The organism is Nonomuraea aurantiaca (assembly GCF_020215705.1).
Lineage (GTDB): Bacteria > Actinomycetota > Actinomycetes > Streptosporangiales > Streptosporangiaceae > Nonomuraea > Nonomuraea aurantiaca.
In genome coordinates this window covers 168,236-224,022 of sequence record NZ_JAIWNB010000001.1, presented here as the reverse complement: position 1 = coordinate 224,022, position 55,787 = coordinate 168,236, and the positions used below count along the sequence as shown (strand labels likewise).

Below are 55,787 nucleotides of genomic sequence, written 5' to 3'. Positions count from 1 at the left end.
GGCTCGGACACGTCGTGACCTTGCAGCTCATCATCGCCAACGGCTGGCCATGGCCCCTGACCTGTCTCGGCGTGCTCATCGGCGGCGCGCTCGTCGGCGTGATCAACGGTCTGCTCGTCGAGTTCGCCCGGATCGACTCGTTCATCGCCACCCTGGGCACCGGCAGCGTGCTGTACGCCATCACGGGCTGGACGACCAAGGGGGCCAGGATCGTTCCCGGCCCGCAAGGTCTTCCGCCCGCCTTCACCGGCATATCCGACGCGAAGTTCCTGGGCCTGCCCGCCCCCTCGTTCTACGTGCTCGTCCTTGCCGCGGCGCTCTGGCTCGTGCTCGAACGCCTGCCCGTCGGCCGTTACCTCTACGTCATCGGCTCGAACCCGCGGGCCGCCGACCTGATCGGCATCCCGACCCGCCGGTACGTCGTCTGCGCCTTCGTCGGTTCCGGGCTGGTCACCGGCTTCGCGGGCGTCCTGCTCGCCGCTCAGCAGCAGATCGGCAATCCGAGCGTCGGGCTCGACTATCTGCTGCCGGCGTTCGTCGCCGCCCTGCTCGGCTCCACCGCGATCAGGCCCGGCCGGGCCAACCCGCTCGGTACCGTCGTCGCCGTCGCCGTCCTGGCGATCGGCCTGTCCGGCATCGGTCAGCTGGGGGCGGACTTCTGGGTGACGCCGCTGTTCAACGGGGTCACGCTGCTCATCGCGGTCGGACTCGTCGGCTACGCGGCCCGGCGCCGGCTGCACGCGGGGGTGGCCGCACCACACCGCACGACACCATCTCCGCCTCCGTCAGGGGCGCCATCGGTCGAGTCCGCTGCCGCCGCACCGCCCGGCGGCCCATCCCCACCGGGAGTCGTGCCACCTTCGGGGTAGGGATCCGGACGTGAACCGCTTCTCACGCACCGCGACGGCGCTGGCGGTGGCCTGCGCGCTGGCCGGCGGCTGCTCCCGGGGCTCGTCCGGCTCGGCTCCCGGCTCCGTACCGGACCCGACGGCGAGCGCGTGTCCCGGTGTCCTGTCCACGGCCGGCCCGGCCGTCACGCGGGCCGAAGAGGCGACGCCCTGGAACGGTCCCACGAGCGGCCCGCGAGCGGTCCGCGGCAAGAACATCGTCTTCATCGCGGCGACCATGACCAACCCCGGCGTCGCGGGCACGGCCAAGGCGGTACGGGAAGCCGGCGAGTCCATCGGCTGGAACGTCCGGGTGATCGACGGCCAGGGCACTCCGGCCGGGGTACGGGAGGCCCTCGGCCAGGCCGTCGCCCTGCGCCCGTCGGGGATCGTCATCGGCGGGTTCGACCCGAACTCCGCCGCCGAGCAGGTCGAGCAGGCCAGGGACATGCGCATCCCGCTCGTCGGGTGGCACGCGGCCAGCCGTCCCGGACCCGGCGCGAACCCGAGCCTCTTCACCAACATCACCACCCGGGTGGAGGACGTCGCGAGGATCAGCGCGTTCTGGATCATCGTCCGGTCGAAGGGGCACGCGGGAGTCGTCATCTTCACCGACTCGTCGATCCCCTTCGCGGAGAACAAGGCACAGCTGATCAAGAGAACGCTGCTGAGCTGCTCCGGCGTCAAGCTACTGTCGTACCAGAACATCCCGCTTCCTGACACGGGCAGCCGCACCCCGCAGGCGGTCTCCTCGCTCCTGTCGCGCTTCGGCGATCGATGGACCTACTCGGTCGCCATCAACGACCTCTACTTCGCCGACGCGGCGGCGCCCCTGCGCGCCGCGGGAAAGGCCGGCGATGGGGCCCCCTACGCGATCGGCGCGGGTGACGGCGACCCGTCGGCGTTCCAGCGCGTCCGAGACCGACAGTTCCAGCAGGCCACCGTTCCCGAGCCGTTGAACGCGCAGGGCAGCCAGATCGTCGACGAGCTCAACCGCGCGTTCGCCGGGCGGCCCCCCAGCGGGTACGTCGCACCGGTGCATCTGACCACGCGAGGCAACGTCGGCGACACCATCTCATGGGACCCCCCGGGCTATCGCGCCGCCTACGAACGGATCTGGAACGGCTGACCGACCCGAGTTCAGGCGGCCGCTCTGGGTAGGGGACCCGCATGGCAACACTCATGGATCGGGTGCGCGCGTATCTGCGCAGCCCCCAAGGCAAGCAGACGATGGAGAAGGCCAAGCGCATGGCCAACGACCCGGAGAACCAGCGCAAGGCCCGGCGGTTCCTGGACAAGCTGCGCTCGCGGCGGCACTGACCTCAGCGGGTGAAGCCGATGTCCTGGTAGCGGAGGTCGTAGAAGCCGCGGGCCCCCACGTTGGCCAGCGTCTCGCTGACCGCCACGTTCTGCGGCCTCTGGTACAACGGCAACACGTTGACCTCCTGCCAGATCAGCTTGTCCGCCGCGTTGGTGTCCGCGTGCGCCTGCCTCAGGTCGAGGCTCTGGCCGGCCTGGTTCATCGCCGCGTCGATCTCAGGCGAGCCCACGCGACCGAAGTTGGCGTTCCATGTCTGCCCGTTCGGCGAATTGGCGTAGATCCCAAAACTGCTCGAAACCGGAAAAGGCGTGCCAATGTACGCGAACGGCGTCATATCAAAGTTGCCGGGAATGACGTACTTGGTGAAGAAGTCATCGCTGGGCACGGCCTGGATGGTGAGCTTGACCCCGATCTGCGCGAGCATGCTCTGCGCGAGCTCGCCCTCCGACTTGCCGGTCTGCACGCCCGAGGGGACCACGAAGCGCAGGTCGAGCGGCTTGCCGTCCTTCTGCCGGACGCCACCGGCCCCCAGCGGCCAGCCCGCCGCGTCGAGCAGGCGCCTGGCCTGGGCCGGGTCGTAGACGCCCAGGGCGCCGGCGTTGTCCTGGTAGCCCTCCTGGGTGTTCATGAAGAAGTGGTTGTTCAGCAGCGTGATCGGCCAGTCGAGGCCCTGCAGGTCGGACTGGGCGATCGCCTGGCGGTTGATGCCGAGCTGGATGGCCTGCCGGACCCGCTGGTCCTTCAGCAGCTCGCTGGAGCCGTTGAAGGTGATGTGGCGGAAGTCGGGGCCCGCTGCCTGGCGTACGGTCGCGCCCGGGGTGGTCTTGGCGCGCGCGTAGTCGGGCGCCGACGGGCCGACGTCGGTGATGTCGAGCTCGCCGTTGCTGAACGCGCCGATCAGGGAGTCCTGCTCGGAGGCGCGGTAGATGATCTGGTCGAGCTTGGCCCGGTCGCCCCACCAGGTGTCGTCGCGGACGAGCGTGATCGTCTTCGCCGTCTGGTCGAAGCCCTTGAACTTGAACGGCCCGGCCGTCACCGGGATCTTGTTCAGCCAGGCGGTGTTGTAGGCCTCGGGGGTGCTGTTGGTGGAGGCCGGCAGCAACGGGCTGAACAGCGACTTCCAGTCGCCGAAGGGCCGGGCGAACGTCACCACGACCGAGTAGTCGTCGCGCCCCCGCCGTACGTCGGAGATGTCCTGGTAGCCGGTGGACGAGACGATGTGGAAGGCGGGATTGGTGCCGTTGAGCGCCTTCCACTGGGCCTGGTAGTCGGCCCAGTCGATCGGCTTGCCGTCGGACCACTTGGCCTTGGGGTTGAGCGTGTAGGTGACGACCTGGTGCGGGTCGCGGGAGGTGACCTCGACGTCGATCAGGTAGTCGGGGTTCGCGGTGATGTCGGCCTTCTCGTCGGACCTGAACGGCGCGGGCAGGAGCGCGTTGCTGACCACCGCGGCCACCGCGAGGTTGCCGTCGACGTGGTTCCTGTTCCACTGGGTGGGGAACTCGTTGATGCCCCAGCGCAGCGTGCCGCCGTCCTTGACCTTGTCACGCGGCTGCGGGTTGATGTCGTACGCCTTGATGTTCCGCTCGTCTCCCCGTGGGCCGCCCGCGAGACCATCGCTGCCGTAGCCCCCGGGGCCCCGGCCGCAACCCACCAGGCACAGCGAGCCGGCCAGGGCGGCCACGATCAGACGTGCTGCTTTCATCGAGCGAATCCTCCCGCTTAGGTGACTTCGAGCTTCTCGGCGTAGTGACAGGCGGCGCCCTGGTCCTTGTCGAGCAGCCGCACCGAAGGCTCGACGGCCACGCAGACGGCGCGCTCGTCGTCGGTCAGCTCGGCCCTGAACTTCGGGCACCGGGTGCGGAAGCGGCAGCCCGACGGAGGGTCGGCCGGACTGGGAAGATCGCCTTCGAGCAGGATCCGCCGGCGCGAGCGCTCGCGGACCGGGTCGGGCAGCGGGATCGCGGACAGCAACGCCTGTGTGTACGGGTGCGCGGGCGCCTCATAGACGGCGTCCACCTGCCCGATCTCGGCGATCCTGCCCAGGTACATGACGGCCACCCGGTCGGCGATGTAGCGCACCACGGCCAGGTCGTGCGCGACGAACAGGTAGGACAGCCCGAGCTCGGCCTTCAGCGCGTCGAGCAGGTTGATCACACCGGCCTGGATCGACACGTCGAGCGCGGAGACCGGCTCGTCGAGCGCCAGGAACCTGGGTTCGAGCGCCAACGCGCGGGCGATGCCGATGCGCTGGCGCTGGCCGCCGGAGAAGTCCTGCGGGTAGCGGGCCGCGTGGGAGGGGTCGAGCCCGACCAGGTCGAGCAGCTCGGCCACCCGGCCGCCCGGATCGCCCCTGCCGTGGGTGCGCAGCGGCTCGGCCAGGATGTCGTAGACGGTCATGCGCGGGTCGAGTGAGGCGAGCGGGTCCTGGAAGACGACCTGCATGTCGCGCCTGATCGCCATCCGCTCGGCGCCGCCGAGCCGGGCGGTGTCGTGCCCGAGCACGACGATACGGCCCTCCTGCGGCTCGGCCAGCTCCAGGATCTCCATCAGCGTCGTGGTCTTGCCGCAGCCCGACTCGCCGACGAGCCCGAGCGTCTCGCCCTCGCGTACCTCGAAGCTGACCCCCGCCACCGCGTGCACGGTGCCGACCCTGCGCTTGAACACCGATCCGCGCAGCAGCGGGTAGCGCTTGACCAGCCCGTCGACCTTCAGCACCGGCTGCCGGTCCTGGCGCGGCCGGCCGTCGCGCGGCTCGACGGGGACCGCGTGCTTGGCCGCCACGCGGGGGCGTACGTCCTGCCAGCGGATGCACGCGGCCTGGTGCGCCGGGCCGACGTCGAACAGCGGCGGCTCGGCGGCCTCGCAGGCGTCGAGCCGCATCGGGCAGCGCGGCGCGAACGGGCAGCCCGGCGGCAGCGCCGCGGGCGAGGGCGGCGCGCCCTCGATGGGCACGAGCGGGTGCCGCCCGTCGGTGTCGACGCGCGGGATGGAGCTGAGCAGTCCGACGGTGTAGGGCATGCGCGGCCCGTAGTAGATGTCGTCGACGCCGCCCACCTCGACCGGCCGGCCCGCGTACATCACCAGCACCCGGTCGGCGAACCCGGCCACCACCCCGAGGTCGTGCGTGATCATGACGATCGCGGCGCCCGTCTCCCGCTGGGCCTTCTTCAGCACTTCGAGCACCTGCGCCTGGATGGTGACGTCGAGCGCGGTGGTCGGCTCGTCGCAGATGATCACGTCGGGATCGTTGGCGATGGCCATCGCGATCACCGCGCGCTGCCGCATCCCGCCGGAGAACTCGTGGGGGAAGGCCAGGGCCCGCTGGGCCGGGTTGGGGATGCCGACCAGGTCGAGCAGCTCGACGGCCATGGCCGCGGCCTGCGTCCTGGTCACCTTCTGGTGGACGCGCACGGCCTCGGCGATCTGGTCGCCGACGCGGTAGACGGGGGTCAGCGCGGACAGCGGGTCCTGGAAGACCATCGACATGGTCTTGCCGCGGAAGGCGGTCAGCTCCCGCTGCCGGGCGCCGATCAGCTCCTTGCCGTGCAGCCGCACCGAGCCGGTGACCGTGGCGCCCGGCGGCAGCAGGCCCATGACAGCGGCCGAGGTGACGGACTTGCCGGAGCCCGACTCGCCGACGATGCCGAGCACCTCGCCCTGGCGTACGGCATAGCTGACGCCGCGTACGGCCACCACGTCGCCGAAGGAGACGTTGAGGTCGGTGACCTCCAGGACGGGAGTCACCGCGGCCTCCGGGAGGCGGGGTCGAACGCGTCGCGCAGCGCGTCGCCGATGAGGTTGACCGCGAGCACGGTGACCACCAGCAGCCCGGCGACGAACCAGAACGTCCACGGCGCGTAGAGGGCGGTCCGGGAGCCGTCGGCGATGAGCGTGCCGAAGGAGACGTCGGGCGGCTGGATGCCGAAGCCGAAGTAGGACAGCGAGGTCTCGGTGAGGATGGCCGCGCTGACGTTGAGGGTGGCGTCGACGATCAGCAGCGACGACAGGTTGGGGATGATGTGCCGGAAGATGATGCGCACCGGCGAGACGCCCATGAACCGGGCGGCCTGGATGAACTCCCGCTGCTTCAGCGAGATCGTCATCCCTCTGACGATCTTCGAGGTGACCATCCAGAGGAACAGCGCCAGCATGATCACGAACAGCACCCACTGCCCCGCCCCGAACAGCGGCGACATGACGGCCAGGATCAGGAACGCGGGCAGCACCAGGAGCAGGTCGGCGCCCCAGGTGAGCGTCCGGTCGGTCCAGCCGGAGAAGTAGCCGGCGAACGCCCCGACGACGGCGGCCAGCGCGGTGGACACCAGCGCCGCCAGCAGCCCGACGATCAGCGACTTGCGCATGCCGCGCAGCGTCACCGCGTAGACGTCGGCGCCGGTCTGCAGCGTGCCGAACCAGTGCTCGGCCGACGGCGGGCTGAGGAAGGCGGTGAAGTCCTTGTCGGTGTAGGACCACGGGCTGAGGGCCGGCCCGGCGAAGGCCAGCAGGAACAGCAGCACGAGTACGGCGAAGCCGATCCGCCCCTGCGTCGACTGGAAGAACCGCCAGGCGACCACCCGCAGCCGCGAAGGAGCCCGCCTGCCGACGAGCAGCGCCGTCATCCGGCCCTCACCCGGGGGTCGAGGGCGGCGTGCAGCAGATCGGCCGCCAGCGACGCGCACAGCACCGCGATCGCGGCGATGACGGCGATGGCCGCCACGGTGTTGACGTCGTTGGTGAAGATGGAGTTGATCAGTTGCTCGCCCAGCCCGTGCCAGCCGAAGATCTTCTCGGTGAACGTCGCGCCGGTCAGCAGCGCGCCGAAGGTGAAGGCGAAGTAGGTCGCGACGGGGATCAGGGCGGTGCGCAGGGCGTGGTGGATGAGCGCCTGGCTCCGGCTCAGCCCCTTGGCCATGGCGGTGCGGACGAAGTCGGCGCCGAGCACGTCGAGCATGGTGTTGCGCTGGTAGCGGCTGAAGACCGCGGCCAGCCCCAGCGACAGCGAGATCGTCGGCAGGATCAGGTGCCGCAGCCGGTCGCTCACGGTCCCCCAGAAGCCGGTGTCGAGCCCGTCGCTGTATTCGCCGCTGACCAGGAAGAGCCGGTGCCCGAAGAGCCGCTCGTTGGCCAGGGTGCCGAGCAGGATCAGCATGTTGGCCAGCACGACCACCGGCATCGCGAGCACCAGGAAGGACACTCCTGTCGACAACCGGTCGAACCACCCGTACTGCTTGACCGCGGCGGCGGCCCCGACGAGCACCCCCAGCAGGCTGCCGAAGATCAGCCCGATCATCACCAGCCGGAAGGTGACACCCATGCGCCGTTTGAGGTCCTCGTTGACCGGCGAGCCGGTGACTGTTCGGCCGAAGTCGCCCTGCACCACGCCGCCCGCCCACGTCGCGTAGCGCTGGAGCAGCGGCGTGTGGTCGTTGAGGTTGAGCGCGGTGAGCTGGGCGTCCACGACGGCCGGCGGCGGCTTGGGGGTCCGGTCGGCGTAGTTGGAGCGCGGATCGAGGGCGCTGGCCGCGAGCATGTAGGCGAGGCTGGCTGCGACGGCCACGAGCACGAGATAGTTGAGCAGCCTGCGGGCCAGGAACCCCGCCATCGCCCTCCCCTTCGGCGCGCACGATGTGTAGTCATATTGCTACACCATGCGAGCATCGGGGCGCACGGAACTGCCAAACTGCAGTCTGCTTAACGTCCGGAAAGTTCGTCCACGGCCATGCGGACATCGTCGCTGGTGATAGTCGTCAGCTCGGCCGAGCTGGCCGACCCGCCACCCCCGGCCAGAGCGGCGAGCCGCACATCGCGGCGCATGGCCGCGCGCTCGAACAGCGACCTGGCGAAGCGCCCGTTGCCGAGCCCGTCGATCAACCGTTCGTCGCAGACCCAGGCGAAGACCTCGTCGAGGTCGCGCAGCGCCGCCTCGTCGAAGCGATCGCCCGATTTGTCGGCCAGCAGCACCGCGATCTCGGACAGCTCCCGCGCGGAGTAGCTGGGGAAGGCGACCCGCTGGTTGAACCGGCTGGCCAGGCCGGGGTTGGTGGCCAGGAAGGTGTCCATCTCGCGCTGGTAGCCGGCCAGCACGATGACGAGCCGGTCGCGGTCGTCCTCGGCCCGCTTGAGCAGCGTCTGCACGGCCTCGGCGCCGAACGCGTCGCCGCCGGAGTAGCCGGGGTTGACCAGGCTGTAGGCCTCGTCGACGAACAGCACGCCGCCCAGCGCCCGGTCGACCAGCTCGTTGGTCTTGATCGCGGTCGCGCCGAGGTGCTGGCCGACCAGGTCGGCCCGCTGCGCCTCGACCACGTCGGGCCTGGCCAGCAGGCCGAGCGCGGCGAAGATGCGGCCGATGACCCTGGCCACGGTGGTCTTGCCGGTGCCCGGCGGGCCGGCGAACACGAAGTGACGCATCTGCGGCGGCGTGGGCAGCCCGCGCTCCTGCCGCATCCGGGCGACCTGGAGCTGGGCGGCGATGGCGTGCACCTGCCGCTTGACCGGCTCGAGCCCGGCCATCCGGTCGAGGTCGGCCAGCGCCTCCTCGATGGTGGGCGTGTCCTCGTAGCCGCGGAAGCGGGCGGTCAGCTCGCCGAACGCCTTGGTCACGTCGGCGGTCGTGGTGGTCACGAGGTCCTCGGTGGTCGGCGTCCCGCCCGCGCCCACGACGCGCACGTCACGGGCCGTCGCCGCGGCCTCGACGAGGCTGCGGACGAACCTGGCGTTGCCCAGATCGTCGACCAGCCCGCGCCGATGGACGTCCTCGAACAGGCCGAGCAGCGCGGCGCGCGCGTCGGGTGCCATCGTGTCGCCCCGGTGCCGCTGGAGCAGCTCGGTGATCTCCGACAGCTCACCGGGCGAGTAGCTGGGGAAGCGCACCCGGGTGGCGAACCTGCTGGCCAGGCCGGGATTGCTGGACAGGAACGAGGTCATCTCCTGCTCGTAGCCGGCCAGGATGATGATCAGCCGGTCGCGGTCGTCCTCGGCCCGCTTGAGCAGCGTCTGCACGGCCTCGGCGCCGAACCTGTCGGGCTGGCCGTCGGAGGAGTTGATCAGCCCGTAGGCCTCGTCGATGAACAGCACGCCGCCCAGCGCCCGGTCGACCAGCTCGTTGGTCTTGATGGCAGTCGCGCCGAGGAACTCCCCCACCAGGTCGGCCCGCTGCGCCTCGACCACGAAGGGGGTGTCGAGCAGGCCGAACGCGTAGAAGATCTTCGCCACCGTACGGGCCACGCTGGTCTTGCCCGTGCCCGGCGGACCGAGGAAGACCAGGTGCCTGGTCGGGCGGCCGGCCTTGTAGCCGGCCTCGGCCCGCAGCCGGGACGCCTCGATGGAGGCGGCGATCGAGCGGACCTGCTCCTTGACCGGGGCGAGCCCGATCATGCCCTCCAACTCGGCCAGCGCCTCCTCGACCGAGATGTCGGGCAGCCCGCCGGCCTTCTCGGGCGGCGCCTCCGGCCTGCCGTCGCGGGCCCTGACCCGGACCTGCTCCTCGGCGCTCAGCGCGCTCCTGGCCCGGCGGGCGGCGATGAAGCGCTGGACGAGGACCGCGGCGGCGGCGCCGTAGGCGACCCAGACCGCGGCGGCGTCGGAGACGAACGAGAGGGCCGCGGCGAGCGCCCCGGCGGGGACGAGCGCCATGAGCACGCTCAGCCACGGCGTCACCCAGCGGATCAGGTGCGCGCCGGCGGCGACGGGCACGGCCAGCACCATCAGCAGCGTGGGGGCCAGTGAGGGCGGCGGGAAACACAGGTAGAACACCGGCAGCAGCGCGCACCAGCCGGCGAGCACCAGCACGGTCGCGGCGGCGCGCGGGAAGCGCAGCGTCAGCGCGAGGAACGCGAGCACCAGCAGGGTGATGAGAAAGGTCTTGAACAGATCCCAGCCGAGCGCGGCGGCCACGCCTACGGTGGCGATGAGCACGACCACGTGCATCACCCGGCGCATGGCCGGGGGAAGGTGGAAATAGCGCAGCCGCACCTGTTCAAACAGATCCCGCGCCGCGGTCCGCCCTGCGGCCTGGGCCCTGCCGGACTCACGCATCACGCCTCCCCGGTCCGCCCCTGGTTATACCGCACCAGACCGACGATTGGGCGGACCTGACACGCTAGGTGAGGGTGACGAATCGCGCGATGTGGCGGCCGAGTTCGCTGCCCGCGTCCTCCTGGAGGAAGTGACCGGCGCCCGTGATCACCGGATGAACGTGTCCCGCGGCGCCCGCCATCGACTCTTTGAGGATCGGCGCCATACCCCCTGTTATCGGATCTCCATCGGAGAATGCCACCAAAAAGGGGCGATCGAGCGTGGTGAGGACCTGCCAGGCGGCGCGGTTGGCGGGCGCGGCGGGGTCGTCGGGAGTGATCGGGACGAGCCCCGGCATGGCCTTCGCGGCGGCCTTGTACGACTCGTCGGGGAAGGGGGCGTCGTAGGCGGCGCGTACGGCCGCGGAGAGTTCAGTCTTGCAGCCCGATTGGACGAATCTGGCGATGTCCAGCGCGGGAGCGTTCATCACCGCGTCCCTGAAGCGATGCCACAATTCGGGCATGGGACTGTCACCCGTCGGCAAGCCCGTGTTGGCCGCGACGATCCTGGCGATGCGCTCCGGATGCTCACCGGCGATCCGCAACCCGATCAGGCCGCCCCAGTCCTGCCCGACCATGGTCACGCCGCTCAGCCCGAGCGCGTCGAACAGCAGCTCGCGGGTCCACTCGACGTGCCTGGCGTAGGTGTGGTCGGCCCGTTCGGCGGGCTTGTCGGAGCGGCCGAAGCCCACCAGGTCGACGGCGATGGCCCGCAGCCCGGCCGCCGCCAGCTCGCGCATGACGTACCGGTAGAGGAAGGACCAGGTCGGCTCGCCGTGCAGCAGCACCACCGGCGCCCCGTCGGCGCGGCCCGTCTCGACGTAGGCCATGCGCAGGCCGTCGGCCACCTCGGCGTAGCGCGGCTCGTAGGGGAAATCGGGCAGGTCGGCGAAACGCTCTTCGGGGGTACGGAGGGTCCGCATAGAACGATATTCTAGCTAGCGCCGCTGGTGCCGCCCAGGGAACTCCCCCATGAGCACCTGCTTGGGAGTGATCCGCAGCAGGTCCGAATCGGCCACGGCGATCCCGCGCACCTCCACCCAATATCTGCGCTGCAGCGGATCGGCGGCGAACACCGCCACCCGCGGATCCGCCTCGACGGCCGCCCGAGTCTGCGTCTCGGCGACCAGTCTGAGCTCCCCCGACGGGGTGACGGTCGCCGCCGTGCCCACGACGCGCGGGCCGAGGGAGTCGCCGAAGGCCAGGACGACGCTCCTGGCGTAGGCGAACGCCTGGCGTACCTCTGGAGTGAGCGCGACGGACGGGGCGTCGCCGGTGGGCAGGTCGCACATGATCAGTGACGCGCGCCACGGCCCCGGCCCACCACGCCACCAGGCGCGCGCGGCGCGCAGCGCGAACACCGCCACCGCCGCGCACAGCGCGCCGAGCCCGGCCCGCCAGGCCCAGACCAGCCCCAGCAGGCCGCCCGCCGCGCAGGCCACGGATGCCAGCACGACCAGCCCGGTCGCGACCGGCAGCCATCTGTCCTCGCGAGGGCGAACCCGCCGGTAGGAGGCCAGCAGCGGGTACGGCACCACCACCGCGAGCACGGCGGCCCGCGGATCCACGGCCAGCGCCCCGCACATCAGGGGCACCAGCACCGACCACGTCCTGCCGAGCACGATCCAGAGCGTGACCCCCGTGTTCCGCCTGGCCGTGCGCTCGGCGGGCACCCGGGCGAACTGGGCCAGGGCCCGCATCGGGCTGCCCCGCCAGAGCTCGGCCAGCGCGCGCATGCCCGCCGTCACCGGCCAGCCGAGCACCACGACGCCCGCCAGGCCGGCCCACACCGGGTCGAACGCCGACGGCAGGTCCGGCAGCGCGCCCATCGTCAGCCAGCCCGCGAACGCGGCCACCGACGCGACGGCCGAGGCCAGGGCGGCGCCCAGCCAGGGGTCACGGCCGAGCATGGCGGGGACGTAGGACCACACCCCCACCCTGCGCACCTGCCTGAGCGTGATCGGGACGAGCAGGATCAGCACCAGGAGGCCGCCGAGCCGCCCCTCCGGGCCCCGGTCGAAGGCCAGGGCGGCCACGACGATGGCGATCGTGGCGAGCGCGACCAGCAGGCGGGACTGGCGCGACCAGACCTCCAGGGCCCGCCTGGCCCGGCCGCTCTCGCGCGGGTCGATCGGCCAGGCGGGGTCGCGGTGGGCCGGGAGGCGGTCCCAGCGCAGCAGCGTCAATCCGAGGTTGACGCGGGCCTGCGGATGCGCGGGATCCCGGTCGAGCGCGGTCAGATAGGCGCGCCGGGCCGGCGCGTGCTCGGCGCGGAGCAGCGCCTGGTCGCCGCGGAGCACGTGGGGGTCGGCCTCTTCGGGGGCGTACGCGCGGGCCAGCGCCGCCTGCTCGACGGCCTCCTCCCAGTGGCCGGGGACGCGGCGCAGCGCGGTGCCCAGGCGCAGCCGGGCCGGCCAGGAGCCCAGAGCGAGGCGCACCGCGTGCTCCGCGGGCGCGACCGCGTCGGCGTCGCGGCCCTGGCGTTCCAGCGCGAGGCTGATCAGGCGGTAGGCCCACTCGTTGGCCGGGTCCATGTCGGCGGCCGTGCGGGCGGCCTCCAGCGCGGCTTCGGGGCGTCCCGCCCGCAGTCTGGTGACCGCCTCTTCGCACCACTCGCGGGGGGATCTGTCGGTCCTGTCGGCACTTTCGGCGGTCCCCACGGACCCCATGATCGGCTGACCGGACAGAGATGGATAGGCCGGGACATATGGCTGTGTCTCTCTAGAGAGGTGCCTCAGACCGTGGATCGGCCGATACCGCTGTCCCGAGCGGATGGCATGGCCTAAGCTGCCACGCAAGTTCATGTGGGCCTTGCGTGAGATCGGATCGGCCTGCAAGGAGGCCCCATGACCGTCACCCAGGCCGCCCCGGCCCTCCGGCGCGCGGTTCAGGAACATCGGGACAACCGCTGGTCCATCCTGGTGCTGCTCTGCCTGAGCCTGCTCCTGATCACCGTAGACGCGACCGTCCTGCACATCGCCGTGCCCGCGCTCACCGCGGCGCTGGAGCCGACCTCGGTGCAACTGCTGTGGATCATCGACGTCTACTCGCTGGTCGTGGCGCCGCTGCTGCTCCTGTTCGGCACGCTCGGCGACCGCTACGGGCGCAAACGGCTGGTGCTGGCGGGTTTCGTGCTGTTCGGCGTGGCCTCGGCCGCCGCCGCCTTCTCTCCCACGCCACTGATCCTCATCCTGGCCAGGGCGCTGCTCGGGGTGGGCGGTGCGATGATCATGCCGGCCACGCTGTCGCTGATCCGCCAGGTCTTCCCCGACCGGCGTGAGCGGGCCATCGCGCTGGGCGTCTGGAGCGCGGTCGCCGCGGCCGGCGCCGCCGTGGGGCCGTTGATCGGCGGGGTGCTCGTCGGCATCTGGTGGGGCGCGGTCTTCCTGATCAACGTGCCCATCCTGCTCGTGCTGCTGCCCGCCGCCGCCCGGCTGCTGCCGGAGTCGCGGCACCGGGGCGGGCAGCCGTGGGACGGTCTCAGCGCCGCGCTGTCCGTGTTCGGCATCCTGGCGGTGGCGTTCGGGCTGAAGGAGGCGGGAGCGGGCAGCCTGATCCCGTTCGGGGCCTCCGTCCTGGTCTTCCTCACCGGGGCGGGGCTGCTCGTCTGGTTCGTCCGGCGGCAGCTCCGGCTGGCCGCGCCGCTGCTGGAGGTCGGGCTGTTCCGGCGGCGGGAGTTCGGCACCGGTGTCGCCGGGGTGCTGCTGGGCGTGTTCGCGCTGGTGGGGCTGCAGCTCATGCTGGCGCAATACCTGCAGCTCGTGCTCGGCGACAGTCCGCTGCTCGCGGCCGTACGGATGCTGCCGCTGGTGATCTCGGCGATCTGCGGCGGGCTGGCCGCGGCGCACCTGCTGCCCCGGATCGGCCTGCGCGCCACCATGAGCGGCGGGCTCGGCCTCGTCGCGCTCGCGCTCACCCCCACGCTCACCTGGGGTGTCGAGGCGCATCCCGTGATGCTCTCGGTCTGCTTCGTGGGCGTCGGGTTCGGCGTGCAGGTGGCGCTGCTGGCCGCGTCCGACACGATCATGTCCTCGGCGCCCGAGGCCCAGGCGGGCGGGGCGGCGGCCATCGAGGAGACCGCCTACGAGCTCGGCGCCGGGCTCGGGGTCGCCGTGCTCGGCACGATCACCACGATCGCCTACGCGCCCGCGTTGCCCGCCGTTCCCGGAGTGTCCGGCGGTGGCATGGACGAGGCCCGGCAGTCTCTCGCCAGCGCCGCGCACGTGGCCGACCAGGTCGGCGGTGGCGCCGGCGGTGCGCTGCTCGACGCCGCCCGGTGGGCCTTCGTCAATGCCCTGCACACGACCGTCGTCGTGAGCGTCGTCCTGCTCAGCCTGACCGCCGTCGCCGTGGCCACGCTGCTGCGCCGTGATTGAGGTGTGTGATGTCCCGCTCAGGGCAGACAACAACCGTGAAACAGGCCTTTCGTGATCTTGCTTCGGTGGTCGCCCGCATCGGTGTGGGCGGCATCTTCTTCGCCAACGGCTGGACCAAACTCGAAGACGGCCTGAACACCACGGGGGCCAAGTTCCTGGCGCAGGGGGCGCCCGCGCCGCGCGCCTGGGCCACGGTCACCATGCTCACCGAGCTGATCGGCGGGGCACTGCTGATCGCCGGCTTAATCGTGTCGGTGATGGGGCTGATCCTCTTCGCCGAGGCCCTGGCCGTCTTCCTGATCGCGCCGCCGCTCAACCCGATCAGCACCAACGAGCTGGTCCTGCTGGGCGTGGCCGCGCTGCTGCTGGCCGTGGTGGGGCCCGGGCGGATCTCCGTGGACCACCTGGTGGTGATCCGGCGCAGGGAATCGGCGGCGGCCAACGAGTTCGCCGCCGAGACGGAGGCCGACGAGGTCATCGCGGCGCTCCGCGACCCCGACTCCCCCGGCTTCCGCCCGCCCGCCCGGCCCAAGGCCGGATCCTCAGGGGCCTCAGGCTCTTCAAGCTCTGGCAGTTCCTCGGACTCTGGTGGCTCGTCGAGCTCCGGTGGCTCGACGGGCGGCAAGTCGTCAGGAGCGCGGTCGTCGAGTTCGCGTTCCGAGAGCGGGCCGGAGACCTCCGCGCTGGAGGACACGGCACCGCATGCCCGGCCGCGCCGGCCGGGGACCGACCCTGGGGACGAGCCCACCCCCTCGACCGCATCGGGCGACACGCTCGTGGCCGGGCGCAAGAAGCCCCCGGCCCGCGGCCGCCGCACGACCCCCGACGAGTGATCCCCGCCGGGAGCCGGTCACCGGGTCACAGCTCGGCCGTCAGCCGGGCGATCACCCGCATCTTGTTCATCGCGTCCAGGGCGGCGACCTTGTAGGACTCGGCGAGCGTCGGATAGTTGAACACGGCGTTGACCAGGTAGTCGACCGTGCCGCCGCACCCCATGACGGTCTGCCCGATGTGGACGAGCTCGGTGGCGCCCGTGCCGAACACGTGGACGCCCAGCAGCCGCCGGTCCTCGGAGGAGACCAGCAGCTTGAGCATCCCGTAGGAGTCGCCGATGATCTGCCCGCGGGCCAGCTCCCGGTAGCGCGAGATGCCCACCTCGAAGGGGATCTTGTCCCGGGTCAGGTCGTCCTCGGACTTCCCGACGAAGCTGATCTCCGGGATGGTGTAGATGCCGATCGGCGGCAGATCGTTCATCTCCGCGACCGGCTCGCCGCACGCGTGCTGCGCGGCCAGCCGGCCCTGCTCCATCGAGGTGGCGGCCAGCGCCGGGAAGCCGATGACGTCGCCGACGGCGTAGATGTGCGGGACGGGCGTGGCGTAGTTCTCGTCCACCTTGATCCGGCCGCGGTCGTCGGCGGCCAGCCCGGCCGCCTCCAGGCACAGCTCCTCCGTCTTTCCCTGACGGCCGGCCGAGTACATGACGCAGTCGGCGGGGATCTTCTTCCCGCTCTCCAGTACGGTCAGCGCCCCGCGGGGCCGCCGCTCGACCGCGGCGACGTTCTCCCCGAACCTGAAGGTGACGGCCAGGTCCCGCAGGTGGTACTTCAGCGCCTCCACGATCTCCAGATCGCAGAACTCCAGCATCCGGTCGCGCCGCTCGACCACGGTCACCTTGGTGCCCAGCGCCGCGAACATCGAGGCGTACTCGATGCCGATGACCCCCGCCCCGACGACCACGAGAGTCTCGGGCACCCGGTCGAGGTGCAGGATCGCGTCGGAGTCGATGACCGTCCTGTCGTCGAACTCCACGCTGGAGGGACGGGCCGGCGAGGTGCCCGTGGCGATCACGATCTTGTCGGCCGTGACCTTCTTCTCCTCCTCGTCGCCGCTGATCCCGATCGTGTGCGGGTCGAGGAACCGGCCGGTTCCCTGCAGCATCGTCACGTGGTTGCGGCCGAGCTGGCTGCGGATCACCTGGATCTCGCGGCCGATCACATGCTGGGTACGCATGCCGAGGTCGGCGACCGTGATCTCTTCCTTCACGCGGTAGCTCGCCCCGTACAGCTCCCGCTGGTTGAGGCCCGTGAGATAGAGGACCGCCTCGCGCAGGGTCTTGGAGGGGATCGTCCCGGTGTTGATGCATACGCCGCCGAGCATGTGCGTCTTCTCCACGACCGCCACCCGCTTGCCGAGCTTCGCCGCGGCGATCGCCGCCTTCTGCCCGCCGGGGCCGGTTCCGAGTACGAGCACATCAAAGTCAAAAGGGGCCACACATCAAGTGTCCCCCTATCAGGACATCCCCGCCATCACACGATCCACGATTCCCTGGTTGCCCTCCTGGCGGGCGCAGTGGGCACAGCAGTACCAGTGCTCGCCCGACTGGACTCCGTGCCCGATCACCCGGGTACCGCAGTGCTCGCAGATGGGCGCCATGAACTGGATGGCGCACTGGAAGGAGTCGAACGTGTGCACCGCCCCCTGGGCGTGCACCTCGAAGGACATGTCGTAATCGTTGCCACAGACTTCACAGACGGCCATGGCCCGGGGAATACCCGCTTCCCCCTCCTCATTGCCTCAACGGACGGCAATTTTCCGTCCGCGCACCGAGATGGCCGACCACCAGGGGCACGGCCAGCAGTCCCAGCGCGGCGAGCGCGCCCGGCAGGCCGACCCGGGCCGTCAGGGCGGCCACGAGCAGCGGGCTGATGACGAACCCGGTGTAGGAGATCGCGGAGACCGTGGACACCAGCACCCCGCTCGCGTCGTCGGCCGCCGCGCGGCTGAGCACGGCGGGCACGATGGCGACCCTCCATCGGCGCCTGCCGCCCGCTCCCCCGGCGGCGGGCAGCCCCCGGCCCATGCGCAGGGCCAGGAGCGACAGCGACGAGGCGAGGACGATGACCGCCGCCGTCACCAGCACCGCGCCGGTGCCCATGCCCAGCGACCGGGCCAGCCCGGTGGCGGGAGCCGCGACTATCACGGCGACCGGGAAGGCGGCGTGCACCGCCTGGAACAGCCGGCGCCCGCCCTCCCGCTCGGCCCGGCCGGTGGCCAGGTTCAGCGCGATGTCGAGTGCTCCGCTGGCCATGCCGACCAGGAGCAGCGTCAGCCCGAGCGCCACCGGCGAGCCGACGGGCGCGATGGCCGCCACGCTCAGCGCGAAGGCCACGGTGACCGCGATCAGCGCCGTACGCTCCCTGCCGCCGGCCAGCCGCCCGGCCAGCGCCATGGCCGGAATCGCCCCCACCGGCACCGCGCTCAGCGCCAGCCCGAGGTCGGCCGTGGACGCGCCGAGTTGCTCCTTGATCGCCGGTAGCAGCGCCGACCAGGAGCCCCAGAACCCGCCCCAGGCCGCGCTGACCGCGATGAGCGGTATGCCGCGTTCCCTCACCAACCCCCCTCGCCGTGCATTACGGTTATGTGCCAGCAAAGATCGTTAATGTCCTAAATATTCCCCATCGAAGGGTTTATCGTGCTCACGCGAACGGTCATCGCGGCCAGTCTGGCCGCCGCCGGGATCGCCGCGACCCCCGCTGTCGCCACTGCCACCCCCATCGCTCCGGTCAGCGCCGCCGCCTCCGCGAGCGCCGCGCCGTACTCGCCGGAGAGGGTGTGCGGCTCCGGTTTCCGCCGGGTCAGGGACGGTCACCGCGCGATGAGGACGCGCGAGGGCGCGGTGTTCGGACACGTGTACCTCATGTACAACAAGCGTTCCGGGAAGAACTGCGTGGCCGCCATCAAGACGGCCTACCTCGGCACCAAGACCGTCACGGGCGCCAGCATCGAGGTGCGGGGCGGCGGCCGGTCCGAGGACGTGCAGAAGTACCGCTTCTACGCCGAGACCGGTCATGTCGACGGCAGCTGGAAGTGCGTGAAGTTCTGGGGCTGGACCCGCGACCCCAGCGGCCGCGTCGAGGCCCGCGGCGGCCGCAGCTCCTGGGGCAACTGCGCCGGCTGACCCCACCGGCGGGCCGGGCTATCGCCGGCAGACGTCGCGGTACGGGACATCCTTGAAGGCGGCGTCCCACTCCGTGGCGGAGAGCGTGCGCCCGGCCCGCCGGCACACCACGGCGGCCACACGTCCGGGGTCGACCGGCGTCTCATAGATGACCCCCTCGGTCGAGGCGTACAGCGCCTCGTGCTCGGGACGGCCGCCGAGCATGGTGCCGTCGCCGTTGCCGCTGGCCAGGGCGAGCAGCAGGTCACGGGCGGCCGGGCGGGCGGCGGGGTCCTTCTCCATCGCGGCCGACACCAGCGACGCCAGCCGGGGCGGCAGGTCGTCCAGGCCCGGCCGGGCGGACAGCACCCGGCGCATCACGCCGCCCAGGTTGTCGGCGGCGAACGGATCCCGCCCGGTGGCCGCGAACACCATGACCGCGCCCCACGCGAACACGTCGGCGGCCGTCCCGGCCCGCTGCCCGGTGAACACCTCGGGCGCCATGTAGCTGGGCGTCCCCGCCACCTCGCCGGTCTTGGTCAGCGACATGTCGTCCGTACGGGCGATGCCGAAGTCGATCACCCGCGGGCCGTCGGGGCCGAGCAGCACGTTGTCGGGCTTGAGATCGCGGTGGATGACGCCCGCGTCGTGGATCGCGGTAAGCCCTTCCACGGCGGATTAGATGGCAGCCGATCCTCCGAAGGGCGGAGAAGGCCGCGCTCGCGCTGACCGAGGAGGCGACCAGGCTGGCCGACCGGGCGGCCGTCCCCGACGAGGTGTGGCAGGAGGCGGCCGAGCACTACGACGAGCAGCAGCTCGCCTCGCTGGTCGTGGCGATCGCGATGATCAACGCCTGGAACCGGATCGGCGTCACGGCCCGGCTCACGCCCGGCGGCTGAGCGCTTCCGCCGGGGGAGGCGGCTCCCCCCGGTAGAAATACATGGAACGACCGGACGTCCCCGGTTAGGTTGTGGCACATGGCGGCTGCAACTCGCCGCCAAGCCACCGTCAAGCGGTGGCGTGCACAGTGCACGTAGAGACTGTCGAAGGCGAGCGTGAGAGGGGGCAGATCATGAGACGCGTGCGGATCGTCAAGTCGGCGAAGCGGCGACAGGACCGGAGCACGGGCCTGGACCTGCGGTCCCCATCGGGCCGCCGACTACCTTACTGAATCGCTACTTACACCTATCTTACCGAGGCACCTGTAGATAACATAGGTAACAAGAACGTCACGGGGGGCTCACGATGAAGAGACTAGTGGTGGTGCCACCACACGTCGCCCGGCACAAGATCCGCGACATCCGGTCGGGAGAGCGCCGCAGGCCTGTCGCGCGCGACCACGATCCCAAGGTCGTCGATCTCCAAGCCTACAGCGGCCGTAACGTCATCCGGCTCCCCGACGGCCCCACCCCCGCCGCCTGACCTCGAGGGTCAGCCGTACAGCTTCTTGGTGTAGGTCTCGCCGTAGTAGCTCTCCAGCTGTTCGAGGGTCTCCTCGACCTTCTGCACGTCCTTGACCAGGGTCGCGTGCGAGGGCAGCACGTCGCCCGCCCAGCTGTCGGGCTTCCACAGCGCCGACCGCAGGAACGCCTTGGCGCAGTGGAAGAAGATCTGCTCGATCTCGACGACGAGCGCCAGGCGCGGGCGGTGGCCCTTGACGATCATGTCGTCGAAGAACGGCGCCTCGCTGATCAGCCGGGCGCGACCGTTGATCCGCAGCGTCTCGTTGCGCCCGGGGATCAGGTAGATCAACCCCACGTGCGGATTTTTCAGGACATTGCGGAAGCCGTCCGCCCGGCGGTTGCCCGGCCGGTCGGGGATGGCGATCGTGGTGTCGTCGATGACGTACGTGAAGCCGGCCGGGTCGCCCTTGGGCGAGACGTCGCAGGCACCGTCGGCGTCAGAGGTGGCGATCAGGCAGAACGGCGAGTTCGCCAGCCACTGCCTGTCACGCTCGTGCAGCTTCGGCCGGTCCTTGGTGGCCGCGCGCGGCATCACCTCGCCCAGCAGTTCGCGCAGCTCCGCTTCCGTCTCGATCTCCACCCAGCTCATGCCGTCTCCCTTCGGGGGTTTGGCCAATTCTGTCAGGGAATCGGGTGGAGCATCCGATGCGGGGTACGCAGGGCGACACTGACCGGATCGTTCCTGATGCCCTTCAGGCCCGGGCCGGGGCGTACCTCTACTTCCTCGATCGACACCTGCACGCCGCAGGCGGCGCAGCGGGCAGTGCCGTCGATGCGGGAGCCGCAGGTCAGATGGTGGAAGACGCGGCGCGGGCCGGTCCCGGACAGGTGGCGCTCGCCCCACTGGGCCAGGGCCACGACCGGCAGCCAGAGCTCGTGGCCCACGGGGGTCAGGACGTACTCGTCGCGCGGCGGCGAGTCCTGGTAGCGGCGCTTGTCGAGGACGCCCGCCTCGACCAGCGTGGCCAGCCGCTGCGAGAGCACCGCGCGGGGAATGTCCAGGTGGGCGAGGAAATCGCCGAAGCGCCGCACGCCGTACATCGCGTCGCGCACCACCAGCAGCGTCCAGCGCTCGCCGATCACCTCCAGCGCTCTGGCCAGCGAGCAGTCCTGAGCGTCGTAGTTCTTGCCCAGCGCCATGACACCCCCCTCAGTTCGTTCATTGAACCATGGTAGCTTGCCAGGCATGAGTTCAATCACTGAACCGACGCCGGTGATCGCGCCCGGCAGGCGAACACTCGCCGTGGCCTCGTCGGCGCCCCTGCTCGTGCTGACGAATTTCACGGTGCCGACGGTCACGCTGCCCCTGACCGCGCGGGAGCTCGGCGCGGGCCCGACCGGACCGGTGTGGATCCTGGGCGCGATCTCGCTCGGCCTGTCGGCGCTGCTGCTGGTCTCCGGTGGGCTGGCCGACGACTACGGCCGCAAGCGGGTGCTGGTGGCGGGCACGATCGTGCTCGCGGTCGCCAGTGTGGTGGCCGCGTTGAGCACGGCCGTGGTGGTGTTCGTGGCGGCCCGGCTGGTGCAGGGGGGCGCGAGCGCGGCGATGCTGGCGGCGAGCCTCGGCATCGTGGGCCACGCCTTTCCCTCGGGGACGGAGCGGGTGCGGGCCACCGGCCGCTACGGCGCGATGATCGGGCTGGGCACCACGGTGGGACCGCTTCTGTCCGGGGTGCTGGCCGAGGTGGCCGGGTGGCGGGCGGTGTACTGGCTGATGGCGGCGTGCGCGCTGGCCCTGGCCGTGGTGTCGGCGCGCACGCTGGAGGAGTCACGCTCGCCGGCGCCCCGGCGGTTCGACGTGCCCGGTGTGGTGCTGCTCAGCCTGGGCGTCGCCGCGCTGCTCACGGGCGTGACCGAGGGCCGTCTCGGCTGGTCGCGGCCGGTGGTGCTGGTGGCGTTCGCGGCGGCGGCCCTGCTGGTGACGACCTTCGTGCTGGCCGAGCGGCGGCGGGCGGAGCCGCTGATCGACCTGGAGCTGTTCCGGCGGCCGGTGTTCCTGGTGGCGACGGGCGGGGCGCTGGTGGTCGGCGCGGCGGTGGTCGGGCTGCTCACCTACCTGCCGACCGTGCTGCAGACGACGCACGGCTTGACGCCGCTCGAGACCGCGCTGCTGTTCGTCTTGTGGTCCGCGCTGTCGTTCGTGTCCGCGCTGCTGTCGCGGCACCTGCGGCTGCCCACGGCCGCGCGGCTGGCGCTCGGTCTGGCGCTGACGGCGCTGGGCTTCGCCGGGCTGCTGGGCCTGGGCGGGGAGTTCGTGCCCGCGCTCGTGGTCGGGGGGCTGGTGGTGAGCGGCGCCGGGGCCGGGGTGATCAACTCCTCGATCACCCATCTGGCGATCGAGAGCGTGCCGTCGCATCGGGTCGGTATGGGGTCGGGCGCCAACAACACCGCCCGGTACGTGGGCAGCTCACTGGGGGCGGCCGGGGTGGCGGGGGTCATCGGCGGGCTCGGGGCGCAGCAGGGGGTGATGGTCGCGGTGGCGGCGTGCATCGCCCTGACGGCGGCCACGGCCGTGGCCGCGCTCGTCACCCGCCACTGAGCCACGCCTGCGGCCAGACGACGGTGGCTACCAGCGCCGGGCCTGGCTCAAGGCGTCGAGCAGGACGTCGCGCTCGGCGGCGAACACGGCCGGGTCCGCGCCTTCGCGTTCGGCGCGCAGGTGCAGCATGGTCAGCTCGGTCGCCGCCTGCTGGTAGTCGCCCATCGCCCGGCCCAGCCCCACGCCCTTGGCCCACTTGCGCGCGGACCGGCGGGCGGACAGCGTGCTCAGCATCTTGATGTCCGGCGGGGTGAGGAGCCCGGTGGGCTGGTACGCGGGCAGGTAGGTGCCGATCTTGGCCACCAGCTGCCTGCGCTCGCGTACGGTCACCAGGACGAGCCCGATGAGCGCTCCCATGATCACCAGGTAGGCCACGCCCATCCAGCCGAGCGACTGGAGCATGGCGGTGCCGTTCCAGAGCCCATGCAGGAAGACCGCGCCGAAGTAGCCGAGCGGGATGGCCGCGAACCGCGCGGGGCCGCGGCGGGTGAGCGCGTACGCCACGCCGAGCCCGGTCATCGCGGTGTAGACGGGGTGGCCGAGCGGGTCGATCAGCCCTCTGATCACGAACAGCTGCACGGCCCCGCCCACACCGTCCTCGGTGAAGGCGCCCAGGTAGTAGCCGACGTTCTCGACGGCCGCGAAGCCCAGGCCGGCCATCGAGCCGTAGACGATGCCGTCGGTGAGCCCGTCGATCTCCCGCCTTCTGACCAGGAGGAGCAGCAGCGCCGCCCCCTTGAGGGCCTCCTCGATCACCGGGGCCAGGAAGGCCGTCCCCAGCTGGTCGACGGTCTGCTCGCCGTAACCGGCCCTGGCGAACACGGCCTGGCCGGCGAGGGTCAGCACGATGCCCAGCACGATGGCCACGCCCGCGCCCCACGCGAACGCGAAGCCCAGGTGCAGCCCTGGCTCGGGCTCCAGCCGGTCGAGCGAGAGCACCGCCGCGAGAAGCAGCGGCAGGGGCGCCAGCGCCAGCAGCATCGACAGGCCGAACCCGAGCGGGCCGCCGCTCAGTAGCATGCCGACCAGGACGATCACCGCCAGGGCGCTCGAGATCACCAGCCAGATCAGGAGCGCCTTGCTGGGCCGCTGCGGGAGCGAGGAAGGTCGGGTCGGTACTGTCATCGCCACACCTCTTCATCGCCGAACTCTTTCGGACGGGCTCCCACTATGGATCGGGCCCGTCGACAGACGCTTGACGATTACTTGCCGAGCTTGATCACCGTGTGGCTTCCCGGTAGTAGGGATCGGCGACCCCGTCCTCGTACGAGTACACCTCGCGGCCGTCGACGAAGACCCGCAGCGCCCGGCTCATGATGTCCAGCGGGTCGCCGGACCAGATCACCACGTCACCGTCGAGCCCCGGACGCAGGGCGCCCACCCGGTCGTCGAGGCCCATGATGCGGGCCGGGTTGACGGTGATGGACCGCAACGCCACCTCCCGGTCCAGCCCCTCCTTGACCGCCAGCGTCGCCTGGTGGACCAGGAAGTGGATCGGCACCACCGGATGGTCGGTAGTGATCGCCAGCTCGACCCCGGCGCGCGCGAGGATGCCCGGATTGCGCAGCGAGCGGTGCCGGAGCTCGACCTTGGAGCGGCTGGTGAAGAGCGGCCCGATGATGACCGGAATGCCGCGCTCGGCCAGCACGTCGGCGATCAGGTGCCCCTCCGTGCCGTGGTTGATCACCACCCGGTAGCCGAACTCGTCCGCCAGCCGCAGCGCGGTCGCGATGTCGTCGGCCCGGTGCGTGTGCTGGCACCAGGGCAGCTCGCCGTCGAGCACGCGGACGAGGATCTCCTGCGTGGCGTCGCGCTCGAACGGCTTGCCCTCGTCGGCGGCCGCAGCCCGCCTGGCCCGGTAGTCCTGCGCCTTCATGAACGCGTCGCGGATCACCGCCGCCACGCCCTGGCGGGTGGAGGGCAGCCGCTTCTGGTCGCCGTAGACGCGCTTGGGGTTCTCGCCGAGGGCGCTCTTCACGCTCACCGGCTCCCGGATCAGCATCTCGTCGACGGTCCGGCCCCAGCACTTGACCGCCACCGTCTGGCCGCCGATGGGATTGGCCGACCCCGGCTTGATCACGGCGGTGGTGACGCCGCCGGAGAGCGCGTCGGCGAAGCCCAGGTCGGCCGGGTTGATGGCGTCGAGGGCGCGCAGGCGGGCGCCGTTGGGGTCGGTCGTCTCGTTGGTGTCCTGGCCGGCCCAGCCCTCGGCCTCTTCGTACACGCCCAGGTGGCCGTGGGCCTCGACGAAGCCCGGCAGCACCCAGCCACCGGCCGCGTCGACGACAGGGGTTCCCGACGGTATCTCGACCTCGCGGCCGACCGCGGCGATCTTCCCGTCCTGGATCAGCACGGTGCCGCCCTCGATCGGAGCGCCATCGACCGGCACGACATATCCGCTGGTGATCGCAAGATTCATAACAGCAACCTACATTGGCCGATATTTCGGCATATAGCAGACAGGGCGCTTCGCTCGTCGACCAGGGCTTCGGTAGGGTTTTCGGCAACAGGGCAAAGGAGATTGAATTGGCCGAGGATCAGGCCGCCGACGAGCCCGGCCCCAGCAGCCTGCCGGACGAGGACCTGTCCCACCTGCTCAGCCAGCAGCGCTTCGGCGCGCTGGCCACGCTGGGCGCCAACGGCCGCCCGCACCTGTCGACGGTCGTGTACGACTGGGACTCCGACCACCGCGTGGTGCGTGTCGCGACGGTCGACGGCCGGCTCAAAGTACGCCATCTGCACAAGGACCCGCGCGCCGCCCTGTACGTGGCCAGCGATGACTTCTGGTCGTACGCCGTGGCCGAGGGCCTGGCCGAACTGTCGCCGGTGAGCGTCGAGCCCGGCGACGAGGTGGGCCGGGAGCTGCTGGCCATGCGGTTGGGGCGGCCGGCGGGCCCCGAAGACCCGGTCGGCGCGGCCGCGTTCCTGGGTCAGGCGGTCGCGGACCGGCGGCTGGTGATCAGGCTCCGGGTGTCCCGGCTGTACGGGACGTCGTTGCCGGCGCCGCCCGCCGGATAGCCCGGCGCCGGTTGTAGGCCACCACCGCGACCACGGCGAGGATGAGCGCCAGATCTATGGCGGCCGACCAGCGCATCGCGCCGATGTAGTCGCCGCCGGCCGAGGCCGCGAAGAAGACCGCCCCGATCACCGCGACCCCGCCCGAACCCCCGAACTGCTGGGCCGTACTGAGGAAGCCCGAGCCGATGCCCGCCTGGTGCGGCGCGACCTCCACCAGCGCCGCCCCGATGAGCTGCGGGATCACCAGGCCGTTGCCGAGCCCCACGAGCACCAGCGCGGCCATGATCCACGGCAGCCCGGCCCCTGCCGTGCCCAGCAGCAGCGCCAGGCCCGACGCGGTCACGATGCCGCCGATCATGACGACGATCAGGCCGTACCTCCCGACCAGGCGGGTCCCCAGCAGCGAGCTGATCGTGAACAGCACGCCCATCGGCGCGAACGCCAGTCCCGCCTGGAACGCGGTGAGCCGCAGGCCACCCTGGAGCAGCAGCGTGAGCATGAACATGAACGAGGCGAAGTAGGCCATGAACGCGGTGATCGCGCCGACGCCCGCCAGGTAGGAGTGCACCTTGAGCAGCGCCAGGTCCAGCACCGGCTGACCGCCGCGCCTGCCGAGCACGTACTGCCAGCGCAGCGTCAGGCCCAGGAGGGGCAGGCTCGCGCCCATGCAGATCCATGTCCACGCGGGCCAGCCGGCGCCGTTGCCGAGGCCGAGCGGCACCAGGACCAGTGCCAGCCCGGCGGCCAGCCCGGCCGCGCCGAGCAGGTCCGGCCGCGCGCGCCCGGCCGGCTCGACCCTGGGCAGCAGCCAGGCGGCCAGCGGGACCACGACCAGGCCGACGGGCAGGTTGATCAGGAAGATGACCCGCCAACCGAGCCCGAACAGGTCGGCCGACAGCAGCAGCCCGCCCAGCACCTGGCCGGCGATGGAGCCGAGACCGCCGGCCGCGCCGTACCAGCCCACGGCGCGGCGCCGCTCGTGCGGCGGGAAGACCGCGGAGATCATGGCGAGCACCTGCGGCACCATCGCCGCACCGGCCAATCCCTGCAGCAGGCGGGCGGCGACGAGCTGGGCCGGGTTCAGCGCGATGCCGCACAGCAGCGACGCGATCGTGAACGCGACCACGCCGCCGATGAACATCCGCCGGTAGCCGTACCGGTCACCGAGCCGCCCACCGGTGATCATCCCCGCCGCGTAGGTGAAGGCGTAGCCGCCCACGATGAGTTCCAGGGCGGCGGGGCTCGCGTGCAGCTCGCGTTCGAACGACGGCGCGGCGACGTTGACCACGAAGAAGTCGAACTGGGCTATGAACCAGGCGGACAGAAGCACGGCCAGCGTCCCGCCGAATCTCATTCCAACCAGGCTAGTGCGGTGGCCACGGGGGTTTCCCGGGAGTTCGTCACACGACCGTCTCAATCCCTGTGGCGGTCCGTGGTGGCTGGGGTCCTTTGGAAGGGATACCCCCTTTCGGGGGAAAGAGGACGACGGCCCGTCGTGGCAGAGGCCCGGGGAGGGCCACCATCGCGGGAGTGGAGCAAACGCCCCGTTCCAGCAGCGGCCCCTACGGAGGGACACCACCTTCGGGGAACGGAAACAGATGCCCAGCGGGTGTTCGTGGGCGCCGTGTCAGGCTTTCGCTGCTGGCGGGGATCGAGTGGGGCGGGCAGAGTGGGGGCATGGATCATCTTTCCCACTTCGGCCGGGAGATCCGCGCGTTCGAGGCGGCGTGCCGGGCCGCCGACTCCGGTCTGGTGCCGTCCTGTCCGGGCTGGGGCGTGCCCGATCTCGTCATGCATCTGGGCGGTGTGCACCGCTACCTGGTGTGGGTCATCGGCGACCGTCTCACCGAGCAGCCGGACGCTACGGACCTGTCCTTCCTCGGCTTGCCGGCCGATCCGGCGGGCTGGCCGGATCCGGCACGGGCACCGGCGACCGGGCCGCTGCCGGCCGGGCTGCTCGACTGGTTCGCGGAGGGCGCCGCCAAGCTGGAGGCCGCGTTCGCCACCACGGATCCGGGCGTGCCGGTGTGGACGTGGTCGGGCGAGCAGAGCGTCGGGTTCTGGCTGCGGATGCAGACCATCGAGGCGGCCATCCACCGCTGGGACGCCGAAATGGTGACGGGGACCGCCGGGACGATGGACGCGGAGTTGGCGGCCGACGCGGTCGGGCAGACGTTCGAGGTGATGGCCCCGGCCCGGCGGGCCTGGACGGCGGCTCCGCCCGGAACGGGAGAGACGTACGGCTTCCGGCAGAGCGACGGGCCGGGGCGGTGGACGGTCCGCTTCGACGGGCCCGACGTGAGCCTCGCGGAAGGGACCAACGTGAGCCTCGGGGACGGGGCCGACGTGAGTCTCGGGGACGGGGCCGACGTGAGTCTCGTGGAATCGGGCGGTTGTGACGTGGAGGTGGCCGGGACCGCGTCGGACCTCATGCTGTTCCTGTGGCATCGCATCCCCTACGAGCGGCTCGACGTGCACGGTGACCGGGCCGTGCTCGCCCGCTACTTCACCCTCGTCCCGCCCGTCTGAGCACCATCGTCCTCAGCGATTCCCCGGCCGCCGTTCAGTCCAGGGTGTCGCCCAGCGACTCCAGGAGCTCCTTGAGCTCGCCGGCCAGGGCGGCGCGCCGGGGCTCGGAGAGCGCGGCGAGCAGCCGGCGCTCGGTCTCGACGTGATCCGGCAGCGCCCGGTCGATCAGCTCCCGCCCCTCCTCGGTGAGCGCGACGTGCACGACTCGGCCGTCCTTCTCGCTGGGCGTACGTGACACCAGGCCCCGGGACTGGAGGCGGTCGAGGCGCTGGGTGATCGCACCCGAGGTGACCATGGCCGACTTCATGAGCTCGGCCGGGGTCAACGACCGTCCATTGCGCCGCAGCGTGGCCAGCACGTCGAACGACGCCGAGTCCAGCTCATGAGCGCTGAACGTACGCGTGAGCTCCGCGCTGATCAGCCGCGACAGCCTGGACAGCCGCCCGATGATCGCCATCGGCGACACATCCAGGTCGGGGCGCTGCTCGGCCCACTGCTCCAGCACCCGGTCAACATGATCAGTCACAACTTCACCCTACCGGATGTCTTAGCGATGAGATACATTGTCTTAGTGCTAAGAAATCGACTTGCCCTGATCATGGTGACCGCGCTGGCCCCGGCCATCTGGGGGACCACCTACCTCGTCACCACCGAACTGCTGCCGCCCGGCCGCCCGCTCCTGGCCGCGGTCGTCCGGGCCCTGCCCGCCGGGCTACTGCTCCTCCTGCTCACCCGGCGCCTGCCGCAAGGCGTGTGGTGGTGGCGCGCGTTCGCGCTCGGTGCGCTCAACATCGGGCTGTTCTTCGCGCTGCTGTTCATCGGCGCCTACCGGCTGCCCGGCGGGGTGGCCGCGACCATCGGCGCGGTGCAGCCCCTCCTGGTGGCCGGCCTGTCCTCCGGCCTGCTCGGCGAGCGCCTGTCCGCGCGTACGGCGATCGCCGCCGTGGCGGGTGTGGCCGGCGTCAGCCTTCTCGTCCTGCGGGCCGACGCCCGGCTGGACGCCATCGGCATCGCCGCGGCCGCCGGGGGCGCGATCGTCATGGCCACCGGAGTCGTCCTCAGCAAGCGGTGGACCTCTCCGGCGCCGCTGCTCGCGACCACCGGCTGGCAGTTGGTGGCCGGCGGCCTGCTGCTGCTCCCGGTGGCCCTCCTCGTCGAGGGACCGCCGCCCGCCGCGCTGAGCCCGGCGAACCTGACCGGGTACGTCTACCTCGCCGTCATCGGCTCGGCCGTCGCCTACTCGCTGTGGTTCCGCGGGATCCGCGCCCTGTCCCCCACCCACGTCACCTTCCTCGGCCTGCTCAGCCCGCTGGTCGCCACCGCGCTGGGCTGGCTCGCCCTCGGCCAGTCCCTCACCGTGCCCCAGATCGTGGGCGGGCTCGTCGTCCTGGCGGCTCTCGTCGCGGCCCAGACCAGCCGCCCCCGGCGCGGCCCTCGTAACAGCCCAGAGCAGACGCCGCCAGGTCAGGCGGACGCGCCCATTCGTGACCGGCTGATCCCCACGCCCTGACCGTCCGGCCGATCCCCACCCCCTCATCTCTGCTTCTCAAGGAGAAACCATGCGCATCACCGTGTTCGGAGCGGCGGGCGGCGTCGGCGCTCGGGTGGTCGCCGAGGCGCTGTCCCGCGGCCACGAGGTCACCGCCGTCGTACGCGACCCGGCCCGCTTCCCTTCGCTGCACCCCGGCGCCCATCCCCAGGTCGGCGACGCCGCTCATGTCGAGGACGTGACCAGGCTCAGCACCGGTCAGGACCTCGTGATCACCGCGACCCGCCCGCCCACCGGCCGCGAGCACGATCTCGTCACGACCGCCAAGGCGCTGCTGGCGGGGCTCACGGGGACCGGCGTCCGGCTGCTGCTCGTCGGCGGGGCGGCCGGGCTGACCGTTCCCGGGTCCGGCGGGCGTACCGTGCTCGACGACCCGCGCTTCATGTCCGACGCCTATCGCGACATCGCACTGGCCTGCAACGATCAGCTCGAAGTGTGCCGCGCGGAGACCGGCGTGGACTGGGCGTACCTGAGTCCGGCCGCGCTGCTGGCGCCGGGCGAACGTACCGGCGTCTATCGACTGGGCGCCGACGAGCTGCTCATGGACGCCGCGGGCAACTCGGTGATCTCCATGGAGGACCTCGCGGTCGTGCTGCTGGACGAGGCGGAACGGCCCAGGCACCATCGGGTCAGGTTCACCGCCGCGTACTGACCGCCGGGCGTGACGCATCGCCCCGTACCGACGTCAGCCGCCCTCGCGGACGCGGTCGTAGAACAGGCACAGGGCGCCACTCGCCGTGGTCTCGACCTCGCTCGCGAGACGCCAGCTCGACGACGGCAGCCCGTCCTCGAACAGCCGTGCCCCGCCCCCGACCAGCTCCGGAGCGAGGATGACGCTCAGCCGGTCCAGCTCGTCGGCCAGCAGGAGGTCCTTGATGACGCTGCCGCTGGCCAGTACGACGATGTCGCCGCCGTCCTGCCCGCGCAGGTCCTTGATCACCTCGGCGGGGGCGGCGTCGACGATGCGGCTGTTCTCCCAGGGCGCCTCCTTGAGCGTCGAGGAGAACACCACCTTCTCCGCGGTGTTGAGCCACCGGGAGAAGGACCGGTCCCGGGGGTCGGCCGCGTCGTCGTTGGCGACCGACGGCCAGAAGCCGCCGAATCCCTGGTAGTTCTTGCGCCCGAGCAGCACCGTGGTGGCCGTCTCCGTGATGCGGGCGACGTGCTCCCTGGCGCCTTCGCTGATGGCGTGCGGCACGATCCAGCTCATGTCGTACTCGCCCGCCGGGCCCGAGACGCGGCCGTCCAGGGACAGGAGGATGTTGCCGATGACGGTGCGGCCGGCGTTCTGAGCTGTGGTCATGAGTCACTTCCTTATCGTTTGCTCCGTTGCCACCATCTTCGGGAGTACGGCGAGCGACAACATCGGCCAGGTGGCCGATCTGCGGCATTCGTACATGGTCAGAGGCAGGCAGACCGGCCCGGCCTCCACGACGTCTGCCCGCCGAGCTGACGTCGTTCGTCGGCCGCCACGCCGAGCTCCGCCCGATCGCCGTCGCCCTCACCGGCGCGCGCTGTCTGACCCTGACCGGGCCGGGAGGCTGGCCCTGGGGGCACCCGCGTGCGACGACGTGCTGGCCGAGGGCCGTCTGATGGACCTCGACGAGGCCATCGCCTACGCGCGGCGGGCCCGCACCGGACGGCGAGCGGCTGGGCCGGCCTGACCCCGGCCGAGCGCGAGGTGGTCCAGCCGGCCGTCGACGGGCTGACGAACCCGGAGATCGGCAAACGGCTCTTCATGAGCCGCAGTACGGTCAAGACGCCCCTGGCGCACGCGTGCGCGAAGCCGGGTGTCGCGAACCGTACCGAACTCGCCAAGTCAGTGGCGTCAACGGTCTCCGAGTAGCCGCGTGGTCTCGTCGTCGGCGGGGAAGTACGCCTCGACGGCGACCCCTTCGAGCGTGATGTCGAACGCCGCGCCGAACGTCGTGATCGTACTGAAGAAGCAGAGCTCCTCCCCCCGATGCGTGATCCGTATGGGCAGCGCGATGTCGGCGGGGTCGGGCGGCGGCGCCTCACCGTCGTCCCCATAGCTCAGCAGCTCCTCGTAGAGCGCGCTCAGCTCCGGATCCCCCGCACGGGCGACCTGCCTGGCGAGCCGGGGCAGCAGGAACCCGCGGACCTGCGCCAGGTTCCGCACGCGCGGCGCGAACCCGTCCGGGTGAAGTCCCAGCCGCATCATGTTCACCGGCGGCTCCAGGAGGGCCGGGTCCACGTCGTCGAGGAAGACGTTCATGGCGTCGTTGGCCAGCAACAGGTTCCACCGGTGGTCCAGGGCGAGCGCCGGATACGGCTCGTGCCCGCGCAGGATCCGCCGGAGCGCCTCGTACGCCTTGCCCAGGTCGGGGTCGTCAAGCGGCCGCTCGGGATAGATGGGCGCATATCCGGCCGCGACCAGCAGCCGGTTGCGCGCGCGTAGCGGCACGTCGAGCTGCTCGGCCAGCCGCAGCACCATGGACCGGCTGGGGATCGTCCGCCCGGTCTCGACGAAGCTGACGTGCCGCGCGGACACGTCGGTCTGGAGGGCCAGGTCGAGCTGGGTGAGCCCGCGCCGGTGCCGCCAGTCCCGCAGCAACTCCCCTATCGGCTGATCCATGTGCATACTGGCCGGTTCTACCTGGTCGGACGGGTGGTGTCGATTACCTGCCATGTCATGTCAGCGGGGACCACCTCCTGGATGGCGCCCGATTTTAGACTGTTTACAAGTCTTTGACCGTTTTGTTAGTGTTCGTCCCGCCTAATCCACTCACCTGCGTGGAGCCGGGGACCCAAGTTCCCTCTGGGGCGAATCGGCATCGCCGTAGGGCCACTTCCAGGCCCGAGCCCGTCAGCTAACCCGGTAGGCCGTATGGAAGGACACAGCAGTGGCTCCCCTCGCCATCTGCCTGGCGGCTGCCGTCGCCGGGCTCACTCTGGCCGCTCCGGCCCACGCCGACCCCACCACCCCTAACGGCACCACCACCCCTACCAGCACCGAGAGCAAGCCCGTCCAGCAGCAGCGCCAGACCACTCCGGCCTGGAAGGTCGCCCTGAAGTTCGCCATGAAGAAGCGCGGTATCCCGTATGTCTGGGGCGGGACCAGCGACAGCGGCTACGACTGCTCCGGGCTCATGCTCCGGGCGTACGAGCACGCCGGGATCGAGTTGCCGCGCACCACGACGGAGCAGTACAGCGCGTTCTCCAAGAAGATCTCCTGGGACCACCTCAAGCCAGGTGACCTGGTCTTCTTCCACGGCCTCGGGCACGTGGGGATGATCTCCAGGCCCGGATACATGGTGCACGCACCGCACACCGGAGACGTGGTCAAGGAGGAGAAGCTCTCCGACTGGCGCAGGGACTCGTTCGCGGGCGCCGTACGGCCGGACCCCAAGGGCGTGCGGCTCTCCATCGAGCAACGCAAGACCACCATGCTCACCGCCGGCCTGTGGCCAACGGCGGGGGCCCTGCGGATCAAGGTCCGGTAGCGCCCCGGCTCAGTGACGGAAGCCGTCGCGGCGTGCGGAACCCCCGGAAGGTCATGGGCTTGCGGGTCTCGAAGCCGAACCGCTCGTAGAGGGCGATCGCGCCGGTGTTCGCCTCGGCCGAGCAGCTGGGCGAGGCCGGCCCATTCCTACGGATCCGGGTCGGCGGTCACCGAGGAGAAGGTCGCGACATCCGGCTGGTACGTGGCCCCCGCCGAGTCAGCGGGCATGCTCCGCGTGGTGACCGCGCATTGATGCGCCCACCGGGTCATCGAGCGCGGTGGCGTCCCACTCGCCCTGCTCACCGTGCTGGGCACCGACCATTTCGCCGCCCACACCGAGTAAGGCGATGAGCCTACGCGGGTTGCGCCATTACATCCCATGTAATCGACACCGCCCCGCGGCCGCTGTCAGCGTTCTCCCATGACGAGCAGCAAAGAAATCATCATGGCCGGCTTCGCGGAGTTCGCCGCGGGCAACATCGAGGTGCTCCAGACGCTCCTGAGCGAGGACTTCATCGAGCACAGCCCGGGCAACCCGTCGGGCAGGCGTGCCTTCATCGACTTCATCAGAGACTCCCCGCTGGCCACCTCCCGGCTGGAGCTCAAGCGGGTCGTCGCGGAAGGCGATCTCGTGGTGATGCACTATCACCTGATCCCTCGGGAAGGCGGGCGCGGGCTGGCGGTCGTGGACTTCTGGCGAGTCGAAGACGGCCTGATCGCCGAGCACTGGGACGTGGTCCAGCCGGTCCCCGAACCGGCGGAGGTGCCACACGGCATGTTCTGACGCGGCCCCCAGCCCGGCGTCGGGCCACGTCGCCACCGAGACGGCTGGAAATCAGCCGGCCGTGTCGGTGGCGCCGGGTGGCCAGATGCCGACGTCCAGGAGCTTGTGGGCATAGGAGTACGCCACGAGCTGACTCCGGTTGCTGCAGGCGAATCGGTCGAGGAGCTTGCTGATCCGCTCCGCCACCGTATATCTGCTGAGTTTCAGCTCGCGGGCGATCCTTGTCGTGGTGTATCCCCTGGCCAGCAGGACGATCAGCCGCGTGTCGCGATCGTTTATCAGATCGTCGAAAACAAGATCCATAGCAAGTCCCGGTTCGGATCGCTTTGGCCAGAGGCGCCCCTGGTGAAGCGCCTCTGTGTGCAAGCTAGAAGCGTCTGCTTAATCAGCGGTATGGCCGGACCATGCGGCCGGTTAAGGATCGGCTCTGGCGAGTTGCCCCTGGAAGATCTCCTCGTAGAGATTCCTGAGTACGGGGCTGGGGTCGATGCCGAGTTCGGCCACGAGATGCCGGCGTACGGTCTCGAACTGCGAGAGCGCCTCCGGCGCGCGGCCGCAACCGGCGAGAGCGGTCATCCTGGCCGCCACGAGCCGCTCGCGCGCGGGAAAGAAGGGCACCAGGTCGTCGAGCCGGTTCAGCGCCTCGACGTGGCCGCCCCGCTCGATCTCGAGTTCCGCCCAGTCCTCATTGACGGTGAGGTACAGGTCGGTGAATCGGCCGACCGCCTCATCGACCAGGGCGACACCCGAGAACTCCGCGAGCGGCTGACCGCTCCACAGGCGCAGGGCGTCATCGAGCACGGCCAACGCGGCATCGGCGTCGCCCCTGCGCCGCATGTCCCGGCCGGCGCCGGCCAGCCGCCGGAACCTGAGGAGGTCGAGTTCGTCCGGCCCGGCGTCGAGACGGTATCCCCAGCCTTGGTAGGAGATCCGATCCCCGAAGCTCCTCCGCAACGCCGAGACGTAGACCTGGAGGTTCTTGCGTGCCGTGGGGGGCGGTCGTTCTCCCCACAAGGAGTCGATCAGCTGGTCCGTCGGAATCACCTGGTTCGGGCGGGAGAGCAGGATGGCGGCCAGCAGCCGGGCCTTCCTGGCGCTGACATGCACGATCGTGCCGTCCACCCGCACCTCGAGCGCGCCGAGCACGCGGGCGTCCATGCGGGAGGTCACGGCTTTCGCCCGCTTGATCCGGTCGGTGCCCAGCGCCAGGAATCCGGCCAGGTCTATCGTGGCCGAACCCGCCCTGGCCACCTGGCGGTGGAGGGCGCGCACCGTGGAAAGCGTGGCGATGGAGACGTCGTCGACACCGGCCTTCGCTTCGAACCACCGCCAGTCGCCGTCGCGATTGACTTCGAGGAAGACCGGCCCTTGCCTGGTCAGCAGGAAGTCGAAGGCGCCGTAGCGCAGGCCCCAGATCCCGGCGAGCCGGCGCACCGCCTCCACCACGGGCTCCGGCGCCGCCGCCGGAGCCACCGTGACCGACGCCGCGTCGCGCCAGATCGCCTCCGGCGATGGTTTGCCGACGCGGAAGGCCCGAATCTCGCCATCCACGAAGTAGACGCGCAGCTCCGCCCAGTGCTCGACGTACTCCTGGACGATCATGGGCGCGTCCCGCGCGGGCAGCCTTCTGGCCGCGACTCCGGCCACGATCTCCGGGAAGACCCCGTGCAGGGTGCCCGGTTCGGTCTCGACGAAATGCTGGTCGAGGGCCTTGACGATGATCCGGTCGCTGGCCAGCGCCGCGCTCGCCGCCCCCAGGTCGGTCGTGGCGATCGTTCGCGGGGTACGGACCCCTGCCTCTGCCGCGCCGTCCAGCTGAACCAGCCGCCCCAGATCGCTGCCGCCGGGCAGCCGGGTGGCCGACAGCGACGACAGCTGGTCGATGAGGGCGGCCCACGAATCGGCCCGGAACAGGGACGGCGCCGAGCCGTTCTCCCCCTGCACGGCCCGCGGTGACAAGTGCCGTACCCAGGTGACGGTGGGGATGATGCGGCGGCCGTTCACGGTCAGCGAGCCGTCGTCGAGCCGGGTGAGGATCCGCAGGCCGCCGATCGACCCGGCGTCGATCCGCACGCTCGGCACGCCGAGCGTGCGCAGCCCGCGCTGGAGCACGGCGAACTCGGAGATACCCGCACGATCCACGAGGACCACGCACGGCAGGGGCGCCGCCGGGTCGCTCTCCTCCGGGAGCTGCCAGGTCACGCCGGGACTGCCGGCCGGCATGCGCAGGGTGTACGGATCAGGCGGCTTGGCGTTCACTCGGATGCCACCGCCTCGATGGTCCCTGAGCTTTGGCTGAGATGCGCGACTGAACCGGGTCCATGTGCCGATGATGATCAGCGCGGCGCGAGCGCACAATGTGCCCTCTGTCGTTCGGCATACCGTCGCGTATAGCCCACGTTTGTGGGGTTGTGTCACCTGCTGATCGCCGGTCCATACTCGACCTGCGACACATCTCCAGCAGCCGGCAACCTGCACGTTTGGTGGAGCGGGAAGTGAAGGGTGGTGCCGTGTCGAGCGATGTGGTGACGGCCGTGGGGCTGACCAAACGCTATCGGCGCAGCGAGAGACCGGCGGTGGACGATGTCTCGTTCGAGATCGCGCGGGGAGAGACCATCGGGCTCCTGGGGCCCAACGGCGCCGGGAAGACGACCCTGATCAAAATGATCTGCGGGGTCACCACCCCTACCTCCGGCCAGGTCCGCGTCTTCGACGCCGATCCGGTGCGCCAGCCGGTCGCCGCCAAGAGCGGCATCGGGGCGATGCACCAGTCAGGCCCGTTCGACATGATGCTGCCGGCGCTCGACAACCTGCGGATCGCCGCCCGGTTCCGCGGTCTGAAGTGGCGTGCCGTGCGGCCGTGGGCGCTCGAACTGGCGGAGTTCCTCGGCTTGACGGAGTCGCTGCCGCGATTCTGCTTCCAGCTGTCGGGCGGTCAGCGGCAGCGGTTGCAGCTGGTACGGGCGTTGCTCACCATTCCGCGACTGCTGATCCTCGACGAGCCATCCGCGGGACTGGACGTGGTGGGGCGGCGGCACATCGAGCGTTTCGTGACCTGGCTGCGCGAGGAGCACGGCGTGACCGTGCTGTGGACCAGCCACCACATCGACGAGCTGGAACGCAACAGCCAGCGCGTGATGGTCATCGACCACGGACGGGTGCTGCGCTTCGCCAAACCGCGCGAACTCGTCGAGGAGTTCGGCACCACCCACTTGCTGGTGACCCTCGATGATCCCGCCGCCGGCCTGGTGGTGGCGGCCTGGGCGGAGCTGGCCGGGCTCACGGCCACGACCGAGGAGTCCGACGTCCGCATCCACGGCGCGCGAGCGCGGGAGGTGCTGCCGGAGCTGTCGCGGCACTGCCTGGACCACGGCGTCGCGATCTCCGGCGTCTCGACCGTCACGGACTCGCTGGAGCAGGTGTTCCTCCGGATGACGGAGACCGAGGACTGACCAGCAAAAGGGCCCGAAAAGAGGACAAAAGGGGATAAATGTGGCCGCCAAGCTGGCATTCGACAACACTCCTCCGACCGGGACCCCGAAGGCGGCCGACCTGTCCGCGGTGCTCTACCGCGAGTACGCGCTGCTCGCCCGCAACCGGGTGTATCTCATCCTCGGCCTGGCCCCGATGCTGATCTACCTGCTGCTCGTGAACACCTCCCTGGGCAACCTCCTCAGAGTCGTCCACTACAAGGGCGTCGACGTGCCGTTCACGATCTTCCTGCTGCCCATGACGCTGGCGATGTCGGTGGTCAGCGCGGCGGGAACGTCCGGCATGGCGGTGTTCCAGGAGGAGATGAGCGGCGCGGCGACACAGCTGTGGTCCTACCCGCTGCGCAGGTCGCGGTTCCTGCTCGGCAAGGTGATCGCGGGCGTGTCGCTGGTGCTGGGACAGGCGCTGCTGGCCCTGGGCGTGGCGGTGCTCATCTTCGCGTTGCCGTTCGACCTGCAAGCCTGGGTCGGCCTGCTGTCGACGCTCACGCTGGCCGCCCTGGCCTTCAACGGGCTGTATCTGGCGACGGCGATCTTGATCACCGACTACCAGGTCTTCATGCTGCTGTCGAACGTGTCGATCCCCGTGCTCGTGTTCAGCGCCCCGTCGCTCTACCCGATCGACAGCATGCCCACCGTGCTGCAGTGGGTAGCGATGATCAACCCGCTGACGTACGCGATCGACGGCATGCGCAACGCCGCGTTCTTCGGTTTCGCCGACGCGTGGCTGGACCTGCTGGTTTTGGCCGTCCTGGCGGCCATCAGCTACACCGTGGGCGGCCGGGCCCTGATCAAGCGCGCTCGCAACATCTGAACTCGTCAAGGGCAGGGGACGATGCGGACAGACAACTCCTCTCTCTCGTGGCTTCTCTCGCGGTCCGACCGGTCCAAGGTCCGGCTGCCGGGCACGGACAGAGCTCACGACCCGACGGCCACGCTGGAGATGGCCGGCCGTGCGGCCCGGATGGTCGGGATCACCAGGGTCGCGGACATCACCCGGCTGGACACCATCGGCATCCCGACTTTTCAGGCGATCAGGCCGACTTCCCGGACGCTCGCCGTGTCTCAGGGGAAGGGAATCACGCCCGAGCTGGCGAGGCTGTCCGCGATGATGGAGGCCGTCGAGCTCTGGCATGCCGAGCAACCCATGACGCCGGTGACGACGGCCTCCCCTCGCGAGGTCGGCGGGCAACTCGGCTATGACGTCCGTGACCTGCCGCTCTCCCCGCCGACCGTGCTGCACGACGGGCTGCCGCTGGACTGGGTCGTCGGCCGGTCGCTGGTCGACGGGTCGGAGCGGCTGGTGCCCAAGGAATCGGTGGGATTCTCCCTCCTGCGCAAGAGCGGCTGGAACCCGCCGGTGTTCTTCGAGTCGACGAACGGCCTGGCCAGCGGGAACACGCTGGTCGAGGCCGTCCTGCACGCGCTGTACGAGGTGATCGAGCGGGACGCCGTGACCACCGCGATGGCCGGCGGCGACAAGGGCGTCCTCGTCGACCCGGGGACGCTGGGGTCGCCGGTCGTCGACGAGCTGTGCGGGCTGCTCACGCGGGCCCGGGTCGGTCTCGAGGTGAGGTCCCTGCCGTCGCCCACCGGGCTGCCGTGCTTCCTCGCCCGGATCTCCTGCGACGACTATCCACCGGCGTTCATGGGATTCGGCTGCCACCTCGGCTCGGAGATAGCGCTCACCCGTGCCGTCACCGAGGCCGCGCAGGCCAGGCTCGGCTACATCTCGGGCGCGAGAGACGACCTCCATCCGGGCGTCCACGACGGCGCGCGGCACCGGCCCGTGCCCGCGACGGACACCGGTGAGGCGATCCCGAAGCTGACGGCTCACCAGAGCCTGGTCGATGATCTGGCGGACGTGGTCGGCCGGGCCGCGGCCGCGTTCTCCGCCGCCCCGCTCGTCGTCGATCTGACGAGGGACGAGATCGGCGTCCCGGTGGTCAGAGTGGTGGCGCCGGGCAGCCGCGTCACCCCGGAGGTGTTCTAGTGAGCCGCCAGAAGACCAGCCGCCAGAAGACCGTCGTCTACGCCGGGCCGACGATCTCGCAAGACGAGGTCCGCGCCGTGCTTCCCGGCGCACAGGCGCGGCCGCCCGTGGCCCGGGGCGATCTTCTCCGGGAGGAGTGGGGCCGGGACGACACCGCCGTCATCATCGACGGGTACTACCGGGAGCGGCTGTCCGTGGGCCACAAGGAGATTCTCTGGCTGCTCAACGAAGGCGTGAACGTCATCGGGGCGGCGAGCATGGGGGCGCTGCGGGCGGCGGAGCTGAGCCCGTACGGGATGCGGGGCGTCGGATCCGTCTTCCACATGTACGCGAGCGGCGAGGTCGATGGGGATGACGAGGTGGCGGTCCTGCACGGGCCGGCGGAACGCGGATACCCCACCGGCACGGTGGCCATGGTCAACATCCGCTACGGCTGCCAGGAGGGCGCCAAGAGCGGCCTGGTCCCGGCGGCGGCCGGCGAGCGGATCGTCGAGGCGGCGAGGGCCCGGCCCTTCGTACACCGGACCTGGCGGGAGCTGGAAGAGGCCCTGGGCCCGGACGCCGGCGACGCGCTGAGCACGCTGGAGCGCAGGATCGGGACGGGTGAGTGGGACCTGAAGCGGCTGGACGCGATGGCCGCTCTGAGAGCCGTGGGCGGGCACCATGCCGAAGCGCCCGACACGTGGGCGGCCGAGGTGGCTCTGACGGGCATCACCCACTATGAGGCGCTGGCCTGGCGGTCGATGCGGGAGTACGCGCCGGGCAGGTGGATGTCCGATCTCGACGTCCTGGACGCGGCGCGGCTGTTCGGTCAGGACTACCCGGGGCTGCACGAGGAGGTCCTGACCGGCCTTCTGGCGGACTTCGCCGCCGGGCGGGGCCTGGGGCTGGAGGCGTACACCCGCGCCAGGCTCGGTGTCGATGACCAGGCCGGCCTGCCGCACGTCCTCGCGCCGTGGCTGTCGGAGACGGAGCGGGCCACCCTGCCCGTCGCCGAGCAGCTCCGCCTGGTCATGGTGCGGGTGTGGCCCGTCTGGCAGTCGGCGGATTGGCGGCCGATCGTCCTGGAGCGGATCCGGGAATCGAGCCGCTGGCCCGAGTGGTCCGACCTCGTCGCCCGCGCCGATGAGATCGCGGAACAGACCCGCGGCCGGGTGGTCGTCCCGGCGCCGGCGATCTGCGGACGGATCTTCTCCCGCCACTGGAACGGCCCGGGAACGACCGCCGAGGTCGAGCTGGCGCGGCGCGGGTTCCTCAGCATGGCGGACCTGGGACAGACCGCCGCCAGGTTCTTCGCCCTGGATGTGCGCAAGGCCAAGGGGCGATGAGCGCGACCGGGCTTGAGCAGACGTTCGACCCGACCGGCTCGCAGCACCGCCGGGACCCGCACCCGCTCTTCCACCGCATGCGCGAGCGGGCGCCGGTCTACCGCCACGCCCCGGCGAGCGGTCGCGTGTCCTGGTACCTGACCCGGTACGCCGACGTGCAGCGCGCGCTCCACCACCCGGACATCGGGCGGCAACTCGACCGGCTGCCCGCCGAACTGGCCGCCTTTCACCGCCGGTGGGAGAACGACCCGCTGGCGACGGTGCGGCGGAACATGTTCAACCTCGACCCGCCCGACCACACCCGGCTGCGGCGGCTGATGGCGCCCGCGTTCGGACCCCGGACGGTGGCGGCGCTGGAACGGCGTATCCATCAGGTCGTCGGCGAGCTGATCGACGACCTGGCGGCCGCCGGGGACGGGGCCGACCTGATCGAGGTCCTGGCCCTGCCGCTGCCGTTCCTGATCGTCGCGGAGCTGATCGGCTTCCCGATCGGCGACCGGGGCCGGCTGCGCGGATGGAGCGACGACATGCTGCGCAGCCGGGACGCGGCGCTGGTGCGCCGTACCGGAATCGCGTTCGTCGCCTACGTCAACGAGCAGCTCGACGAGCGCCGGGCCCGCCCGGGCGCGGACCTGCTCTCCCAGCTCGTCCGGTCGACGGAGATCACGCGCGCCGAGCTGGTGTCCAGCGTGTTCCAGTTGCTGCTGGCCGGAGACGAGACGACGGTCAACCTCATCGGCAACGGAGTGCTGGAGCTCCTGCGCCACCCTGACCAGCTCGAACGCCTCCGCGCCCGTCCCCAGCTGATCGACTCCGCGGTGGAGGAGGTGCTGCGCTTCAACGGCCCGGTCGGGCACTCACGGCCGCTGTTCGCGCTGGCGGACGTGGACATCGGCCCCTCGGTGATCCCCCGCGGTGACATCGTCGTGCCGGTGCTGCTGGCCGCCAACCGCGACCCGGCGGTGTTCCACCGGCCGGATGTCTTCGACATCGGCCGCACCCCGAACCGGCACCTGGGCTTCGGCCACGGCATCCACTTCTGCCTCGGCGCCGCGCTGGCCCGGCTGCAGGCCAGGGCCGCCATCGGCGCGCTGGTGCGCCGTTTCCCCGGCCTCGCCCTGGCCGTCGACCCGGCCGACCTGGAGTGGACGCCGGACCTGTTCCTGCATGGTGTCCGCCGCCTGCCGCTGCTGTTGGAGATGAGCTCATGATCAAGGGGTACGGAGAGCTGTCCCGGATGGCGTTCGGCTACGCCACCTCGCAGATCCTGTACGCGGCCGTCCGCCTGGGCATTCCGGATGCCCTCGCCGCCGGTGCGCTGCCGGTCGAGAAACTGGCGCACGCCATCGGGGCCGACCCGCGGGCGCTGGCGCGGCTGTCGCGGGCTCTGGTGGTCCTGGGCGTGGTCGATGAGGTGGCGCCGGGACACCTCGCGCTGGCCGAGCTGGGTCAGCCGCTGTGTGCCGACCATCCCTGGTCGATGCGCTCCAGCGTGCTGCTGCTCGGCGACCCCGCCACCTGGCAGGCATGGGGGGCCTTGACCCACAGCGTGCGTACGGGTGCGGCCGCCTTCGATCACGTGCACGACCAGCCGCTCTTCGCCTACCTGGCCGGCCATCCGGACCTGTCGGAGATCTTCAACACGGCCATGTGCGAGGGCACCGAGCGCGTCGCGTCAGAGGTCGCCCAGGCGTACGACTTCACCGGCGCCCGCACCGTGGTCGACATCGGGGGCGGAAACGGCGCGCTGCTCGCCGCGGTACTGGCGGCCACGCCCGGCGCCCGGGGCATCCTGTACGACACCGCCGACGGCGGGGCCGCCGCCACTGAAACGTTCAGGCAGGCGGGGCTGGCCGACCGGTGCACCAGGCAGGTGGGCGACTTCTTCAAGGCCGTGCCCGAAGGCGATCTCATGCTGCTGAAAGGCGTCCTGCACGATTGGGACGACCAGCGGTGCACCGCGCTGCTGCGCAACTGCCGCGCCTCGATCGCGGCGGGCGGGCGCCTGCTGGTGCTGGAACCGGTGACGCCGGCCGGCCTCGGCACACCGGAGGCGGCCGGCGTCGTCATGAGCGACATCGCCATGCTCGTCTACACCGGCGGCCGGGAACGCGGCCGGGCCGAGTTCCACGCCCTGCTCGCGGCCGGCGGGTTCCACCTGGCCGACGTCACGCCGCCGCTGCGGGGTTCGGCGATTCGGATCCTCGTCGCCGATCCGTCCTGAGGGCCGATTCTCCGGGTGTCCGCCCCGACCGATTCTCCGAATGCCGTCCCGAGAACAGGGCCGATTCTCCGGTTGCCGTTCCGACAACGCGGACCACAGGCAGTCATGAGTATCTCTCACATGCGGCCGGCCGACGTGAGTAACGCCGCTGCTCTGGCTGTCCGGGAGGCGGACGCGCATAGTGTGCCGGTCGAGCAAACGGGCTCAAACTCGGGTGGTCAGGTGGCGCAACCGATTGACTCGAGCTCTGCCGGCGAGGCCATGCCCATTCTGCGAGTCGTCGTGGGCGAGCCGGACCGGGTGGTGCGCGCCAGGCTCAGGAGCGTGCTCCACATGGGCAACGGCATCTACGTGGTGGGCGAGGCCGGCGCCGCCGACCGGCTGGGCGATCTGGTCGTCCGGCATCGGCCGAGGGTGGCGGTGGTGAACGCGGCGCTGCGGCAGGCTGACGGCGTGGAGTTCGCCCGGATCGTCGCGGCGCAGGCGAGGAACGGGATGCGGGTGGTGGTGGTCTCCGAAGCGCTGGACGAGGAGCTGCTCGGGCGCGCGCTACGCGGGGGCGCGGGCGGTTTCGTGCACCGGGCGTCGCTGGTCGAGGAGATCGTGCCCGCGATCCGCCTGGTCGCCGCCGGGCACACGTTCATCTCCAGCGCGATGATCACACGGCTACGCGATCGCATCGCCGCGGTGACCAGCAGGGTCGATCACCGGCTCGCCGAACTCACCCGCCGCGAGGCCGAGGTGCTGGCGCTGGTCGCGGCCGGCCTGTCGAACGCCGGCATCGCCGAGAAGCTCGGCATCGGCACCGGCACCGTCCGTTCGCACCTGGCGCGCATCCTCACCAAGCTGTCGGCGGCGAACCGGGCGCACGCGGTCGGCATCGCGTACGAATCCGGCTTCATCACCGCAGGCTCGGCTCCCGGCCGCCGCGCACGCGGGTAAGCGCGTCCCACCACGCGTGCAGCGCGGGGTACTGCATGACGGCCTCCCGCGTCGTGAGAAGGGGATCCGGTTCTCCCGTCAGCGCCCGTACCACTGCCGGTCCGTCTTTCGCGGCCCGTGCGGGCAGCAAGGTCTGCGCGCGGAAGAATTCGGCGGCCAGCTCCGGGCTGCTCAGCAGGGCCCGCGTCCTGCGGGCGAGAATCTCGCGCTCGAACGCGGTCGCCTCCCGCCGCCCGGCCGGTCCCGCGTCCTGGGCGAGCGCCATCCGCCACGACGACTCCGCTTCCGCCGCCATGGCCGCCCGCAGTTCGGGGGCGGCGGCCGGATCGAGCCCGCGCCGGGTCAGCTCCCTGTCCAGCCGGAGCGTGCTCAGCGCGGCGACCGACATCCCGTGCGAGTGAACGGGGTTCACCGCGACGACCGCGTCGCCGATCGCGACGAAGCCGGCGGGCAGGCGCGCTCGTTCGAAGAACCTTCTCCGGTTCGAGGTGTCGCGGTACGGCCGGATGCCGCCGAGCGGGGTGGCCGCCGCCATGAGGTCCGCCACGATCGGGTCACGCAACGAGCGCGCGAAGTCCGCGAAGCCCCGCTCGTCCGCGGGCGGCTCGCCGCCCCGGGTGCCGGTCAGGGTGACGATCCACCGGCCGTCCTCGATCGGGAACAACGTCGCCCCCTGCCCCGGCCGCCCCCTCGCCGGCCGCGGATGCAGCATGATGGCCGGAATCTCGCCGGCGAGTTCGGCGGGCGCCTGATAGACCCGGGTGGAGTAGGCCAGCCCGGAGGAGACGGTCAGCTCCTCGATCTCCGCCCCGCCGAGCTCGGCCAGCCACCGTGGCGCCTTCGATCTGCGCCCGGTCGCGTCGACGACGAGATCCGCCTCGATCGTCTCCGGCGCGGCGCCCTCGCGTCTGACCGAGACCCCGGTCACCCGGCGCGCGTCCCCCACCAGGCCGAGCGCCCGCGTGCCCGCCCAGGTCGAGACCGCGCCCAGCGCCCGCTGCCGTACCACCTGGTCCAGGAGCCCCCGGCTGCACGAGATGAGGTACGCCCCGGTGTCCAGCCGCCGGAACCACCCCGCCGCGCCGAGGATCAGCGCGTCGCCGGGCAGGCGCCGGTGATGGGCGCCGCGCGCGAAGAGCGCTTCGAGCGTCCCCGGAAGCAGCTCCTGCAGCGCCCGCGCGCCACCGGCCACGAGGACGTGGCTGTGATGTGACTGGGGCAGGCCCCGCCGGGCACGGGGACCGGACGGATAGTGATCGTCCTCGATCACGATCACGTCGTCCGCGTGCCTGGCGAGCACGGCGCCGGCCAGCGCTCCCGCGAAGCCGCCGCCGAGGACGACCGCTCTGGTCATGCAGGATGCTCTTCGATCAGACCCCGTTCGATCATGCTGCCGAGGAACTCCTGCACGTCCTTCAGCACGCGGACGCTCATCGCGAGGTTGTCTCCGGCGAACTCGTGGGACAGCTTCGCGACGATCGGCTCTCGCTCCCCGTCGCTCGCGACGAGCTCCCATATCCGGGAGCCTGTCTCGTTCAGGGTGTGGAAGTCCCCGGTTTCGGCGTGGTACAGCGAGATGCCCCCCGCGGTCTCCTGCCAAATCACCGAGTCACTGATCTGGAGTGACACACTCCACCTCCTCTATACCGGCGTTATGGGAAGCAGCGCGCCGACCTTGACGGCGTCGGCTGAGGGGAGAACGTAGGTCTTCCAGTCGTCGAAGACCGGATGGACGTCGTCGTTGGCGAGCAGGCGGGGTGTCTGCATGTCGGGATCCTCGGCGAGCTCCGCGGGATCGACGCCGGATTCCAGCCAGAGTTGCGTGACGATGCCGTGCCGCAGGATTCTGCACTGATGGCGGCTGTTGCGCCGCAGGTCCCCTGACTCCGCCATGTGAGCGGCGCGGCAGCCTCCGCCGCAGGATGACTTGATGTAACACTTCGCGCAGTCGGCGTGGTAGTCGCCGCCGAACACGGAGCTCGTCCGCATGTCGTACAGGACCGGGCTGCCGAAGATCTCCGCCAGGGACTGCCGTCGCACGTTGCCCGCCAGGTGTGAGCGTCCCGTGACGAGCTTGCACGGGTAGACGTCCCCCAGCGAGTTGATGTAGATCTCGTTGCCGCCCATCCCGCAGTTGGCCTTCACCGAGCACAGCTGCAGCGTCTTCGGCCCGTCCGGGAGCAGCTTGCCGGCGACGGGTGAGGTCCAGGTGAGCTGCTGGATCCTCAGATGGTCGTCCCAGCCGAAGTCGTACTCGTCGCTCTCTCCCCGGCCCAGGTTGTTGTGGTACATCAGCCGGATGCTGTGCACCTCGATCCCCTCCATGAACGAGGCGAAGCCTTCGAGCTCCTCGACGTTCTCCGAGGTGACGATGTGGTTGATCATCGGCACCACGCCCGCGTCGTTGAGCAGCCGCAGGGCCTTGTGGGTCTTGGCGAAGGAGCCGGCGCCCCGCGTGCGGTCGTGCGTCTCGGCCGTGCCGCCGTCGACGCTCACCGTGACGCCGGAGAACAGCTCGGCGAACCGCTCCGCCATCGCGGGAGTCCTGATCATGGTGGCGTTGGTGATGATGTTCGACTTCAGGCCGCACCGGTTGGCATGCTCCACGATCTGGAACAGGTCCTTCCTGAGCATGGGCTCGCCGCCGGTGAAGACCACGGTGGCGGCGCCGAAGTCGGCGATCTGCGAGACCAGGCGGAGCGACTCCTCGGTGTCGAGCTCACCCGGCAGGCACTTCTCCGAGGAGGCGTAGCAGTAGGGGCAGCGAAGGTTGCAACCGTCGGTGATGGCGTAGTACGCCACACGAAGCGGCGGCTCCTTCACCTTGATCCGCGGATGGTTCCCGTTGTAGTAGACGATCCAGCTCAGAATGAGTTTGGCGAGGACTCGATCGGTCTCGTCGGTCTCTTCGAGCCGCGCGTAGGGCCGGGTCAAGGCACGCAGGACGCCGAACTCACGCGAATCGAGGACGCACCGACCACCGGAGTGCGGGTTGACCACCAGATAGTCCCCGGCGTGCATGAAATAGGTAAGGTCTTCTGGTACGTAGAACAACGCGTGGTTCCGGGCCAGCTTCCCAGACATCCATTTCCCTTCACGCTCTCAGCGGCAGGCGGGCGGCCCCGGCCCTGTCCGGCGACAGGCGACCGGGACCGCACTCGTGAGCCGTCGGACTAGGGGTTCGGCTTGGTCGGGTTGGACCCGGACCCGGAGCCGGACCAGGCTCCGCACAGGCACGACGCTTCGGGGGACTCGTTGTGCACCTCGACCTCGGGCCTGGCCCACTGGCCACCCGCCATGACCACGGGCAGCGCGGCGGGCAGCTTGTCCTTCAGCGAGATGAGCAGGTCGGTTTCCTCTTTGGTCAAGGTGGCGAACGCCGCCTCGACTTCCGCGGCGATCGGGTCGTTCAGGACGCCGGCTGCACGCAGGGCTTCCTTCGGATCGAAGGCCATGCCTTCACCTCTCCGTCTTAAGGGGACGCGTTGCAGGTCGAGTATCGGCTGGCGATGCGGAGGGGACACAACCCCACAAACGTGGGCTAACCGCCTTTCACCAGGCAGAGCGAAGACCACACGAATGTGGGTGTCCTGATCTCTTGCGGTCCCTGATGAGCCGTCTCAGGCTTGTGGTTCATGAACGCAACCGGATCGGGCGGGTTCGACGCGCTGGCCACGCTGCGGGCGGGCGGGCATCCCATCGACCTGCTCGATGAGCGGCAGCGAACCGTGTTCGCCTCGCTCACGGAGACCGAGGTCGCCGTACTGAACTCGATCAAGAAGCGGCTGGACGACCACACCGGCGAGGTGGAAGGACAGGAGCTCAAGCTCGTATGAGCGACAGGGACCCGCGACCCGCCCGCCGTAACGTCGTGGTCCTGTTCATCGACATCGTGGGGTCGACGGAGCTCGCCGAGCGTCTCGACCCCGAACTGCTCCTGCGGATCCTCGACCGCTACTACGCGGCGTGCCGGACGGCGATCTTCGAGCACGGCGGCGCCGTGGAGAAGTACATCGGCGACGCGATCATGGCGGTGTTCGGCGTCCCGGTCAGCCGGGAGGACGACGCGCTGCGGGCCGTTCTGGCCGCGGACGCGGCGATGACGGCCGTGCACCGGCTCAGCGCCGAGATAGCCCCCACCCACGGAGTCCGGCTGGACGCCCATTGCGGCATCGCCTTCGGCCAGGTGATGGTCGCCGACGGGTCCGGCTCGAACGTGCGGGTGATCGGTGACACGGTCAACACCGCGAGCCGGCTGCAGTGCGCGGCGGGCGCCGGCGAGATCCTCCTGGGCGACGACGTGGCCCGCCTGGTCAGGCAGCACGCGCTGCTGGACGGCGTCCCCCCGCTGACGCTCAAGGGCAAGAGAGATCCGGTACGGGCGTGGCGGCTCATCACCGTGGAACCCGATCGCGGCGCGCCGGAGACCGACACGGTCCCGTTGATCGGCCGGACCGAGGAGCTGCAGCAGCTGACGCGCTTCCATGACCGTGTCGTACGCGGCCGGCAGTGCTGCATGGCGACCCTGCTCGGCGTCCCGGGCATCGGCAAGTCCCGGCTCGTCAGGGAGTTTCTGACGAACCTGCCCGAGGACGTGACCGTGCTCGCCGGCCGGTGCCCGTCCTACGGCATCGGCGCCACGTACCGGCCCATCACGGAGATGCTCGAGGCCCTCAACGGCGACTGGCCCGCCATCGCCGAGGCCATGGGCGAGGAAGGCGCGCGGGCGTTGCGCGGGCTGGCGTGCTGCGGTGACGCCGATTACCAGGACGATCCCGGGGTCGCGGAGATCGCGCAGGCCGTACGGTCGCTCTTCGAGGTGCTCGCCCAGCGCCGGCCGCTGGTGGTGGTGCTGGACAACCTGCAGTGGGCCGAGCCGACCCTCCTCGACCTGGTCGAGGACTGCTCGGCGTGGCTCGCCGACGTGCCCGTGCTCCTGGTCTGCGTCGCCCGGCCCGAGCTCTACGAGACCCGCCCCTCCTGGGGAGGGGGCATGACCTGCGCCATGTCGCTGGAGCTCGGCCCGATGAGCCCACCTCACATGGCCCGGCTCGTGGCCGAGCTCCGCGCCGGGCGCGCGGACGTCGTCGCCCACGACGACGACGGCACGTACCAGCGGGTGATCCACGGTTCGGACGGCAACCCGCTCTTCGCCGAGCTGATGCTGGAGACCCTCGCCGAGGGCGCCGCCTCCCTCCCGCCCACCATCCAGGCGCTGCTCGGGGCCCGGCTTGATCGGCTGGGCGCGGCGGAGCGCCAGGTGCTCGAGCGGGCCGCGACCATCGGGCACTCCTTCTCGGTGGAGCAACTGGAGGCCCTCTTCGACGGCGAGCCTCCCACGGCCGCTCCGTTGCGCCGGTTGCGGCGCGAGCGCCTCATCCGGCGGGGCGCGCTCCCGGGAGCGTACGAGTTCGCGCAGACCCTCACCCGGGAGACCGTGTACGCCCTGACGAGCAAGGAGGTACGGGCGGACTGGCACCGAAGGCTGGCCGACTGGTTCGGCGACCGGGCCGGCGACGCCTCGGAGCAGGCTCCGTTCCTCGGACCGGCGTCCGGAGACGTCAGCCGGCACCTGCTGGCGGCCTGCCGCCTCACCCAGCAGGTACGCCCCGGCGACCCCCTCCTGCCCGAGCTGACCGGCCGGGCCGCGGACTGGCTCATCAGGGACGGCGGTCAGGCCCTGCACCGCAGGGACCTGCCCGCGGCGATCGCGCTGCTGGAGCAGGGACGGGAGATGCTGCCCCCGGGCAGGGACGAGCACCGGTCGCTGGCCGTCCGCATCAGCGACGCGGAGCTGGCACGGGGAGAGGCCGCCTCGGCCGCCGCGGCCCTGGACCGGGCGGAGGAGCTGCTGCCGGAGGACCCGCGGACCCGGCTCACCTGCGTGATCCAGCGGGAGGTCCTCGCCCTGCGCTCGGGCGCCCGCGCGCCGGAACTCGAACCCCTTCGCGGGCGGCTGGCGCTCGACCCCCGGGACGACCTGAGCTGGTGCCGCTTCCACCAGCTCCAAGCCCTGATCCACATCCAGGAAGGCCGTTTCGGCGCCGCCGACCGCGCGCTTCGTGACGGTCTCGCGCCGGCCCGGACGATGGACGACCGCTACGAAGAGGACCGGCTGCTCGGCGGGCTGTGCGAGCTGGTGCAATGGTCTCCCACGCCGGTGCGGGAAGGGCTCGCGCTCTGCGCCGACCTGCTGACCCGCTTCGCCGGCGATCGCGCCCTGCTGGTGCCGGTGCTCGTCACCAGGGCCCGCCTGCTCGCGCTCTCCGGTGACCTCGGCGGCGCCCGTGAGTCGCTCGACACGGCCGGCCACTACGCGGAGGAGTTGCACCTCGGCCTCTCGGCGATCGCCGTCGTCCAGGTGCGGGGGCTGGTGGAATCCCTGGACGGCAACCACGAGGACGCGAGGGAGCTGTTCAGGCGGGCCGCCGCCGCGCTCCGTACGGCAGGGCATGGGGGGTCCGCCGTCACCTTGGAGATCTACGCGGCACGGGAGACCCTCCGGCAGGGAGACGTCCGGCAGGCGGCAGGGGAACTGGCGCGCAGCGAAACGGGGCCGCCGCAGCTGCGCGGCGAGCTCACGGCCATCGCGATGAGAGGCGCGATCGCCTCGTTCGACGGGCGGCACGCCGACGCGCTGAGCGCCGCGGAACGCGCGAGCGCGCTGCTCGAATCGACCGACGACCCTTGTCTTCGAGGGGACGTCCTGGCCGAGGTCGCGCGGATCCGCCGGGCCGCCGGACACGACCCGGCCGAGGCCGCCCGGCGCGCGCTCGACGCGTACCTGAGCAAGGGCGCGGACCTGCCGGCGCGGCGGGTCCGCGACTGGATGAAGGGACCGCGATGACCACGCCGCCCTGGCGCCGGGACCAGCGCGCGCACTTCCCCGGGGTGCCCGCGTGGGGGCTGGCCACCACGCGGCAGGCCCCGGAGCCCTTCCAGATCAGCCCGCTGGCGGGGGTGAACAGGGAGTGGGCATGGGGCGGGTCCGACGGCACGGGAGTACGCGTGTGCGTCGTGGACACGGGGGTGGCGGGCGACCATCCCAAGATCGGCGGCCTTGATCGGTCGGTCGAGGTCGTCAGCGGGGACGAGGGCAGGCTGACCGTCGCCGACTGCGCTCCCGTCGACCCGGCCGGGCACGGCACGGCCTGCGCCGGAGTGATCAGGTCGGTCGCCCCCGGAGCGGCGATCACCTCCGTACGCGCGCTCACCGACGGAAAGTCCGGCACCGGCAACGCGCTGGTGACCGGGCTGCGCTGGGCCATCGACCAGGGTTACGACCTGGTCAACCTCAGCCTCTCCAGCACGAGGTCGGGCCTGCGCGAATCCCTCCACGAGCTCGCCGACCGCGCGTACTTCCGGCGGTGCCTCCTGGTAGCCGCCGCGCACAACATGCCGGTGCTCAGCTACCCGTGGACGTTCTCTTCGGTCGTCTCGGTGGCCAGCCACGACGAGGCGGACCCGATGACGTACTACTACAACCCCGCCCCGCCCGCGGAGTTCCTCGCGCGAGGGGTCAGGGTGCCGGTCGCGTGGCCCGGCGGCCGGGAGATCCGCAGCACCGGCAACAGCTTCGCGGCGCCGCACATCACCGGCATCTGCGCGCTCATCCTGGGCAAGCATCCGTGGCTGACGCCGTTCCAGCTCAAAACGGTCCTCTACCTGGCCGCGGACAACACCATGACGCAGAACGGAGAGCCCCATGTCCCCTGACTTCCCCGACACTCCCGGCTCTCCCGGCTCCCTCGACGGCACCGAGCGCAGGCTGCTGCAGTCCATCGTCGAGGTGGCCCGCCACATGTTCGGCGCCGCCGCCGCCTCGATCTTCCTGGTGGACCCGGACACCGGTGACCTGGTCTTCGAAGCCGTCTCGGGCGAAGGCGAGAAGGAGCTGGTCGGGAGCCACTTTCCGGCGGGAACCGGGATCGCCGGCTGGGTCGCCGCGAGCGGGCAGCCGATGGTCGCGGACGACGTGTCGGCCGTGACGCAGTTCGCCCAGGACGCCGCGGAATCCACCGGTTACGTCCCGCGGACCATCATGGCCGCGCCGCTCATCCGGTTCGAGGAGTGTGTGGGCGTCCTGGAGGTGCTGGACCGCACGGCCTCCCGCAGCGATCTGGACGACATGGAGCTCCTGGGCATGTTCGCCACGCAGGCCGCCTGCGCCCTGGAACTCCTGCTCCGCGTCCGGCGGAGCGATGGCCGGGAGCCTCTCGACGACCCGCACGCGCTGCTGCGGCGGATCAGCGAGAGGCTGCGGGGCAGGGACCGGTCGTCGGACGCGGCAGCCGTACGCCTGCTCGCCATCGCCGACGACCTCCTCGCACCGTAACGAACAGCCCGTCCACACCACCCCTTCGAGGCCATTTGGGCCTGGGCGGCCTCACGTGGGTGGCCGTTGGCGTGGCCGGACACCATCACGCATGGTCACCGTCCGGCCACGCCTGTTTGAAGGGTGTCAAAGGGGAGCACCCTTCACGTGGAGAAGATCAAGGACCTGCTTGGGTTTCGGGCGGGGGACGCGGCATGAGAGTCGCCGCTGGGGGCATCTCCGGTCAGGGCACGACGTCGCAGTGTGACGACATCCGGAAGGGACGACATGGCAGACAGCCGTCCGCACGACGGACGCCCCGGGAACCTTTGGCCACTCGTCGGGCGCGCCGCGGCGCTGCGCACGGTCCTGTCAGCGGCGGCGCAGGCGGACGTCGGCGGCGTAGTGATCGTGGGCGCGCCGGGTGTGGGCCGCACGCGCCTGGCCAAGGAGGCGGTCGCGCGGCTCGCGGCGGCGGGTCACCCGACGGCCTGGGCGACCGGGACCCGTGCCGCCGGGGCGATCCCCTTGGGCTCATTGCTGCATCTCGCGCCTCCACACGATGCCGCGGGCGCCGTCACGGCGCACATCTTCGGCCAGATCGTGGAACGTTTCAGCGTTTCCACCGGGAAGCGGCCGGTGTTCGTCGTGGACGACACCCACCTGCTCGACGACGTCTCGGCCGCGCTGGCGTACCAGCTCGCCGTGCACACGAGGACCTTCGTGCTGCTCACCGTGCGGCAGGGGCACGCGGCGCCCGACGTGATGACGGCCTTATGGAAGGAAGGGGTGGCCCGCCGCGTCGAGCTGCGGCCGCTGAGCGACAGCGAGGTGGACACCCTGCTTGAGCGCGGCCTGGGCGGTCCGCTGGACGCCGTCACGCGGCACACGTTCCGTCGCCTGTCCGCCGGCAACCCGCTCGTGCTGCGCGAGCTCGCCCAGTCCGCGTTGGAGGGATCCGCGCTGCTGCGCCGCGACGGCCTCTGGCATCTGGGCGGCCACCTGCGGATCACCGGCCGGCTCGGTGATCTGATCGAGGCGCAGATGCAGGTCGACGATCCGGCCGTGCTGGCCGTCCTCGAGGTGCTCGCCTGCAAGGAGCCGCTCGGCCAGCCCGTGCTCGAGGACCTCACCGGGCACTCCGCCGTGGTGCGGGCCGAACGGCAGGGGCTGGTGGTGGTCGAACCCTCCGGAGCGCGGCACCAGGCGCGACTCGCGATACCCGCGTACGGGGAGGTCATCCGCGCGCGCATGCCACGCGCCCGAGCGCACGAGATCTGGGCGCGGCTGGCCGGGTCCCTCGCCGCCTCGCCACGCCGTCGCGCGGACGACGCACTCGAGCTGGTCATGTGGCGGCTCACCGCGGGCCTCGACTCCTCCGGGCAGGAACTGCTGGCCGCCGCGGAACGCGCCGCCGAACGGTTGGAGCTCGAGGTCGCCGAGCGGCTGGCGACCGCCTCCGGTGCCGCCGACGGCGGGGTGGACGCGAACCTGACCCTGGCCGAGGTGCTGGCGTTGCAGGGCCGCTTCGCCGACGCTGCCGACGCACTCCCGGCTCCAGGGGAGTGCGACAACGAGGAACGCGCCGCCCGGCGGGCGATGGTCAGGGAGAAGATCGAATACTGGCAGCACGAAGCCGCACCGGCCCAGGGGAATCCGACCGGCGAGCGGGCGGCGGAGGCGGTGCGAGCCTGGACGATGCTGATCGAGGGACACGTCGCGGGAGCACTGTCCATCGGTACGGCGCTGCTCACCCGGCCCGGACCGCGGCTGCCGGCGGAGGCGGCGGCACGGGCGGCCACGGCGGTCGTGCTCGCCGCGGGTCTCATGGGAGACATCCGCCTCGTCGAACGAGCGAGCGCCACCGGCCTGGAGGTCGCCTCCGCGCATCGGACCGCCTCGCCTTGGACGGAGGCTCAGGTCGGCGCGGCCAGATGTGTCGCGCTCGTGCTGGCCGGCGCTCTCACCACCGCGGCCAAAGCCGTGGACATCGCGTATCGGGAAGCCGTCGAGACGCGCATGGCGCCACCCATGGTCGGCATGTGGGCGATCGTGCGGGGCTTCGTGGCGAAGGCTCAGGGACGGGTGAAGCCGGCCCAGCAGGCGCTGCGCGAGGCGGTCGTGTTGCTCGGCGAGCACGACCCGCTGCGATTACCGGCTTTCTACCTGGCAGAGCTGGCCGGCGCGTACGCGATGGCAGGAGACACCGTCCAGGCGGACGCGTGGCTCTGCCGGATGGACGGCTGCCCGCCACCACGGGGTGCGCTCTTCGACGCCTGGATCGAGCGCGACCGCGCCTGGGTCGCCGCCGCCGCGCTCGACCTCCCCAGCGCCGCCGGCCACGCCCTGGGGGCCGCGAAGACCGCGGGCAAGGCCGGAGTGCCGATGATCGAGGCCCTGGCGTTGTTCGACGCCGCGCGATTCGGCGCCGCGAAAGAGGTGTGCGACAAGCTGCACCAGCTCGCCAGGGAGACCGCCGCACCCGCGACGGCGGCCTTCGCCACGATGGCCACCGCGCTCGCCACGGACGACGCCCACCTGCTCGCGCAGGCGGCCGAGAGCCTCCATCGCCTCGGCCATCTGCTGCCCGCCGCGGAGGCGGCCGCGACGGCCCACCGGCTGCATGCCGGGGCGCGCCGGCGTACGGCGGCCAAGGCCGCGCTCGTGTTCGCTCGTGAGCTGCTCACCGAGTGCGACGGCGCCCGCACCCCACTGACGGACCTGACGGGCAGCGAGGTGTCGTTGACCCCTCGGGAGCTGCAGGTCGCGAAACTGACCGCCTCAGGACTGCCCAGTCGCGCCGTCGCCGACCGCCTCGGCCTCTCGCTCCGAACCGTCAACAACCATCTGGGCCGGGTGTACGCGAAGCTCGGGGTGTCCGGGCGCGACGCACTCGCGCAGGTCCTGGGCCAGCCGGAGGGCGAGGAGTCCCAAGAGCTCCGGGATGCTGCCTGCCGAATGCGGGCCGACCAGTAGCGGCTGTCGTGCTCACGGACTTCGTACTCGCGGAAGTCACAGCCAGTACGTGTCGTGCTCGCGGAAGAACTCCGCCCTCTCCTCGTCGCTCTTGCCCGCCAGGGTCAGCAGCCCCTCGAAGTAGCCCTCTCGTGGCGCGCCCGGCGCGAAGTGCAGCAGCATGGACGCCGGCGCCCCCGACTCGTTACGGAACGCGTGGACGCCACCTTCCGGGACATGCACGAAATCGCCCGGCGTCGTGTCGATCCAGCGCCGCCCGTCGTAGATGCGCACGGTGCCGGACAGGATGTAGAACGACTCAGAGATCGACCGGTGGAAGTGCGCCGCCGGGCCACTGGGCTCCGGTCCCATTTCCCAGCGGTACATCCCGAACTGTCCGTTGGTCGACGCGCCGGTCGCCAAGTAGTGCACCGTGTTACCAGTCGGGTAGACCAGCTCCGGCACCGCATCCGGGCGCCGGTACGTCGCGCTCAGCTCGCCGGCGTCACCGTCATAGGTCGGCGGTGGATAGGTCATGGCTGTCCTGCCCTTCAGGTCGCGGATCTTCATCAAGTATGGGCAGAACACGACAACAGCGG

The 55,787-nt window shown here is 71.0% G+C and carries 55 protein-coding genes and 1 riboswitch (1 of these 56 cut by a window edge); of the genes, 29 read left to right on the top strand and 26 right to left on the bottom strand.

The features are described 5' to 3' along the window. The 3 genes in view from LDL49_RS01085 to LDL49_RS01075 are tightly spaced (at most 41 nt apart) and all read left to right on the top strand, a layout consistent with a single transcriptional unit that may run on beyond the window. Positions 1–869, top strand: the 3' portion of a protein-coding gene (locus LDL49_RS01085; RefSeq protein WP_225288947.1) for an ABC transporter permease. It extends 241 nt beyond the left edge of the window; only the last 869 of its 1,110 coding nucleotides appear in the window; its start codon lies beyond the left edge, outside the window; the stop codon is at positions 867–869. A 10-nt stretch (positions 870–879) separates the two neighbouring features. Further along, on the top strand, positions 880–2,016 hold the full coding sequence (locus LDL49_RS01080; RefSeq protein ID WP_225288946.1) for a substrate-binding domain-containing protein: 1,137 nt from the start codon (positions 880–882) through the stop codon (positions 2,014–2,016). A gap of 41 nt (positions 2,017–2,057) precedes the next feature. Continuing rightward, entirely contained in the window at positions 2,058–2,207 is a 150-nt protein-coding gene (locus LDL49_RS01075) for a hypothetical protein (protein ID WP_225288945.1), read from the top strand. Between the two features lie 2 nt (positions 2,208–2,209). On the opposite strand, the gene LDL49_RS01070 is transcribed toward LDL49_RS01075, so the two are convergent. The 7 genes from LDL49_RS01070 to LDL49_RS01040 all read right to left on the bottom strand — a co-directional run bounded on the left by LDL49_RS01070 (position 2,210) and on the right by LDL49_RS01040 (position 12,943). Next, entirely contained in the window at positions 2,210–3,913 is a 1,704-nt protein-coding gene (locus LDL49_RS01070; RefSeq protein WP_225288944.1) for an ABC transporter family substrate-binding protein, read from the bottom strand. 17 nt (positions 3,914–3,930) lie between these two features. Then, complete coding sequence (locus LDL49_RS01065) at positions 3,931–6,063, bottom strand: ABC transporter ATP-binding protein (protein WP_504854007.1); 2,133 nt, start codon at positions 6,061–6,063, stop codon at positions 3,931–3,933. Next, positions 5,952–6,830, bottom strand: a complete 879-nt coding sequence (locus LDL49_RS01060) for an ABC transporter permease (protein WP_225288942.1) — start codon at positions 6,828–6,830, stop codon at positions 5,952–5,954. Before LDL49_RS01060 ends, LDL49_RS01065 begins: the two co-directional genes overlap by 112 nt. Beyond that, on the bottom strand, positions 6,827–7,813 hold the full coding sequence (locus tag LDL49_RS01055; RefSeq protein WP_225288941.1) for an ABC transporter permease: 987 nt from the start codon (positions 7,811–7,813) through the stop codon (positions 6,827–6,829). Before LDL49_RS01055 ends, LDL49_RS01060 begins: the two co-directional genes overlap by 4 nt. An 89-nt stretch (positions 7,814–7,902) precedes the next feature. Further along, the gene (locus LDL49_RS01050; RefSeq protein WP_225288940.1) at positions 7,903–10,245 is read right to left on the bottom strand and encodes an AAA family ATPase; all 2,343 of its coding nucleotides are present in this window, start codon (positions 10,243–10,245) and stop codon (positions 7,903–7,905) included. Between the two features lie 64 nt (positions 10,246–10,309). Beyond that, on the bottom strand, positions 10,310–11,206 hold the full coding sequence (locus LDL49_RS01045) for a haloalkane dehalogenase (RefSeq protein WP_225288939.1): 897 nt from the start codon (positions 11,204–11,206) through the stop codon (positions 10,310–10,312). A 15-nt stretch (positions 11,207–11,221) separates the two neighbouring features. Further along, complete coding sequence (locus LDL49_RS01040; RefSeq protein ID WP_372470267.1) at positions 11,222–12,943, bottom strand: tetratricopeptide repeat protein; 1,722 nt, start codon at positions 12,941–12,943, stop codon at positions 11,222–11,224. 186 nt (positions 12,944–13,129) lie between these two features. On the opposite strand from LDL49_RS01040, the gene LDL49_RS01035 reads away from it, so the two are divergent. Both LDL49_RS01035 and LDL49_RS01030 read left to right on the top strand, forming a co-directional pair. Continuing rightward, positions 13,130–14,659 (top strand): MFS transporter, encoded by a 1,530-nt coding sequence (locus tag LDL49_RS01035; RefSeq protein ID WP_225288937.1) that lies wholly within the window; start codon positions 13,130–13,132, stop codon positions 14,657–14,659. 65 nt (positions 14,660–14,724) lie between these two features. Beyond that, a complete protein-coding gene (locus LDL49_RS01030; protein ID WP_225288936.1) occupies positions 14,725–15,492 on the top strand; it encodes a DoxX family protein in 768 nt (255 codons plus the stop codon). Positions 15,493–15,517: 25 nt separating this feature from the next. Here the strand turns inward: LDL49_RS01030 and sthA are convergent, their stop codons facing one another. Genes sthA through LDL49_RS01015 form a run of 3 tightly spaced genes read right to left on the bottom strand, consistent with a single transcriptional unit; the run spans position 15,518 to position 18,050 of the window. Beyond that, positions 15,518–16,930: a Si-specific NAD(P)(+) transhydrogenase gene (gene sthA / locus LDL49_RS01025; RefSeq protein ID WP_225288935.1), complete on the bottom strand. Its 1,413-nt coding sequence runs from the start codon at positions 16,928–16,930 to the stop codon at positions 15,518–15,520. A gap of 18 nt (positions 16,931–16,948) precedes the next feature. Then, positions 16,949–17,197, bottom strand: coding sequence for a metallothionein (locus LDL49_RS01020; protein WP_225288934.1), 249 nt, complete (start codon positions 17,195–17,197; stop codon positions 16,949–16,951). A 28-nt stretch (positions 17,198–17,225) separates the two neighbouring features. Next, positions 17,226–18,050 carry an MFS transporter gene (locus tag LDL49_RS01015; RefSeq protein ID WP_225288933.1) on the bottom strand — a complete coding sequence of 275 codons (825 nt, stop codon included), beginning with the start codon at positions 18,048–18,050 and terminating at the stop codon, positions 17,226–17,228. An 81-nt stretch (positions 18,051–18,131) separates the two neighbouring features. Between LDL49_RS01015 and LDL49_RS01010 the strand changes: the two genes are divergently transcribed. Then, positions 18,132–18,617, top strand: a complete 486-nt coding sequence (locus tag LDL49_RS01010; RefSeq protein ID WP_225288932.1) for a hypothetical protein — start codon at positions 18,132–18,134, stop codon at positions 18,615–18,617. A gap of 18 nt (positions 18,618–18,635) precedes the next feature. Here the strand turns inward: LDL49_RS01010 and LDL49_RS01005 are convergent, their stop codons facing one another. Then, on the bottom strand, positions 18,636–19,268 hold the full coding sequence (locus LDL49_RS01005) for a serine/threonine-protein kinase (protein WP_225288931.1): 633 nt from the start codon (positions 19,266–19,268) through the stop codon (positions 18,636–18,638). Positions 19,269–19,372: 104 nt separating this feature from the next. Here LDL49_RS01005 and LDL49_RS59020 point away from each other — a divergent pair, with 104 nt between their 5' ends. Both LDL49_RS59020 and LDL49_RS00995 read left to right on the top strand, forming a co-directional pair. After that, positions 19,373–19,495: a carboxymuconolactone decarboxylase family protein gene (locus LDL49_RS59020; protein ID WP_372470266.1), complete on the top strand. Its 123-nt coding sequence runs from the start codon at positions 19,373–19,375 to the stop codon at positions 19,493–19,495. A gap of 346 nt (positions 19,496–19,841) precedes the next feature. After that, a complete protein-coding gene (locus LDL49_RS00995; RefSeq protein WP_225288930.1) occupies positions 19,842–20,018 on the top strand; it encodes a hypothetical protein in 177 nt (58 codons plus the stop codon). A 9-nt stretch (positions 20,019–20,027) separates the two neighbouring features. On the opposite strand, the gene LDL49_RS00990 is transcribed toward LDL49_RS00995, so the two are convergent. Together LDL49_RS00990 and LDL49_RS00985 are read right to left on the bottom strand one after the other, a co-directional pair. Then, the gene (locus tag LDL49_RS00990; RefSeq protein WP_225288929.1) at positions 20,028–20,648 is read right to left on the bottom strand and encodes a pyridoxamine 5'-phosphate oxidase family protein; all 621 of its coding nucleotides are present in this window, start codon (positions 20,646–20,648) and stop codon (positions 20,028–20,030) included. 32 nt (positions 20,649–20,680) lie between these two features. After that, positions 20,681–21,199, bottom strand: a complete 519-nt coding sequence (locus tag LDL49_RS00985; protein ID WP_225288928.1) for a winged helix-turn-helix transcriptional regulator — start codon at positions 21,197–21,199, stop codon at positions 20,681–20,683. 46 nt (positions 21,200–21,245) lie between these two features. Between LDL49_RS00985 and LDL49_RS00980 the strand changes: the two genes are divergently transcribed. Then, positions 21,246–22,598: an MFS transporter gene (locus LDL49_RS00980; RefSeq protein ID WP_225288927.1), complete on the top strand. Its 1,353-nt coding sequence runs from the start codon at positions 21,246–21,248 to the stop codon at positions 22,596–22,598. A 27-nt stretch (positions 22,599–22,625) separates the two neighbouring features. Here LDL49_RS00980 and LDL49_RS00975 read toward each other — a convergent pair whose 3' ends face one another. Together LDL49_RS00975 and LDL49_RS00970 are read right to left on the bottom strand one after the other, a co-directional pair. Then, positions 22,626–23,723: a PrsW family intramembrane metalloprotease gene (locus LDL49_RS00975; protein WP_225288926.1), complete on the bottom strand. Its 1,098-nt coding sequence runs from the start codon at positions 23,721–23,723 to the stop codon at positions 22,626–22,628. Between the two features lie 94 nt (positions 23,724–23,817). After that, positions 23,818–25,017 carry an amidohydrolase gene (locus LDL49_RS00970; RefSeq protein WP_225288925.1) on the bottom strand — a complete coding sequence of 400 codons (1,200 nt, stop codon included), beginning with the start codon at positions 25,015–25,017 and terminating at the stop codon, positions 23,818–23,820. Positions 25,018–25,124: 107 nt separating this feature from the next. Here LDL49_RS00970 and LDL49_RS00965 point away from each other — a divergent pair, with 107 nt between their 5' ends. Beyond that, positions 25,125–25,616: a TIGR03618 family F420-dependent PPOX class oxidoreductase gene (locus LDL49_RS00965; protein ID WP_225288924.1), complete on the top strand. Its 492-nt coding sequence runs from the start codon at positions 25,125–25,127 to the stop codon at positions 25,614–25,616. On the opposite strand, the gene LDL49_RS00960 is transcribed toward LDL49_RS00965, so the two are convergent. Next, positions 25,558–26,970 carry an MFS transporter gene (locus tag LDL49_RS00960; RefSeq protein WP_225288923.1) on the bottom strand — a complete coding sequence of 471 codons (1,413 nt, stop codon included), beginning with the start codon at positions 26,968–26,970 and terminating at the stop codon, positions 25,558–25,560. The two genes, LDL49_RS00965 and LDL49_RS00960, sit on opposite strands and share 59 nt — an antisense overlap. Positions 26,971–27,293: 323 nt before the next feature. Between LDL49_RS00960 and LDL49_RS00955 the strand changes: the two genes are divergently transcribed. Then, positions 27,294–28,145, top strand: a complete 852-nt coding sequence (locus LDL49_RS00955) for a maleylpyruvate isomerase family mycothiol-dependent enzyme (protein WP_225288922.1) — start codon at positions 27,294–27,296, stop codon at positions 28,143–28,145. 34 nt (positions 28,146–28,179) lie between these two features. On the opposite strand, the gene LDL49_RS00950 is transcribed toward LDL49_RS00955, so the two are convergent. Next, entirely contained in the window at positions 28,180–28,671 is a 492-nt protein-coding gene (locus tag LDL49_RS00950; protein WP_225288921.1) for a MarR family winged helix-turn-helix transcriptional regulator, read from the bottom strand. A 45-nt stretch (positions 28,672–28,716) separates the two neighbouring features. On the opposite strand from LDL49_RS00950, the gene LDL49_RS00945 reads away from it, so the two are divergent. Continuing rightward, a complete protein-coding gene (locus LDL49_RS00945) occupies positions 28,717–29,655 on the top strand; it encodes an EamA family transporter (RefSeq protein WP_225288920.1) in 939 nt (312 codons plus the stop codon). A gap of 49 nt (positions 29,656–29,704) precedes the next feature. Next, positions 29,705–30,346, top strand: coding sequence for an NAD(P)-dependent oxidoreductase (locus LDL49_RS00940; protein ID WP_225288919.1), 642 nt, complete (start codon positions 29,705–29,707; stop codon positions 30,344–30,346). A gap of 33 nt (positions 30,347–30,379) precedes the next feature. Here the strand turns inward: LDL49_RS00940 and LDL49_RS00935 are convergent, their stop codons facing one another. Beyond that, complete coding sequence (locus LDL49_RS00935; RefSeq protein ID WP_225288918.1) at positions 30,380–30,997, bottom strand: dihydrofolate reductase family protein; 618 nt, start codon at positions 30,995–30,997, stop codon at positions 30,380–30,382. Here LDL49_RS00935 and LDL49_RS00930 point away from each other — a divergent pair. Both LDL49_RS00930 and LDL49_RS56535 read left to right on the top strand, forming a co-directional pair. Then, positions 30,996–31,358, top strand: coding sequence for a hypothetical protein (locus LDL49_RS00930; protein ID WP_225289861.1), 363 nt, complete (start codon positions 30,996–30,998; stop codon positions 31,356–31,358). The genes LDL49_RS00935 and LDL49_RS00930 overlap by 2 nt on opposite strands. A 17-nt stretch (positions 31,359–31,375) precedes the next feature. Beyond that, on the top strand, positions 31,376–31,540 hold the full coding sequence (locus LDL49_RS56535) for a LuxR C-terminal-related transcriptional regulator (RefSeq protein ID WP_308016048.1): 165 nt from the start codon (positions 31,376–31,378) through the stop codon (positions 31,538–31,540). On the opposite strand, the gene LDL49_RS00920 is transcribed toward LDL49_RS56535, so the two are convergent. Beyond that, positions 31,523–32,290, bottom strand: a complete 768-nt coding sequence (locus tag LDL49_RS00920) for a helix-turn-helix domain-containing protein (RefSeq protein ID WP_308016047.1) — start codon at positions 32,288–32,290, stop codon at positions 31,523–31,525. The genes LDL49_RS56535 and LDL49_RS00920 overlap by 18 nt on opposite strands. Positions 32,291–32,418: 128 nt before the next feature. Beyond that, positions 32,419–32,555, top strand: a riboswitch (cyclic di-AMP (ydaO/yuaA leader). Positions 32,556–32,558: 3 nt separating this feature from the next. On the opposite strand from LDL49_RS00920, the gene LDL49_RS00915 reads away from it, so the two are divergent. Next, a complete protein-coding gene (locus LDL49_RS00915; RefSeq protein WP_225288915.1) occupies positions 32,559–33,158 on the top strand; it encodes a C40 family peptidase in 600 nt (199 codons plus the stop codon). 420 nt (positions 33,159–33,578) lie between these two features. After that, positions 33,579–33,941: a nuclear transport factor 2 family protein gene (locus tag LDL49_RS00910; RefSeq protein ID WP_225288914.1), complete on the top strand. Its 363-nt coding sequence runs from the start codon at positions 33,579–33,581 to the stop codon at positions 33,939–33,941. A gap of 51 nt (positions 33,942–33,992) precedes the next feature. On the opposite strand, the gene LDL49_RS00905 is transcribed toward LDL49_RS00910, so the two are convergent. After that, positions 33,993–34,244 (bottom strand): LuxR C-terminal-related transcriptional regulator, encoded by a 252-nt coding sequence (locus LDL49_RS00905; protein WP_225288913.1) that lies wholly within the window; start codon positions 34,242–34,244, stop codon positions 33,993–33,995. Positions 34,245–34,355: 111 nt separating this feature from the next. After that, a complete protein-coding gene (locus LDL49_RS58130) occupies positions 34,356–36,200 on the bottom strand; it encodes a BTAD domain-containing putative transcriptional regulator (RefSeq protein WP_225288912.1) in 1,845 nt (614 codons plus the stop codon). Positions 36,201–36,451: 251 nt separating this feature from the next. Between LDL49_RS58130 and LDL49_RS00895 the strand changes: the two genes are divergently transcribed. The 7 genes from LDL49_RS00895 to LDL49_RS00865 all read left to right on the top strand — a co-directional run bounded on the left by LDL49_RS00895 (position 36,452) and on the right by LDL49_RS00865 (position 43,919). Next, entirely contained in the window at positions 36,452–37,393 is a 942-nt protein-coding gene (locus tag LDL49_RS00895) for an ABC transporter ATP-binding protein (protein WP_225288911.1), read from the top strand. A gap of 40 nt (positions 37,394–37,433) precedes the next feature. Beyond that, a complete protein-coding gene (locus LDL49_RS00890; protein ID WP_225288910.1) occupies positions 37,434–38,246 on the top strand; it encodes an ABC transporter permease in 813 nt (270 codons plus the stop codon). A gap of 21 nt (positions 38,247–38,267) precedes the next feature. Then, positions 38,268–39,425, top strand: a complete 1,158-nt coding sequence (locus tag LDL49_RS00885) for a YcaO-like family protein (RefSeq protein ID WP_225288909.1) — start codon at positions 38,268–38,270, stop codon at positions 39,423–39,425. After that, positions 39,425–40,753, top strand: coding sequence for a TfuA-like protein (locus tag LDL49_RS00880; protein WP_225288908.1), 1,329 nt, complete (start codon positions 39,425–39,427; stop codon positions 40,751–40,753). The genes LDL49_RS00885 and LDL49_RS00880 overlap by 1 nt, the downstream gene beginning before the upstream one ends. Then, a complete protein-coding gene (locus tag LDL49_RS00875) occupies positions 40,750–41,964 on the top strand; it encodes a cytochrome P450 family protein (protein ID WP_225288907.1) in 1,215 nt (404 codons plus the stop codon). Before LDL49_RS00880 ends, LDL49_RS00875 begins: the two co-directional genes overlap by 4 nt. Continuing rightward, a complete protein-coding gene (locus LDL49_RS00870) occupies positions 41,961–42,977 on the top strand; it encodes a methyltransferase (protein ID WP_225288906.1) in 1,017 nt (338 codons plus the stop codon). The genes LDL49_RS00875 and LDL49_RS00870 overlap by 4 nt, the downstream gene beginning before the upstream one ends. A gap of 261 nt (positions 42,978–43,238) precedes the next feature. Further along, positions 43,239–43,919 (top strand): response regulator transcription factor, encoded by a 681-nt coding sequence (locus LDL49_RS00865; RefSeq protein ID WP_225288905.1) that lies wholly within the window; start codon positions 43,239–43,241, stop codon positions 43,917–43,919. Here LDL49_RS00865 and LDL49_RS00860 read toward each other — a convergent pair. The 4 genes from LDL49_RS00860 to LDL49_RS00845 all read right to left on the bottom strand — a co-directional run bounded on the left by LDL49_RS00860 (position 43,879) and on the right by LDL49_RS00845 (position 47,374). Continuing rightward, positions 43,879–45,273 (bottom strand): NAD(P)/FAD-dependent oxidoreductase, encoded by a 1,395-nt coding sequence (locus LDL49_RS00860; protein ID WP_225288904.1) that lies wholly within the window; start codon positions 45,271–45,273, stop codon positions 43,879–43,881. The genes LDL49_RS00865 and LDL49_RS00860 overlap by 41 nt on opposite strands. Then, a complete protein-coding gene (locus LDL49_RS00855; protein ID WP_225288903.1) occupies positions 45,270–45,548 on the bottom strand; it encodes a PqqD family protein in 279 nt (92 codons plus the stop codon). Before LDL49_RS00855 ends, LDL49_RS00860 begins: the two co-directional genes overlap by 4 nt. Positions 45,549–45,560: 12 nt before the next feature. Continuing rightward, positions 45,561–47,003 (bottom strand): StsB family radical SAM/SPASM domain sactipeptide maturase, encoded by a 1,443-nt coding sequence (gene stsB, locus LDL49_RS00850; protein ID WP_225288902.1) that lies wholly within the window; start codon positions 47,001–47,003, stop codon positions 45,561–45,563. 89 nt (positions 47,004–47,092) lie between these two features. Beyond that, positions 47,093–47,374 (bottom strand): StsA-related sactipeptide RiPP, encoded by a 282-nt coding sequence (locus LDL49_RS00845; protein WP_225288901.1) that lies wholly within the window; start codon positions 47,372–47,374, stop codon positions 47,093–47,095. Between the two features lie 180 nt (positions 47,375–47,554). Between LDL49_RS00845 and LDL49_RS00840 the strand changes: the two genes are divergently transcribed. From LDL49_RS00840 to LDL49_RS00820, 5 genes are all read left to right on the top strand, one after another. Continuing rightward, positions 47,555–47,755, top strand: coding sequence for an aroma-sacti cluster domain-containing protein (locus LDL49_RS00840; RefSeq protein ID WP_225288900.1), 201 nt, complete (start codon positions 47,555–47,557; stop codon positions 47,753–47,755). Next, the gene (locus tag LDL49_RS00835) at positions 47,752–50,766 is read left to right on the top strand and encodes an AAA family ATPase (RefSeq protein ID WP_225288899.1); all 3,015 of its coding nucleotides are present in this window, start codon (positions 47,752–47,754) and stop codon (positions 50,764–50,766) included. Before LDL49_RS00840 ends, LDL49_RS00835 begins: the two co-directional genes overlap by 4 nt. Then, entirely contained in the window at positions 50,763–51,635 is an 873-nt protein-coding gene (locus LDL49_RS00830) for a S8 family serine peptidase (protein WP_225288898.1), read from the top strand. Before LDL49_RS00835 ends, LDL49_RS00830 begins: the two co-directional genes overlap by 4 nt. Beyond that, positions 51,625–52,254, top strand: coding sequence for a GAF domain-containing protein (locus tag LDL49_RS00825; RefSeq protein ID WP_225288897.1), 630 nt, complete (start codon positions 51,625–51,627; stop codon positions 52,252–52,254). The genes LDL49_RS00830 and LDL49_RS00825 overlap by 11 nt, the downstream gene beginning before the upstream one ends. A 267-nt stretch (positions 52,255–52,521) precedes the next feature. Continuing rightward, complete coding sequence (locus LDL49_RS00820) at positions 52,522–55,209, top strand: helix-turn-helix transcriptional regulator (RefSeq protein WP_225288896.1); 2,688 nt, start codon at positions 52,522–52,524, stop codon at positions 55,207–55,209. A 36-nt stretch (positions 55,210–55,245) separates the two neighbouring features. Here LDL49_RS00820 and LDL49_RS00815 read toward each other — a convergent pair whose 3' ends face one another. After that, positions 55,246–55,758: a cupin domain-containing protein gene (locus LDL49_RS00815; protein ID WP_225288895.1), complete on the bottom strand. Its 513-nt coding sequence runs from the start codon at positions 55,756–55,758 to the stop codon at positions 55,246–55,248. Positions 55,759–55,787: the final 29 nt, after the last annotated feature.

Bases quoted from the DNA above. Each gene is read 5' to 3' on its own strand.
- LDL49_RS01075 (WP_225288945.1), top strand. From the start codon at position 2,058: ATGGCAACACTCATGGATCGGGTGCGCGCGTATCTGCGCAGCCCCCAA.
- LDL49_RS01070 (WP_225288944.1), bottom strand. From the start codon at position 3,913: ATGAAAGCAGCACGTCTGATCGTGGCCGCCCTGGCCGGCTCGCTGTGC.
- LDL49_RS01060 (WP_225288942.1), bottom strand. From the start codon at position 6,830: ATGACGGCGCTGCTCGTCGGCAGGCGGGCTCCTTCGCGGCTGCGGGTG.
- LDL49_RS01055 (WP_225288941.1), bottom strand. From the start codon at position 7,813: ATGGCGGGGTTCCTGGCCCGCAGGCTGCTCAACTATCTCGTGCTCGTG.
- LDL49_RS01050 (WP_225288940.1), bottom strand. From the start codon at position 10,245: ATGCGTGAGTCCGGCAGGGCCCAGGCCGCAGGGCGGACCGCGGCGCGG.
- LDL49_RS01045 (WP_225288939.1), bottom strand. From the start codon at position 11,206: ATGCGGACCCTCCGTACCCCCGAAGAGCGTTTCGCCGACCTGCCCGAT.
- LDL49_RS01035 (WP_225288937.1), top strand. From the start codon at position 13,130: ATGACCGTCACCCAGGCCGCCCCGGCCCTCCGGCGCGCGGTTCAGGAA.
- LDL49_RS01020 (WP_225288934.1), bottom strand. From the start codon at position 17,197: ATGGCCGTCTGTGAAGTCTGTGGCAACGATTACGACATGTCCTTCGAG.
- LDL49_RS00995 (WP_225288930.1), top strand. From the start codon at position 19,842: ATGAAGAGACTAGTGGTGGTGCCACCACACGTCGCCCGGCACAAGATC.
- LDL49_RS00990 (WP_225288929.1), bottom strand. From the start codon at position 20,648: ATGAGCTGGGTGGAGATCGAGACGGAAGCGGAGCTGCGCGAACTGCTG.
- LDL49_RS00985 (WP_225288928.1), bottom strand. From the start codon at position 21,199: ATGGCGCTGGGCAAGAACTACGACGCTCAGGACTGCTCGCTGGCCAGA.
- LDL49_RS00980 (WP_225288927.1), top strand. From the start codon at position 21,246: ATGAGTTCAATCACTGAACCGACGCCGGTGATCGCGCCCGGCAGGCGA.
- LDL49_RS00975 (WP_225288926.1), bottom strand. From the start codon at position 23,723: ATGACAGTACCGACCCGACCTTCCTCGCTCCCGCAGCGGCCCAGCAAG.
- LDL49_RS00970 (WP_225288925.1), bottom strand. From the start codon at position 25,017: ATGAATCTTGCGATCACCAGCGGATATGTCGTGCCGGTCGATGGCGCT.
- LDL49_RS00960 (WP_225288923.1), bottom strand. From the start codon at position 26,970: ATGAGATTCGGCGGGACGCTGGCCGTGCTTCTGTCCGCCTGGTTCATA.
- LDL49_RS00955 (WP_225288922.1), top strand. From the start codon at position 27,294: ATGGATCATCTTTCCCACTTCGGCCGGGAGATCCGCGCGTTCGAGGCG.
- LDL49_RS00940 (WP_225288919.1), top strand. From the start codon at position 29,705: ATGCGCATCACCGTGTTCGGAGCGGCGGGCGGCGTCGGCGCTCGGGTG.
- LDL49_RS00930 (WP_225289861.1), top strand. From the start codon at position 30,996: ATGAGTCACTTCCTTATCGTTTGCTCCGTTGCCACCATCTTCGGGAGT.
- LDL49_RS00935 (WP_225288918.1), bottom strand. From the start codon at position 30,997: ATGACCACAGCTCAGAACGCCGGCCGCACCGTCATCGGCAACATCCTC.
- LDL49_RS00920 (WP_308016047.1), bottom strand. From the start codon at position 32,290: ATGGATCAGCCGATAGGGGAGTTGCTGCGGGACTGGCGGCACCGGCGC.
- LDL49_RS00910 (WP_225288914.1), top strand. From the start codon at position 33,579: ATGACGAGCAGCAAAGAAATCATCATGGCCGGCTTCGCGGAGTTCGCC.
- LDL49_RS00905 (WP_225288913.1), bottom strand. From the start codon at position 34,244: ATGGATCTTGTTTTCGACGATCTGATAAACGATCGCGACACGCGGCTG.
- LDL49_RS00885 (WP_225288909.1), top strand. From the start codon at position 38,268: ATGCGGACAGACAACTCCTCTCTCTCGTGGCTTCTCTCGCGGTCCGAC.
- LDL49_RS00875 (WP_225288907.1), top strand. From the start codon at position 40,750: ATGAGCGCGACCGGGCTTGAGCAGACGTTCGACCCGACCGGCTCGCAG.
- LDL49_RS00870 (WP_225288906.1), top strand. From the start codon at position 41,961: ATGATCAAGGGGTACGGAGAGCTGTCCCGGATGGCGTTCGGCTACGCC.
- LDL49_RS00865 (WP_225288905.1), top strand. From the start codon at position 43,239: ATGCCCATTCTGCGAGTCGTCGTGGGCGAGCCGGACCGGGTGGTGCGC.
- LDL49_RS00860 (WP_225288904.1), bottom strand. From the start codon at position 45,273: ATGACCAGAGCGGTCGTCCTCGGCGGCGGCTTCGCGGGAGCGCTGGCC.
- stsB (WP_225288902.1), bottom strand. From the start codon at position 47,003: ATGTCTGGGAAGCTGGCCCGGAACCACGCGTTGTTCTACGTACCAGAA.
- LDL49_RS00845 (WP_225288901.1), bottom strand. From the start codon at position 47,374: ATGGCCTTCGATCCGAAGGAAGCCCTGCGTGCAGCCGGCGTCCTGAAC.
- LDL49_RS00840 (WP_225288900.1), top strand. From the start codon at position 47,555: ATGAACGCAACCGGATCGGGCGGGTTCGACGCGCTGGCCACGCTGCGG.
- LDL49_RS00835 (WP_225288899.1), top strand. From the start codon at position 47,752: ATGAGCGACAGGGACCCGCGACCCGCCCGCCGTAACGTCGTGGTCCTG.
- LDL49_RS00830 (WP_225288898.1), top strand. From the start codon at position 50,763: ATGACCACGCCGCCCTGGCGCCGGGACCAGCGCGCGCACTTCCCCGGG.
- LDL49_RS00825 (WP_225288897.1), top strand. From the start codon at position 51,625: ATGTCCCCTGACTTCCCCGACACTCCCGGCTCTCCCGGCTCCCTCGAC.
- LDL49_RS00820 (WP_225288896.1), top strand. From the start codon at position 52,522: ATGGCAGACAGCCGTCCGCACGACGGACGCCCCGGGAACCTTTGGCCA.
- LDL49_RS00815 (WP_225288895.1), bottom strand. From the start codon at position 55,758: ATGAAGATCCGCGACCTGAAGGGCAGGACAGCCATGACCTATCCACCG.